Origin of the sequence: Synechococcus sp. N32, assembly GCF_900473895.1 — a bacterium.
Taxonomy (GTDB): Bacteria; Cyanobacteriota; Cyanobacteriia; order PCC-6307; family Cyanobiaceae; genus Parasynechococcus.
The window spans coordinates 1-53,865 of record NZ_UCND01000003.1; the positions used below are offsets into that span (position 1 = coordinate 1).

General features: G+C 54.3%; 67 protein-coding genes and 2 tRNA genes (1 of these 69 only partly in view). 45 read left to right on the top strand and 24 right to left on the bottom strand.

The genetic code is table 11. The features are described from left to right. The first annotated feature begins 177 nt into the window (after positions 1-177). Positions 178-1,635: a glycoside hydrolase 100 family protein gene (locus DXY35_RS00220; protein WP_115080245.1), complete on the top strand. Its 1,458-nt coding sequence runs from the start codon at positions 178-180 to the stop codon at positions 1,633-1,635. A 76-nt stretch (positions 1,636-1,711) separates the two neighbouring features. Here DXY35_RS00220 and petD read toward each other — a convergent pair whose 3' ends face one another. Both petD and petB read right to left on the bottom strand, forming a co-directional pair. After that, positions 1,712-2,194 carry a cytochrome b6-f complex subunit IV gene (gene petD / locus DXY35_RS00225; RefSeq protein ID WP_006851144.1) on the bottom strand — a complete coding sequence of 161 codons (483 nt, stop codon included), beginning with the start codon at positions 2,192-2,194 and terminating at the stop codon, positions 1,712-1,714. A gap of 39 nt (positions 2,195-2,233) precedes the next feature. Then, positions 2,234-2,890: a cytochrome b6 gene (gene petB, locus DXY35_RS00230; protein WP_011363493.1), complete on the bottom strand. Its 657-nt coding sequence runs from the start codon at positions 2,888-2,890 to the stop codon at positions 2,234-2,236. Positions 2,891-2,957: 67 nt separating this feature from the next. Between petB and ctpZ the strand changes: the two genes are divergently transcribed. The 7 genes from ctpZ (at position 2,958) to DXY35_RS00265 (ending at position 7,638) form a co-directional block, all read left to right on the top strand. Beyond that, entirely contained in the window at positions 2,958-4,235 is a 1,278-nt protein-coding gene (gene ctpZ, locus DXY35_RS00235) for a carboxyl-terminal processing protease CtpZ (RefSeq protein ID WP_115080247.1), read from the top strand. After that, positions 4,232-5,497 (top strand): HD domain-containing protein, encoded by a 1,266-nt coding sequence (locus DXY35_RS00240; protein WP_115080249.1) that lies wholly within the window; start codon positions 4,232-4,234, stop codon positions 5,495-5,497. Before ctpZ ends, DXY35_RS00240 begins: the two co-directional genes overlap by 4 nt. A 7-nt stretch (positions 5,498-5,504) precedes the next feature. Continuing rightward, the gene (gene minC / locus DXY35_RS00245) at positions 5,505-6,143 is read left to right on the top strand and encodes a septum site-determining protein MinC (protein ID WP_115080468.1); all 639 of its coding nucleotides are present in this window, start codon (positions 5,505-5,507) and stop codon (positions 6,141-6,143) included. Between the two features lie 56 nt (positions 6,144-6,199). Then, positions 6,200-7,012 carry a septum site-determining protein MinD gene (gene minD / locus DXY35_RS00250; RefSeq protein ID WP_006849989.1) on the top strand — a complete coding sequence of 271 codons (813 nt, stop codon included), beginning with the start codon at positions 6,200-6,202 and terminating at the stop codon, positions 7,010-7,012. Positions 7,013-7,016: 4 nt separating this feature from the next. Further along, complete coding sequence (gene minE, locus DXY35_RS00255) at positions 7,017-7,325, top strand: cell division topological specificity factor MinE (protein ID WP_006851856.1); 309 nt, start codon at positions 7,017-7,019, stop codon at positions 7,323-7,325. After that, positions 7,322-7,576 (top strand): helix-turn-helix transcriptional regulator, encoded by a 255-nt coding sequence (locus tag DXY35_RS00260; protein WP_115080251.1) that lies wholly within the window; start codon positions 7,322-7,324, stop codon positions 7,574-7,576. The genes minE and DXY35_RS00260 overlap by 4 nt, the downstream gene beginning before the upstream one ends. Then, positions 7,567-7,638 (top strand) — tRNA-Thr (locus DXY35_RS00265). The genes DXY35_RS00260 and DXY35_RS00265 overlap by 10 nt, the downstream gene beginning before the upstream one ends. Before the next feature lie 9 nt (positions 7,639-7,647). On the opposite strand, the gene DXY35_RS12515 is transcribed toward DXY35_RS00265, so the two are convergent. The 5 genes from DXY35_RS12515 to DXY35_RS00285 are packed head-to-tail and all read right to left on the bottom strand — an operon-like array spanning position 7,648 to position 10,860. Further along, positions 7,648-7,821, bottom strand: coding sequence for a hypothetical protein (locus DXY35_RS12515; protein WP_170950462.1), 174 nt, complete (start codon positions 7,819-7,821; stop codon positions 7,648-7,650). Continuing rightward, positions 7,818-8,432 (bottom strand): L-threonylcarbamoyladenylate synthase, encoded by a 615-nt coding sequence (locus tag DXY35_RS00270; protein ID WP_244272812.1) that lies wholly within the window; start codon positions 8,430-8,432, stop codon positions 7,818-7,820. Before DXY35_RS00270 ends, DXY35_RS12515 begins: the two co-directional genes overlap by 4 nt. 13 nt (positions 8,433-8,445) lie before the next feature. Then, complete coding sequence (gene prmC / locus DXY35_RS00275; RefSeq protein WP_115080252.1) at positions 8,446-9,351, bottom strand: peptide chain release factor N(5)-glutamine methyltransferase; 906 nt, start codon at positions 9,349-9,351, stop codon at positions 8,446-8,448. Next, positions 9,330-10,400: a DNA-processing protein DprA gene (locus DXY35_RS00280; RefSeq protein ID WP_371681713.1), complete on the bottom strand. Its 1,071-nt coding sequence runs from the start codon at positions 10,398-10,400 to the stop codon at positions 9,330-9,332. Before DXY35_RS00280 ends, prmC begins: the two co-directional genes overlap by 22 nt. A 55-nt stretch (positions 10,401-10,455) precedes the next feature. Beyond that, positions 10,456-10,860 (bottom strand): thioesterase family protein, encoded by a 405-nt coding sequence (locus DXY35_RS00285; RefSeq protein WP_115080256.1) that lies wholly within the window; start codon positions 10,858-10,860, stop codon positions 10,456-10,458. An 82-nt stretch (positions 10,861-10,942) separates the two neighbouring features. Here DXY35_RS00285 and DXY35_RS00290 point away from each other — a divergent pair, with 82 nt between their 5' ends. Then, positions 10,943-11,791: a universal stress protein gene (locus DXY35_RS00290; protein ID WP_115080258.1), complete on the top strand. Its 849-nt coding sequence runs from the start codon at positions 10,943-10,945 to the stop codon at positions 11,789-11,791. Between the two features lies 1 nt (position 11,792). Here the strand turns inward: DXY35_RS00290 and psbM are convergent, their stop codons facing one another. After that, positions 11,793-11,897 (bottom strand): photosystem II reaction center protein PsbM, encoded by a 105-nt coding sequence (psbM, locus tag DXY35_RS00295; RefSeq protein ID WP_025362091.1) that lies wholly within the window; start codon positions 11,895-11,897, stop codon positions 11,793-11,795. A 59-nt stretch (positions 11,898-11,956) separates the two neighbouring features. After that, the gene (locus DXY35_RS00300; protein WP_115080260.1) at positions 11,957-12,433 is read right to left on the bottom strand and encodes a 2Fe-2S iron-sulfur cluster-binding protein; all 477 of its coding nucleotides are present in this window, start codon (positions 12,431-12,433) and stop codon (positions 11,957-11,959) included. Positions 12,434-12,615: 182 nt separating this feature from the next. Between DXY35_RS00300 and psbB the strand changes: the two genes are divergently transcribed. The 11 genes from psbB (at position 12,616) to DXY35_RS00360 (ending at position 22,292) form a co-directional block, all read left to right on the top strand. Then, positions 12,616-14,175 (top strand): photosystem II chlorophyll-binding protein CP47, encoded by a 1,560-nt coding sequence (gene psbB / locus DXY35_RS00305; RefSeq protein ID WP_114987403.1) that lies wholly within the window; start codon positions 12,616-12,618, stop codon positions 14,173-14,175. A 21-nt stretch (positions 14,176-14,196) separates the two neighbouring features. Continuing rightward, a complete protein-coding gene (locus DXY35_RS00310) occupies positions 14,197-14,292 on the top strand; it encodes a photosystem II reaction center protein T (protein ID WP_011128841.1) in 96 nt (31 codons plus the stop codon). Between the two features lie 213 nt (positions 14,293-14,505). Next, complete coding sequence (gene nrdR, locus DXY35_RS00315) at positions 14,506-14,988, top strand: transcriptional regulator NrdR (protein WP_115010537.1); 483 nt, start codon at positions 14,506-14,508, stop codon at positions 14,986-14,988. Between the two features lie 173 nt (positions 14,989-15,161). After that, on the top strand, positions 15,162-16,253 hold the full coding sequence (locus DXY35_RS00320; protein WP_115080262.1) for a 30S ribosomal protein S1: 1,092 nt from the start codon (positions 15,162-15,164) through the stop codon (positions 16,251-16,253). Positions 16,254-16,258: 5 nt separating this feature from the next. Further along, positions 16,259-17,032: an HAD family hydrolase gene (locus DXY35_RS00325; protein WP_115080264.1), complete on the top strand. Its 774-nt coding sequence runs from the start codon at positions 16,259-16,261 to the stop codon at positions 17,030-17,032. Between the two features lie 23 nt (positions 17,033-17,055). Further along, a complete protein-coding gene (gene metK / locus DXY35_RS00330) occupies positions 17,056-18,291 on the top strand; it encodes a methionine adenosyltransferase (RefSeq protein WP_114987395.1) in 1,236 nt (411 codons plus the stop codon). 4 nt (positions 18,292-18,295) lie between these two features. Further along, entirely contained in the window at positions 18,296-19,534 is a 1,239-nt protein-coding gene (locus tag DXY35_RS00335) for an FGGY-family carbohydrate kinase (RefSeq protein ID WP_115080265.1), read from the top strand. 180 nt (positions 19,535-19,714) lie between these two features. Further along, positions 19,715-19,990: a DUF2470 domain-containing protein gene (locus tag DXY35_RS00340; protein WP_011363472.1), complete on the top strand. Its 276-nt coding sequence runs from the start codon at positions 19,715-19,717 to the stop codon at positions 19,988-19,990. 1,499 nt (positions 19,991-21,489) lie between these two features. Next, positions 21,490-21,696, top strand: coding sequence for a hypothetical protein (locus DXY35_RS12520; protein WP_170950463.1), 207 nt, complete (start codon positions 21,490-21,492; stop codon positions 21,694-21,696). A 325-nt stretch (positions 21,697-22,021) separates the two neighbouring features. Next, positions 22,022-22,189, top strand: a complete 168-nt coding sequence (locus DXY35_RS12525; protein ID WP_170950464.1) for a hypothetical protein — start codon at positions 22,022-22,024, stop codon at positions 22,187-22,189. A 30-nt stretch (positions 22,190-22,219) separates the two neighbouring features. After that, positions 22,220-22,292 (top strand) — tRNA-Phe (locus DXY35_RS00360). Between the two features lie 1,471 nt (positions 22,293-23,763). Here the strand turns inward: DXY35_RS00360 and DXY35_RS00365 are convergent. After that, positions 23,764-24,069, bottom strand: a complete 306-nt coding sequence (locus DXY35_RS00365; protein ID WP_371681714.1) for a DUF1651 domain-containing protein — start codon at positions 24,067-24,069, stop codon at positions 23,764-23,766. Between the two features lie 195 nt (positions 24,070-24,264). On the opposite strand from DXY35_RS00365, the gene DXY35_RS00375 reads away from it, so the two are divergent. Further along, positions 24,265-25,143 carry an ion transporter gene (locus tag DXY35_RS00375; protein ID WP_115080274.1) on the top strand — a complete coding sequence of 293 codons (879 nt, stop codon included), beginning with the start codon at positions 24,265-24,267 and terminating at the stop codon, positions 25,141-25,143. Here the strand turns inward: DXY35_RS00375 and DXY35_RS00380 are convergent. Further along, the gene (locus DXY35_RS00380) at positions 25,127-26,254 is read right to left on the bottom strand and encodes a DUF4236 domain-containing protein (protein ID WP_115080276.1); all 1,128 of its coding nucleotides are present in this window, start codon (positions 26,252-26,254) and stop codon (positions 25,127-25,129) included. The two genes, DXY35_RS00375 and DXY35_RS00380, sit on opposite strands and share 17 nt — an antisense overlap. A 163-nt stretch (positions 26,255-26,417) precedes the next feature. Here DXY35_RS00380 and DXY35_RS00385 point away from each other — a divergent pair, with 163 nt between their 5' ends. Genes DXY35_RS00385 through DXY35_RS00395 form a run of 3 tightly spaced genes read left to right on the top strand, consistent with a single transcriptional unit; the run spans position 26,418 to position 27,666 of the window. Then, entirely contained in the window at positions 26,418-27,017 is a 600-nt protein-coding gene (locus DXY35_RS00385; protein WP_115080473.1) for a recombinase family protein, read from the top strand. Further along, complete coding sequence (locus DXY35_RS00390) at positions 27,011-27,193, top strand: hypothetical protein (protein WP_115080278.1); 183 nt, start codon at positions 27,011-27,013, stop codon at positions 27,191-27,193. The genes DXY35_RS00385 and DXY35_RS00390 overlap by 7 nt, the downstream gene beginning before the upstream one ends. Beyond that, positions 27,190-27,666, top strand: coding sequence for a hypothetical protein (locus tag DXY35_RS00395; protein ID WP_115080280.1), 477 nt, complete (start codon positions 27,190-27,192; stop codon positions 27,664-27,666). The genes DXY35_RS00390 and DXY35_RS00395 overlap by 4 nt, the downstream gene beginning before the upstream one ends. 621 nt (positions 27,667-28,287) lie before the next feature. Here the strand turns inward: DXY35_RS00395 and DXY35_RS00400 are convergent. Then, positions 28,288-28,467, bottom strand: a complete 180-nt coding sequence (locus tag DXY35_RS00400; RefSeq protein WP_137006682.1) for a long-chain fatty acid--CoA ligase — start codon at positions 28,465-28,467, stop codon at positions 28,288-28,290. Positions 28,468-28,985: 518 nt separating this feature from the next. Here DXY35_RS00400 and DXY35_RS13005 point away from each other — a divergent pair. Next, a complete protein-coding gene (locus DXY35_RS13005) occupies positions 28,986-29,135 on the top strand; it encodes a hypothetical protein (RefSeq protein ID WP_206749204.1) in 150 nt (49 codons plus the stop codon). Positions 29,136-29,416: 281 nt separating this feature from the next. Here the strand turns inward: DXY35_RS13005 and DXY35_RS00405 are convergent, their stop codons facing one another. Further along, positions 29,417-30,796 carry a hypothetical protein gene (locus tag DXY35_RS00405; protein ID WP_206749205.1) on the bottom strand — a complete coding sequence of 460 codons (1,380 nt, stop codon included), beginning with the start codon at positions 30,794-30,796 and terminating at the stop codon, positions 29,417-29,419. Between the two features lie 268 nt (positions 30,797-31,064). On the opposite strand from DXY35_RS00405, the gene DXY35_RS00410 reads away from it, so the two are divergent. Continuing rightward, entirely contained in the window at positions 31,065-31,304 is a 240-nt protein-coding gene (locus DXY35_RS00410; protein ID WP_114987387.1) for a hypothetical protein, read from the top strand. Here DXY35_RS00410 and DXY35_RS00415 read toward each other — a convergent pair whose 3' ends face one another. After that, positions 31,305-31,745, bottom strand: coding sequence for a hypothetical protein (locus DXY35_RS00415; protein WP_244272814.1), 441 nt, complete (start codon positions 31,743-31,745; stop codon positions 31,305-31,307). It abuts the gene before it with no gap. 119 nt (positions 31,746-31,864) lie between these two features. Between DXY35_RS00415 and DXY35_RS00420 the strand changes: the two genes are divergently transcribed. The 8 genes from DXY35_RS00420 to DXY35_RS00455 all read left to right on the top strand — a co-directional run bounded on the left by DXY35_RS00420 (position 31,865) and on the right by DXY35_RS00455 (position 38,757). Further along, a complete protein-coding gene (locus DXY35_RS00420; protein WP_115080287.1) occupies positions 31,865-32,521 on the top strand; it encodes a TVP38/TMEM64 family protein in 657 nt (218 codons plus the stop codon). A 109-nt stretch (positions 32,522-32,630) separates the two neighbouring features. Beyond that, positions 32,631-33,056, top strand: coding sequence for a hypothetical protein (locus tag DXY35_RS00425; RefSeq protein ID WP_115080288.1), 426 nt, complete (start codon positions 32,631-32,633; stop codon positions 33,054-33,056). After that, positions 33,053-33,628, top strand: a complete 576-nt coding sequence (locus tag DXY35_RS00430; RefSeq protein ID WP_115080290.1) for a phycobilisome polypeptide — start codon at positions 33,053-33,055, stop codon at positions 33,626-33,628. The genes DXY35_RS00425 and DXY35_RS00430 overlap by 4 nt, the downstream gene beginning before the upstream one ends. Before the next feature lie 71 nt (positions 33,629-33,699). Further along, a complete protein-coding gene (locus DXY35_RS00435; RefSeq protein WP_115080292.1) occupies positions 33,700-34,458 on the top strand; it encodes a phycobilisome rod-core linker polypeptide in 759 nt (252 codons plus the stop codon). Position 34,459: 1 nt separating this feature from the next. Then, complete coding sequence (locus DXY35_RS00440; protein ID WP_115080293.1) at positions 34,460-35,179, top strand: pentapeptide repeat-containing protein; 720 nt, start codon at positions 34,460-34,462, stop codon at positions 35,177-35,179. Positions 35,180-35,351: 172 nt separating this feature from the next. Then, the gene (locus tag DXY35_RS00445; RefSeq protein ID WP_115080295.1) at positions 35,352-36,236 is read left to right on the top strand and encodes a phycobilisome linker polypeptide; all 885 of its coding nucleotides are present in this window, start codon (positions 35,352-35,354) and stop codon (positions 36,234-36,236) included. A gap of 55 nt (positions 36,237-36,291) precedes the next feature. Then, on the top strand, positions 36,292-37,938 hold the full coding sequence (locus DXY35_RS00450) for a phycobilisome rod-core linker polypeptide (RefSeq protein WP_115080297.1): 1,647 nt from the start codon (positions 36,292-36,294) through the stop codon (positions 37,936-37,938). Positions 37,939-38,013: 75 nt separating this feature from the next. Then, the gene (locus DXY35_RS00455; protein ID WP_115080298.1) at positions 38,014-38,757 is read left to right on the top strand and encodes a phycobilisome rod-core linker polypeptide; all 744 of its coding nucleotides are present in this window, start codon (positions 38,014-38,016) and stop codon (positions 38,755-38,757) included. An 85-nt stretch (positions 38,758-38,842) separates the two neighbouring features. Here the strand turns inward: DXY35_RS00455 and DXY35_RS13145 are convergent, their stop codons facing one another. After that, positions 38,843-38,968 carry a hypothetical protein gene (locus tag DXY35_RS13145; protein ID WP_256359504.1) on the bottom strand — a complete coding sequence of 42 codons (126 nt, stop codon included), beginning with the start codon at positions 38,966-38,968 and terminating at the stop codon, positions 38,843-38,845. A 68-nt stretch (positions 38,969-39,036) separates the two neighbouring features. Between DXY35_RS13145 and DXY35_RS00465 the strand changes: the two genes are divergently transcribed. Genes DXY35_RS00465 through DXY35_RS13055 form a run of 3 tightly spaced genes read left to right on the top strand, consistent with a single transcriptional unit; the run spans position 39,037 to position 40,510 of the window. Further along, on the top strand, positions 39,037-39,579 hold the full coding sequence (locus DXY35_RS00465) for a phycobiliprotein lyase (RefSeq protein WP_115080302.1): 543 nt from the start codon (positions 39,037-39,039) through the stop codon (positions 39,577-39,579). 9 nt (positions 39,580-39,588) lie between these two features. After that, the gene (locus DXY35_RS00470) at positions 39,589-40,203 is read left to right on the top strand and encodes a chromophore lyase CpcT/CpeT (RefSeq protein ID WP_115080303.1); all 615 of its coding nucleotides are present in this window, start codon (positions 39,589-39,591) and stop codon (positions 40,201-40,203) included. A gap of 1 nt (position 40,204) precedes the next feature. Beyond that, entirely contained in the window at positions 40,205-40,510 is a 306-nt protein-coding gene (locus DXY35_RS13055; protein WP_115080306.1) for a CpeR family transcriptional regulator, read from the top strand. Positions 40,511-40,518: 8 nt separating this feature from the next. On the opposite strand, the gene DXY35_RS00480 is transcribed toward DXY35_RS13055, so the two are convergent. The 3 genes from DXY35_RS00480 to DXY35_RS00490 form a co-directional block, all read right to left on the bottom strand. Beyond that, positions 40,519-40,752 carry a Nif11-like leader peptide family natural product precursor gene (locus DXY35_RS00480; RefSeq protein ID WP_115080308.1) on the bottom strand — a complete coding sequence of 78 codons (234 nt, stop codon included), beginning with the start codon at positions 40,750-40,752 and terminating at the stop codon, positions 40,519-40,521. Positions 40,753-40,813: 61 nt separating this feature from the next. Next, positions 40,814-41,095 (bottom strand): Nif11-like leader peptide family natural product precursor, encoded by a 282-nt coding sequence (locus DXY35_RS00485; protein ID WP_170950466.1) that lies wholly within the window; start codon positions 41,093-41,095, stop codon positions 40,814-40,816. 2 nt (positions 41,096-41,097) lie between these two features. Next, the gene (locus tag DXY35_RS00490) at positions 41,098-41,418 is read right to left on the bottom strand and encodes a hypothetical protein (protein WP_115080312.1); all 321 of its coding nucleotides are present in this window, start codon (positions 41,416-41,418) and stop codon (positions 41,098-41,100) included. Between the two features lie 249 nt (positions 41,419-41,667). On the opposite strand from DXY35_RS00490, the gene DXY35_RS00495 reads away from it, so the two are divergent. The 7 genes from DXY35_RS00495 (at position 41,668) to DXY35_RS00525 (ending at position 48,590) form a co-directional block, all read left to right on the top strand. Next, the gene (locus DXY35_RS00495; RefSeq protein ID WP_115080314.1) at positions 41,668-42,864 is read left to right on the top strand and encodes a HEAT repeat domain-containing protein; all 1,197 of its coding nucleotides are present in this window, start codon (positions 41,668-41,670) and stop codon (positions 42,862-42,864) included. Between the two features lie 180 nt (positions 42,865-43,044). Then, positions 43,045-43,581, top strand: coding sequence for a bleomycin hydrolase (locus tag DXY35_RS00500; RefSeq protein ID WP_006850273.1), 537 nt, complete (start codon positions 43,045-43,047; stop codon positions 43,579-43,581). Between the two features lie 46 nt (positions 43,582-43,627). Next, on the top strand, positions 43,628-44,125 hold the full coding sequence (gene mpeA, locus DXY35_RS00505; protein WP_006850994.1) for a class 2 C-phycoerythrin subunit alpha: 498 nt from the start codon (positions 43,628-43,630) through the stop codon (positions 44,123-44,125). A gap of 327 nt (positions 44,126-44,452) precedes the next feature. After that, positions 44,453-45,322: a phycobilisome rod-core linker polypeptide gene (locus DXY35_RS00510; RefSeq protein ID WP_115080315.1), complete on the top strand. Its 870-nt coding sequence runs from the start codon at positions 44,453-44,455 to the stop codon at positions 45,320-45,322. Positions 45,323-45,478: 156 nt separating this feature from the next. Beyond that, on the top strand, positions 45,479-46,375 hold the full coding sequence (locus tag DXY35_RS00515) for a HEAT repeat domain-containing protein (protein WP_115080318.1): 897 nt from the start codon (positions 45,479-45,481) through the stop codon (positions 46,373-46,375). 325 nt (positions 46,376-46,700) lie between these two features. Next, positions 46,701-47,621: a helix-turn-helix domain-containing protein gene (locus tag DXY35_RS00520; RefSeq protein WP_244272816.1), complete on the top strand. Its 921-nt coding sequence runs from the start codon at positions 46,701-46,703 to the stop codon at positions 47,619-47,621. Positions 47,622-47,624: 3 nt separating this feature from the next. Next, positions 47,625-48,590 carry a helix-turn-helix transcriptional regulator gene (locus DXY35_RS00525; RefSeq protein WP_115080322.1) on the top strand — a complete coding sequence of 322 codons (966 nt, stop codon included), beginning with the start codon at positions 47,625-47,627 and terminating at the stop codon, positions 48,588-48,590. Between the two features lie 25 nt (positions 48,591-48,615). Here DXY35_RS00525 and DXY35_RS12305 read toward each other — a convergent pair whose 3' ends face one another. Beyond that, positions 48,616-49,767, bottom strand: coding sequence for a HEAT repeat domain-containing protein (locus DXY35_RS12305; RefSeq protein ID WP_137006683.1), 1,152 nt, complete (start codon positions 49,765-49,767; stop codon positions 48,616-48,618). Positions 49,768-50,162: 395 nt separating this feature from the next. Here DXY35_RS12305 and DXY35_RS00530 point away from each other — a divergent pair, with 395 nt between their 5' ends. Beyond that, on the top strand, positions 50,163-50,507 hold the full coding sequence (locus DXY35_RS00530) for a Nif11-like leader peptide family natural product precursor (protein WP_115080323.1): 345 nt from the start codon (positions 50,163-50,165) through the stop codon (positions 50,505-50,507). 8 nt (positions 50,508-50,515) lie between these two features. Here DXY35_RS00530 and DXY35_RS00535 read toward each other — a convergent pair whose 3' ends face one another. The 5 genes from DXY35_RS00535 to cpeA all read right to left on the bottom strand — a co-directional run. Next, positions 50,516-51,154, bottom strand: a complete 639-nt coding sequence (locus DXY35_RS00535) for a HEAT repeat domain-containing protein (RefSeq protein ID WP_115080325.1) — start codon at positions 51,152-51,154, stop codon at positions 50,516-50,518. Positions 51,155-51,227: 73 nt separating this feature from the next. Beyond that, the gene (locus DXY35_RS00540) at positions 51,228-52,553 is read right to left on the bottom strand and encodes a HEAT repeat domain-containing protein (protein ID WP_115080327.1); all 1,326 of its coding nucleotides are present in this window, start codon (positions 52,551-52,553) and stop codon (positions 51,228-51,230) included. A gap of 88 nt (positions 52,554-52,641) precedes the next feature. Then, positions 52,642-52,980: a hypothetical protein gene (locus DXY35_RS12310; RefSeq protein WP_170950468.1), complete on the bottom strand. Its 339-nt coding sequence runs from the start codon at positions 52,978-52,980 to the stop codon at positions 52,642-52,644. A gap of 71 nt (positions 52,981-53,051) precedes the next feature. After that, positions 53,052-53,486 (bottom strand): DUF2656 family protein, encoded by a 435-nt coding sequence (locus DXY35_RS00545; protein ID WP_115080329.1) that lies wholly within the window; start codon positions 53,484-53,486, stop codon positions 53,052-53,054. Between the two features lie 135 nt (positions 53,487-53,621). Beyond that, positions 53,622-53,865, bottom strand: partial view of a class 1 C-phycoerythrin subunit alpha gene (cpeA, locus tag DXY35_RS00550; RefSeq protein ID WP_006851808.1) — the end only. The gene runs 251 nt beyond the window's last position; the window shows 244 of its 495 coding nt (coding positions 252-495); its start codon lies beyond the right edge, outside the window — the gene reads right to left on this strand; its stop codon occupies positions 53,622-53,624.

Below are 53,865 nucleotides of genomic sequence, written 5' to 3' on the forward strand. Positions count from 1 at the left end.
AAGACTTTCGCCTCAAGCGCTTCAGCCTGCACAGCAGCCTCTCGGCTCCCGCGCAAGACAAAACCATAACACCACGGACCTCGCTGTCGCAATGGGCAAGCCCCCTGAAGATCTGAAGGGTTGCTTCCACTGGCGAAACCCATTGCCAGAACTACGTTTCAGTTGGAGGTCACCGCGATGCCAACGCGTTTCACCGAACAAAGCCAGCGTTTCCGCCCCAACTCAAACGAAGAGCAGGTGCTGCAAAAAGCACGGGAACACTTCGAAACCACGCTGATTGGCGTCCAGGGGGAACTCGCCGGCAGCGTTGCCGCGATGGAACATCGCCGCGCTGACGACGCCCTCAACTACGGCGAGATCTTTCTGCGGGACAACGTTCCCGTGATGATCTACCTGATGCTGGAAGGCCGCTTCGCCATCGTGAAGCAGTTTTTGAGCGTCAGCCTTCAGCTCCAAAGCACCAACGTTCAAACCCGCGGTGTCTTCCCCACCAGCTTTGTGGAGGAAGAAGGAGAACTGGTTGCCGACTATGGCCAGCGCTCGATCGGTCGCATCACCTCAGTGGATGCAAGCCTCTGGTGGCCGATTCTCTGCTGGATCTACGTCAAACGCAGTGGGGACATCGACTTCGGTCGCAGTCCGGAAGTGCAACGCGGTTTGCAACTGCTGCTCGATCTGGTTCTTCACCCCAGCTTCGAAGGCACACCGGTGCTGTTCGTTCCCGACTGCGCGTTCATGATTGATCGCCCCATGGACGTGTGGGGCGCTCCACTGGAAGTGGAGGTGCTGCTCTTCGCAGCGCTGCGCAGCTGCGTTGGGCTGATGGAACTCTGCCAACGCCACGAGAACAGCGTTCTTCTGGGGGAACGATTGCGGCTGAGCCGGCAATGGACCCATGACCTGCGGCAGTTCCTGCTGAAGCACTACTGGGTGACCAGCAAAACGATGCAAGTGCTTCGGCGACGGCCCACGGAGCAGTACGGCGAAAACCAGCACCACAACGAATTCAACGTTCAACCCCAGGTCATCCCCGACTGGTTGCAGGACTGGCTCGAAAACCGTGGCGGTTACATGATCGGCAACATGCGGACCGGACGACCGGATTTCCGCTTCTACTCCTTAGGAAATTCCCTGGCATCACTGTTTGGGTTGCTGACCGCGCCACAGCAACGGGCTCTGTTCCGACTGGTGCTGCACAACCGTGACCACCTCATGGCCCAGATGCCGATGCGCATCTGTCATCCCCCCATGGAGGGCGTGGAATGGGAGAACAAAACGGGCTCCGACCCCAAGAACTGGCCCTGGAGCTATCACAACGGTGGCCACTGGCCGAGCCTGCTCTGGTTTTTTGGAGCGTCCATCCTTCTGCACGAACGGCTGAATCCCCAGGCCGATGTGTTGCTGATGGGGCAAATGAAAACGCTGTTGGACGAGTGCTACTGGAGCCATCTCAACCAACTGCCCCGTCAACAGTGGGCTGAATATTTCGATGGCCCCACCGGAACCTGGGTTGGACAGCAATCACGCACGTATCAGACCTGGACCATCGTTGGTTTTCTGCTGATGCACCACTTTCTCCACGTCAACCCCGACGACGTGCTGATGCTCAACCTCGACGAATCGATGGGTCACTGACGAACCAGCGCAGCCATGGCACAAAAAAACCCCGGCTCGTCGAGCCGGGGTCCATGAAATGCACTCAAGCGAGTGATCAGAACAGTCCGAGGGTGAGGGACTTGTCGATCGGAAGTGCTGCACCAATACCGAGGTAGATGGTGACAAGGGTTCCGGTCAGGAAGACGGTCATCGCCACGGGACGACGGAAAGGGTTCTGGAACTTGTTGAAGCTCTCGATGAAGGGAACAAGCATCAGGCCCAGGGGAACCAGGGTTTGCAGAGCAATACCCAGAAGCTTGTTGGGAACAACCCGCAGAATCTGGAACACGGGGTAGAGGTACCACTCAGGAAGAATTTCCAGAGGGGTGGCGAAAGGATCAGCCTTGTCAGCGAGCATGGCTGGATCCAGGACGGCCAGACCGACCACACAGGCGATCGTGCCGAGGATCACCACAGGAAAGATGTAGAGGAGATCGTTGGGCCAGGCAGGCTCGCCGTAATAGTTGTGACCCATGCCCTTGGCGAGCTTGGCCCGCATCTTGGGGTCAGAGAGATCAGGCTTCTTGAGAATGTGCATCGTTTAGTCCAGGTGTTGAAAGAACAGTAGGAACGCAGATCACAAGGGACCAGAAATGCCCTGCTTCCGAATCATCAGGAAGTGCATGAGCATGAACACCGCCAGCAGCCAGGGCATGACGAAGGTGTGAAGGCTGTAGAAGCGAGTGAGCGTGGCCTGGCCAACGCTTTCGCCACCGCGAAGCAGTTCCACCATGAAATCGCCAACAACAGGGATGGCAGCAGGGACGCCGGAAACGATCTTCACAGCCCAGTAACCAACCTGGTCCCAGGGCAGGGAGTAACCGGTCACACCGAAGGACACGGTGATGACAGCCATGGTCACGCCGGTGACCCAAGTGAGCTCACGGGGACGCTTGAAGCCGCCGGTGAGGTACACGCGGAACACGTGGAGGATGAGCATCAACACCATCATTGATGCGCTCCAGCGGTGCACCGAGCGGATCAGCCAACCGAAGCTGACGTCGGTCATCAGGTATTCGACCGACTTGTAAGCCTCAGCAACGGTGGGCTTGTAATAAAAGGTCATCGCGAACCCAGTCGCGAACTGGATCAGGAAGCACACCAACGTGATGCCCCCCAGGCAATAAAAGATGTTGACGTGGGGGGGCACGTACTTGGAACCAATGTCGTCAGCAATGTCCTGGATTTCCAGACGTTCCTGGAACCAGTCGTAAACCGGTGATGAGTTCGCCATGCACAAGCGGGCTCGAGTTGCGAAAGTCTACTGAGCACGCTTCTGCCACTGAGGCGAACCCACCGCGATGTATCCAACTGTTAACGATCTTTCAGACTGGCTGCGGCGCAAAGGTTTTCAGGCGCTGAGGCAACTGATCGCAGCGTCTCTTTGCTGCTTTTTGGTGCTGGGCAGCGCCTGCACAGCCGTTGCACTTAGCGACACACAACAGCTCGTGGTGGACAGCTGGCGGCTTGTGAACCAGGGCTTTTGGAACCCAGAGCAACTTGATGCGGTGCGTTGGAAGCGTCAACGGCAGAAGGCCATGGAACGCAGCATCGAGAGCAGCAACGATGCCTATGCAGCCATCGAGTCGATGCTGGCTCAGCTGGGCGACCCCTACACGCGGCTGCTTCGTCCAGAGGACTACACGGCACTGAAGAACAGCACCAACGGAAGTCTCAGCGGTGTGGGCTTGCAACTCGGGCCGGATGAAAGCAGCAATGGCGTTGTGGTGATTTCTGCCCTCGAGGGTTCACCTGCCGGCGAGGCGGAGATCACCAGTGGAACGCAATTGCTGTCTGTTGACGGCCGGGACGTAATGGATCTGGGTCTGGAGGGAACCGTGGCAGCGCTGCGCGGAGACGTGGGTTCGCAGGTGGTGCTGATGCTGGACAACGGCAGCGGTGAAACAAACGAGCTGACCCTGGAACGCCGCAGCGTGGACCTCAGGCCAGTGCGCACAAGACGCTTGCGCACCGGCAGTCACACCCTTGGCTATCTGCGGATCACCCAGTTCAGCGAAGGAGTTCCCGAACAGGTGAAAGAAGCCCTTACAGAACTGCAGAACAAAGAGATCGAAGGATTGGTGCTCGACCTCCGCAACAACTCAGGCGGATTGGTGAGCGCTGGATTGGCGGTCGCCGACGACTTCCTTTCCGGTGGCGCCATCGTTGAAACCCGCAATCGCGAGGGCATCAATGACACCATCCAGGCCAGTCTCCAGACGGTGTACGACGGACCGATGGTCACCCTCGTGAACGGGGGGACGGCCAGTGCGAGTGAAATCCTGGCTGGCGCCCTTCAGGACAACGAACGCGCCACCCTTCTCGGAGGACAGACATTCGGCAAAGGGCTGATTCAAACGCTGACCAACCTCAGTGATGGCAGCGGCCTCGCCGTGACCGTTGCTGGCTACGTGACACCGAGTGGACGGGACATCCAAGGGGAAGGCATCGCTCCCGATCGTGGATTGTCAGATCCGGAACCCCTGAACCCCGGCGGTGACGGTGATCGCTGGCTCTCGGAAGCTGAGCAATGGATGGAGGCCCTGCTGGAACTACCCGCTGACGAGACCGAGGCATGAGTCAGCGGACCTATCACGACCCTCTGCATCGCGGCATTGGTCTTGACCGCCAAGCCCCAGCCGAGGGAATGGTGATGGACCTGGTGGACACGGCGCCATTCCAGCGCCTGCGACGCATCCGCCAGCTGGGTCCGGCCTACCTCACCTTTCACAGCGCTGAATCCAGCCGATTCACCCACTCGCTGGGGGTCTTTCATCTGGCACGCCGTGCGTTTGAGCGGATGCTGCCGTTGGCACCCGAGTTGGAGACGTATCGGGGGCTGCTCTACGGAGCTGCTTTGCTCCATGACATTGGCCATGGCCCCCTCAGCCACACCGGCGAAGAGATGTTTGGCCTGCACCATGAAGCGTGGTCAGCGCGGGTGATCCGGCATCACCCAGAGATCCATGACTGTCTGGAGAGCCATGCATCCGGCACGGCTGAGGAGGTGGCGAACCTGCTGGAGCATGGACGCAGCCCTCACCCCCTGATCAAACACCTGGTCAGCAGTCAGCTGGATTGCGACCGACTGGATTACCTCCTGCGCGACAGCTACAGCACCGGAACGCGCTACGGGCAACTGGATCTCGACCGCATCCTGGGAGCACTGACCCTGGCCCCTGACGGGGACATGGCCATTCATCCCAAGGGTCTGATGGCTGTGGAGCACTACCTGGTGGTGAGAAACCTCATGTACAGGAGCGTCTACAACCACCGGTTGAATGTGGTGTGCAACTGGCTGCTGGAAAAACTGATCCTGACGGCACGACAACTGGGGCCTGACCAGGTGTGGGCTGATGAGGTGATGGCCACCTGGCTCTGGCAACCAGACCAGATCCACTTGGAGGACTTCCTCGCTAACGATGACCAACGCACCGGCTACCACCTCCAGCGTTGGCAAGCCGAAGCGCCAGCAGCCCTGGCTGAACTGAGTGGGCGTTTCCTGGATCGACGCCTGCTCAAAGCAACGGCCGTTGAACATCTTTCCCCGGCGGATCAACTGCAATTGCTAGCAACAGCCAGGCGCCTGGCCGATCGTCATGGCCACGACCCTGAACTCTGCTGCGGATTGCGTCATCAACAGCTGCGCGGGTACCACCCCTATCGAGGCGGCTTGCGCCTCTGGGACGGGCAACAACTCCAAGCCCTGGAGAAAGCCTCTCCCCTGGTCGCAAGTCTGGCGACCCCGGCGGCAACCTCCTGGTTGATTCACCCCCGCGACATCAGCAACGAACTCAGGCAGGAGATGGACGTTGAATGGCCCCGAGCAGCAGCAGCGTGAAGCAGCCATGACCTTGAGGCTTCCCGACCAGCGCCTTGATCACTGGAGGGATCGTTTGCCGGATCTGCTGAGCAGGTGTTCCCAGCCGATTGTTGATCTCGATTGCGGGGACTGGGTCCTGACCTGCAGCGACCTCGCTAATTTGTGCGCCGCCGTGAGCGAGGCAGGCCATCAACTCGGACGCATCACCGGCCAGGCAGCCGAGACCGTTGTGAGTGCTTCAGCCTTGGGACTGGACGCAAGCCGGTCCAACACGCCGTCCAGCCGTGAACTCCAGCCCAATCCTGTGGCGAAAGCCCCTTCCGAGCTGTTGTTTCACCACGGAACCCTGCGCTCCGGTGACCATCTCCAAAGCGAACGCACCATCCTTCTCTATGGCGATGTGAATCCCGGAGCACGGATCAGTTCAGCCGCTGATGTTTTGGTGTGGGGTCGCCTGCGGGGCGTGGCCCATGCCGGATGTGAGGGGTCAACAACCGCGAAAATCGTTGCCCTGCAGCTGCGGCCACTGCAACTGAGGATTGCTGAAGTTGTCGCCCGAGGCCCCGAAGATCTGCCCCAGGCGGGTTTGGCCGAACAGGCCGAGCTCAAGGATGGCGTGATCGCCATTGAACCTGCCGTCATCCAGAGCTTTCAAAAACGCTGACGTCGTTGTCAGGCCCAAAAGCCAGATTATTCTGGCCGCACCAAAGCAGAACCCTGGTGTCGACGACCCGAACCATCCTCATCTGTTCTGGCAAGGGCGGTGTCGGAAAAACAACGACCACGGCCAACCTTGGGATCGCCCTTGCCCGCCAAGGCGCCAAGACCGTGGTTCTGGACGCGGACTTCGGTCTGAGGAACCTCGATCTGCTCCTGGGCCTGGAGAACCGCATCGTCTACACCGCTCAGGAGGTGCTGGCCGAGACCTGCCGGCTGGAGCAAGCCCTGGTGAAGCACAAGCAGGAGCCCAATCTGGCCCTGCTCCCTGCGGGCAACCCTCGGATGCTCGAGTGGCTCAAGCCCAAGGACATGCAGGCCATCGTTGCTCTGCTGGAACGCCAGTTCGATTACGTGTTGATCGACTGCCCGGCAGGCATCGAAGACGGATTCAAAAATGCCGCAGCCGCAGCCCGAGAAGCAGTGGTGATCACCACCCCGGAAGTGGCCGCCGTGCGGGACGCTGATCGGGTGATCGGGCTTCTGAACACCCAGGGCGTTCAGCCGGTGCAGCTCGTGCTCAACAGGGTGCGGCCGAAGATGATGTCGAACCAGGAAATGCTTTCGGTGGACGACGTCACCGACATCCTGGCGTTACCTCTTCTGGGGCTTGTTTTTGAAGACGAACAGGTGATCGTGAGCACCAACCGCGGTGAACCCTTGACCCTGAGTGATTCCTCGTCCCCAGCGGCCCAGGCCTACGGCAACATCGCTCAACGGCTTCAGGGTGAAGACATTCCTCTGATGGACCCCTCCCAGGCCCGCCGCGGCCTCCGCGCCAGGATGCGCAAGCTGATGCAAACCCGGATTTTCTGAGGCGATGACACTCAAGGAATTCATCGACAAACTCCTGCGCCGTCAGCCCGCCAGTGCAGAAACAGCCAAAGAGCGGCTGCAGTTGGTGCTGGCCCACGACCGCAGTGACCTCAATCCGGAGCTGCTCGAACAAATGCGGCGCGAGATCCTCGAAGTGGTGGCCCGCTACGTGGAGATCGACCTCGCTGAAGGTGATGTAAGCCTCGAGACAGAAGATCGCGTCACCGCCCTGGTGGCCAACCTGCCGATCCGTCGCCCGATCGCCCAACCCGCAAAGGTGGAACCCTCTGAGCAGCAACCTGCTCAAGCTTGAAACCTCGAATCCCAAACCTCCTCACCCCCGCTGAACAGCGGGTGGTGCTGTTGTTGCTCGAAGGCCTCAGCAACCGAGCCATTGCCCAGCGGTTGGTGATCAGTCATCGCACCGTTGAATGCCACATCAGCAGGGCACTCCGGAAAAGCGGATGTCGCAATCGACTCGAGCTGGTGCTTTGGCTGATCAGCGATCAAGGCCCCGCCTTGAATCGCCTGGCAGCCGGTACGATGCAGCCCATGCCGGCTTAGCTCAGCGGTAGAGCAGCGCTTTTGTAAAGCGAAGGCCATCGGTTCAAATCCGTTAGCCGGCTTGATCTGGATCAGGGCGACGTACTGCGGTCTGACTTGCCCGCCAGCAGCCAGATGAAGAACACCCCCAACAACCAGGGGAGAAGATTCAGTTGAAGCGTCCAGGTGAAGACCGCTTCAAGGGGTTCGAGCACCCAATGAAGCAAGGCCATCACCAGCAGGCAGAGCCCAACAAGCGAGATCACTCGAGCACCTCAACCCCTGCTGGAATCACAGCACCCCGGCGCACCAGGCGCCAGCGTCCTTCCTCCACCCAGACCAACACCGTGCTGGCCTGGCCCGAGGGTTGAGGCCAGGGCTGCGGTCCCAGCTGCGCGACATCAGGGAAAACCAGAGCCGCCTCTGCTGCGGTCATGCTGGCGGGTTCACCGGAGCGATTGGCACTGGAGGTGGCCAACGGCCCGCTGATCTGAAGCAGCGCGCGGGTCTGCTCACAGGCCGGAATGCGGCAGCCCAGCGTTGTTCCACCTGGGTTGAGATACCGGCCCGCACCACCATCACGGGCAGGCAACACCAGCGTGAGCGCTCCAGGCCAATAGCGCTCAGCCAAAGCTTCAAGCTCCCGATGGCAGGGCCCCTCAACCTCTTGGAGCAAGTCATTGACGGATGCACCCATCAAAATGAGGGGCTTATCGGCTGGTCGGCATTTCAAGCGCCAGAGGGTCTGGGCTTGATCGGGAAGCACCGCCAGGCCCGGCAGCGTGTCGGTGGGAATGATGGCGGCTTCACCGGCACGAAGCCGCAGCACCAGGTCGGAGGCGGCCAGAACCGGAGCAGGCATGAATCCTTCCTTCATCGCAGGCGTTGCATCAGCTTGATGCGGCAGGTTTGCAAGCAAGCGCAAAGCGGAGGGTCCCCTCAAGATCAGCGGCCGCTCTGACCTCCACCAAGCCGGCATCCCGCAGCAGCTGCGTCACCTGAGCGCTTTGGTCATGGTGGTGTTCGAGCAGAAGCCAACCTCCGGGCGACAGCCCCATTAGGGCGCCATCCACCACGCTGCGGATCGCATCCAAGCCATCTGCTCCCCCAAGCAACGCCAAGTGAGGTTCGTGGTCACGCACCACAGCCTCAAGACCGTCAACCACAGCACTGGGGATGTATGGAGGATTGCTGACCACCAAATCCAGGCTTCCCCACCAGCTCTTGAGGGGAGACCACCACGACCCGAGGTGCAGCGAACAGTTGTGATGCGGGGCGCAACGCTCAAGATTGCATTCTGCCAACTGCAAGGCATCGGAACTGAGGTCAACGCCATGCCCTGGTGCCATGGGCCAGGCACGGGCCAGAGCCACAGCGATGGCTCCTGAACCAGTGCCGAGGTCAGCCCAACGAGCGGGAGGGGTGGCTTTGAACTGGCTCATGGCCAGATCCACCAGCAGTTCCGTTTCCTGACGGGGAATCAAGGCGGCAGGCGACGACTCAAGCAGCACATCCCGCCAGGGACAGAGCCCAACTAGGTGCTGGAGGGGAACATTCCCATGCAGGTGACGCTCCCACAGCTCAGAGAGCACCTCAAGGGACTGCTCCAGGGCGACGGTGCGCGTGGGGTCCAGCAACAGCCGTTGCAGGCTGGCCCAACGAAGACCAGCGGCCAGATCAAGCAACCAATCCAGATCAGCCGCGGTGCCACCCCGGGCTAGTTGTTGGCGCCGCCACTGCAACACATCAGTGCCGGCAACGGTTGTGCAGTCTCTCAAGGCCGAGGCTTGCGCCAATGCAATCCAGATTCACACAGCAGTTCGCGCCGACATTCAAGGGCCAAAAGCTGGGGGGCCAGCTCAGCGGGGGAGCACTGCAAACGAAGCACCAGCTGATCAAAGGTCGCCCCTGAGCCAATGGCCTCCATCAACCGCCGATACTTGCCGCATGACTCCTCTGACTTCAACGGGCCCTCGCCAATGGAAGCGAGCAGATCCTCAGGGTGAATCAAGGCAGTTGCACCATCGCGAAGCAGGGCATTGCTGCCCCGACAGGACCAACGGCGGGCATCCCCCGGAACCACCCAAACGGGGCACTGCATCAGACTCGCCCAGCGGGCCGAAATCAGTGCTCCGCTGCGTTGCGGACACTCCACCACCACGAGCGCCTGGGCAAAGGCCACCAACCAACGGTTCCGCGCCACGAAGTGCCCTGGGCGCACACGGCAGCCGGACCGACTCGGACTGATCAACAGCCCTTGCCTGCCGACCTGCTGTTGCAACGATCTGTGGTGGGCTGGATAGACACGGTCCAAGGGTGTCCCCAACACCGCGATGGGTGCACCGTTTCTGGCCAAACAGCCGCGATGGGCTGCAGCATCAATCCCTTCCGCAAGACCACTAAGGACGGGCCAACCCGCCTCAGCCAGAGCACGGCCCAGTTCTTCAGCCATGGCAAGACCATGGTCCGAGGCGGAACGCGTGCCCACCACCGCGATGGCCGTGCGGGCATGGATGTGCCGGAGCAGCGATCGATCCCCTTCGACGTAGAGCCCGGAAGGGGGTGAGTGCAGATCATCCAAGCAACGAGGCCAATCAGGATCACCCGGCAAAAGGACACAAGCAGGCACGTCAAGCTTCGGAGCAGCCCCGTGCTCGAACCTGTAACGCTCAACGTCGCGCAAACAGTGCGCCGGCCAAGCCAGCACCTGGCCCAAGCGTTCGATCGGCCACCCCCAGAGCTGATCAGGGCCGATGGCTTGGTCGCGGCAAAGCCTGCGCAGATCAGCCATGCGGGCGTTGCCTAAGCCAGGGCAACAGGTCCAGAGCCACCACCACCCCCGCACCAGCCCCGAGCAAGTACACTTGTACTAGCACGGCAGTGGTGGCTCAGGGCTCGATTCAGAGCGCTTGGCGCACCAGCTGATCCATCACCTCCTGCAGCTGCTCCGGCACGCGCCTCAGCACGCGCCCCTCACGCATCATCACCAGATTCACCGACGCCTCCGCAACCACCGCATTTCCGCAGACAAAGCGAGAGATCCATGGCCAGCGCACCCCCTGCTGACCAGGGCATCGGCTTTCAACACACACTTCGTCGCCGTGCCGAAGTGGCTGGCGGTAATCCAGGTGAAGGGACACCACCGGCATATCGACACCCATCGCGGTCATGGCGGCATAGCCAAGACCCGCAACCTGGAGAGCCTCAACCCTGGCCTCCTCAAGCCACTGCACATAGGCCCCGTGCCACATCACACCGGCGTAATCGGTGTGCTGCGGGAGCACACGCTTGGTCAGGGTGTACATGATCCGCGTAACGCTGTGACATCAGCTTCTCTCCACGGAGGCAACCACCCATAGGCTTCCGCAGAGGCTGCTTCATCTCCCTGTGTTCAGGAACCTTCTGATTGCCGACTCGGGCAAGGGTCACGTCGAGGAAATGATCCGGATGCTCCAGGACATCCCCAGCCTGAAGGCCGCAAAAATCAATTTGCTGCATGTGGTGTCGGAGCAAAGCAAGTCGCAATCCGACGGCCATCGCGACGAAGCAGAAAACCTCTTGAACAGCGCAATCACGCGCATGGGCCTGAGCCCATCAAGCGTGAGCACCTTGATTCGCGAGGGCGACACCAAGCAGACGGTGCTCAAGGTTGCCGATGAGGTTGAGGCCGACCTGATCGTGATGGGATCCCGCGGCCTTGGACGGCTTCAATCGATCCTGGCCAACAGCACCAGCCAATACGTCTTTCAACTTTCCACGCGGCCGATGCTGCTGGTGCGGGATGACCTCTACGTCAAGCATGTCAACCGCGTGATGGTGACGATCGACGGAACAGGCGTAGGGGACGACGCTCTACGCACGGCCTGCGAACTGGTGCATGAAATCCCCGGCGGAACCCTCACCGGTGTTCATGTCGTACGCCAGGAGTCAGCACCCTCCCGGGGAGGCCGCACAAAAGCAGACGAGGTTCTTGACGCCGCTGTTCAGCGGGCCAGGGGTTTCGGCGTCGACATGAAAGCCATCCACACCGAAGGGAAGGACATCGGTCGCAGCGTTTGCCTGGCTGCATCGGAATGCAACGCCGACCTGGTGGTCATCGCCTCTCAGGACCGACGCCCTCTTGTCGCCAGAGGACTGGTGGATTTGGACAAACTTCTGGGCGGATCAGTCAGCGATTACATCCGAGTGCACGCACCAGCCCCTGTGCTGCTGGTGCGTGAGCCTGAACAGGGCTGAATCAGGCCTCGTTGTTCTGCGTGCCGATGTAGAGCACGATCAGGAAGATCGCCGGAACCAGGATGAACAGGAGGCTGGCGACGAATCCGAGATCGTTGGTTTCCATGGCCGTTGGAGGGATCCAGGCGAAGGTATCACCGACAAGAGGCCTGGGGAGCGTCTGCCCTAGGCCTCGTCACCGGCGGTAGCAGCCTTGGCATCTCGGCCGTCGCCATCGCCCCCATCCTGCTCCTCCTCATCGAGCTCACTGGCCGGAGGCGCTGGCCATGCCGTGGGACCCGCCGGCAGCGGAGCCTGCCTGGCCGCAGCCAATCTCGAATCGGCATTGGCGAGCCTCACCTGAGGCCGGGTGAGAACCATGACGGACTTCTCCACCAGGGCCTGGCATGCCAGACGCCACTCCTGGGGTCGGCGGCGCAACTTGCTGTCTTCGACGGCAGTGCGTGCCGTCAGCGCATCGGCGTTGTCTTCGTCCACCACGGAAACGAAGCAGGTGATGCACTGACCACACCCTCCGCAATTGCCCAGCTGCCCCTTCAGGCCGTAGAGCTCGATCCCCTCGCGACGGGCCACCTCACGCAGATTCTCACCGGGGTAACACTCCACATCACGCCCTTCGCGAACAAACCGGATAACGGGCATGAGCTCACAAGCAACCAACCCCCATCATGGGCTGAAGCATTGCGTTTTGTGAACAGCGGGGTCCTGACTTTCATGTCACTGACCGTTGCGGGCAGGTCACTTTCCCCCCGCCCTATGGACTGAAGCCCTTACGATCGCCCATGTCTGACTGCATAAGCAGTCTTGTCCCCCGAACCTGACCCATGGGATTGCCCTGGTATCGGGTGCACACCGTTGTCATTAACGACCCGGGCCGCCTTCTGGCTGTGCACCTCATGCATACAGCCCTCGTAGCCGGCTGGGCCGGCTCCATGGCTCTCTATGAGCTAGCCATTTTCGATCCGTCTGATCCTGTCCTGAACCCGATGTGGCGTCAGGGCATGTTCGTGATGCCATTCATGTCCCGCCTGGGCGTGACCGGCAGCTGGGGTGGATGGAGCATCACCGGTGAAACGGGTGTTGATCCCGGCTTCTGGAGTTTCGAGGGCGTCGCTGCCGCTCACATCGTTTTCTCCGGCCTGATGATGCTGGCCGCCATCTGGCACTGGACCTACTGGGATCTTGAGATCTGGCAGGACCCCCGCACCGGCGAGCCTGCTCTCGACCTGCCGAAGATCTTCGGCATCCACCTGCTTCTCGCTGGACTCGGCTGCTTCGGCTTCGGTGCTTTCCACCTCACTGGCGTCTTCGGGCCAGGCATGTGGATCTCTGACCCATATGCACTAACAGGTCATCTCGAGGCGGTTCAACCGTCTTGGGGACCCGAAGGTTTCAACCCCTTCAATCCCGGTGGAATCGTTGCCCACCACATTGCTGCTGGCATCGTCGGCATCATTGCCGGCATCTTCCACATCACCACGCGTCCGCCCGAGCGTCTCTACAAAGCGCTTCGGATGGGCAACATCGAAACCGTTCTGGCCAGCGCCATCGCAGCTGTGTTCTTCGCCGCTTTCATCGTGGCTGGAACCATGTGGTACGGCTCTGCTGCGACTCCCGTCGAGCTGTTTGGCCCCACCCGTTACCAGTGGGATCAGAGCTACTTCAAGACTGAGATCAACCGTCGCGTACAAACCGCGATGGACGATGGCGCTACCCAGGAAGAAGCCTTCGAGGCCATCCCTGAGAAGCTCGCCTTCTACGACTACGTCGGCAACAGCCCTGCCAAGGGCGGTCTGTTCCGCGTGGGTCCGATGGTGAACGGTGATGGTCTGGCAACCGCTTGGGTTGGTCACATCGCATTCAGCGACAAAGAAGGTCGGAACCTCGAAGTCCGTCGTCTGCCGAACTTCTTCGAGAACTTCCCTGTCGTTCTGGAAGATGAGCAGGGCATCGTCCGTGCCGACATTCCTTACCGTCGTGCGGAAGCCAAGTTCTCCTTCGAACAACAGGGCGTGACCGCCAAGGTGTTCGGTGGTGCACTGGACGGCCAGACCTTCACTGACCCTGCCGACGTGAAGCGCCTTGCCCGTAAGGCTCAGCTGGGTGAAGCCTTCGACTTCGACCGTGAGACCTACAACTCTGACGGCACGTTCCGCAGCTCCCCGCGCGGCTGGTTCACCTTCGGCCACGCCACCTTCGCACTGCTGTTCTTCTTCGGCCACATCTGGCACGGTGCCCGCACCCTGTACCGCGACGTGTTCGCTGGTATTGATCCCGACCTCGGAGATCAGGTGGAATTTGGCCTCTTCGCCAAGCTCGGTGACAAAACCACCCGTCGCCTGCCCGAGGGCTACGTTCCCCCCGCTGGAACTCCCCTCAACTGATCGCCCTCTAGGAACAACACGATGGAAAGCTTCGCTTACGTCCTCATCCTTACCCTCGCGATTGCCACCCTCTTCTTCGCAATCGCCTTCCGCGATCCGCCGAAAATCGGTAAGTGATTTGATCCCCCAAAACCCCGCCTCGGCGGGGTTTTTTCATGCTTTCCATCGCCCACCGTCGCAAGCCGGTCTCGTCCGCGCGAGCGGATCACAGCAGTCTCACGTCAGCAACAGCCGTCGACGCAATCCTCAAATGAGACTGATGTCCACGAGGCCCTTCTCAAGTCTCAAATCAGTGTCTACAGTTGGTGCAACTAATTGATGCCCTCGGGGATGCAGTGCCCCTCCTGCCAAAACACAGATAGTCGCGTTCTCGAATCCAGGGCAGCGGATGGTGGACGCAGCGTGAGACGACGGCGTGAATGCCTCAACTGTGAATTTCGCTTCACCACCTATGAACGGGTGGAGACCGTTCCGATCACGGTGATCAAACGCAACGGCAACCGGGAAATCTTCAGTCGCAGCAAGTTGCTGCACGGCTTGAATCGAGCTTGCGAGAAAACGGGCCTGGATACCTCTCGACTCGAATCCCTCGTGGAAGAACTCGAACTGAAACTTCAGCAACGCACCGGCAAGGAAGTCAGCAGCACCGAGATCGGTGAATTCGTGCTGAGGGATCTCAAACAAATCAGCGAAGTGGCCTACATCCGGTTCGCATCCGTCTACCGCCAGTTCCGAGGCATTGACGACTTCGTCTCGACCCTGGAAACACTGAACGCCGATCAGGAACAGAACCATCTGGCCACTGTTCGTTGAATCGTTTCGCTGAACCAGTGCACTGAATCGGTTCGTTGAACCCGTGCATGCCATCGCTGCGCAAGAAGAGCTATCGGTCGTATCTGTAAACTCAGAAGTTCTCCGTGAAACGTCGGCGGGCGTTCCATGCGATTTTTTCGAACTACCCACCTGAGGTAGACCGCCAGCCCCCCATGTCTGCGACTCCGACAGAAGATCAGATCCAGGATCAGGTTCAGGACGCGAACGCCACAGAAGCCTCTGCAGAAACCGCCGCCGCCGAACAGGCGTTTGAGGGTGAGGACCTGAGCATTCCTGAAGACGTCCCCACAGCGGATGATCCAACCAGCCGCGCCGCCAGCCGCAGCCTGGACGACGCCGGATTCACCCTGGATGAGTTCGCGGCTCTCCTCAGCAAGTACGACTACAACTTCAAGCCTGGCGACATCGTCAACGGCACGGTCTTCGCCCTGGAATCGAAGGGCGCCATGATCGACATCGGCGCCAAGACGGCTGCCTTCATGCCTCTGCAAGAGGTGTCGATCAACCGGGTCGAGGGTCTGGGCGACGTGCTCCAGCCCGGTGAGATCCGCGAGTTCTTCATCATGAGTGAGGAGAACGAAGATGGTCAGCTGGCGCTGTCGATCCGTCGGATCGAATACCAGCGGGCATGGGAGCGGGTTCGCCAGCTCCAGAAAGAAGACGCCACCATCTACTCCGAAGTGTTTGCCACCAACCGTGGTGGTGCCTTGGTGCGCGTGGAAGGTCTGCGGGGCTTCATCCCCGGATCCCACATCAGCACCCGCAAGCCGAAGGAAGAACTGGTTGCCGACTTCCTGCCTCTGAAGTTCCTCGAGGTGGACGAAGAGCGCAACCGCCTGGTGCTCAGCCACCGCCGCGCCCTGGTGGAGCGGAAGATGAATCGCCTGGAAGTGGGCGAAGTTGTGGTGGGTACCGTCCGCGGCATCAAGCCCTACGGCGCCTTCATCGACATCGGTGGTGTCAGCGGTCTGCTGCACATTTCCGAGATCAGCCACGAGCACATCGAGACCCCCCACTCGGTGCTGAACGTGAATGATCAGATGAAAGTGATGATCATCGATCTGGATGCCGAGCGCGGCCGGATTTCGTTGTCCACGAAGGCTCTCGAGCCCGAACCCGGCGACATGCTGACCGACCCCCAGAAGGTGTTCGAGAAGGCCGAGGAAATGGCTGCTCGCTACAAGCAGATGCTGATGGAGCAGGCCGAAGAGGGCGAAGATCCGATCAGCTCCATGATGATCTGAGCCTGATGGCCCAACTGCTGCTGAAGGGAGATCCCATCGGCAATTTCCAAGGGGTGCTGTTCGATAAGGACGGCACCCTTTCCCATAGCGAGCCGCATCTGCTGGCCTTAGCAGACGCACGCATCAACAAAGCCGTCAAGGTTGCTCAGAAACAAGCCCCTGCGCTGAACCCCTCTGAGTTGAGCCACACCCTGCGCAGAGCGTTTGGTGTTGATCAAGGCATGCTCGATCCCGGCGGAACCCTGGCGGTTGCCTCAAGGCAGGACAACATCGCCTCGACTGCAACGGTGTTCTGCCTGATGGGTTGCTCATGGCCCCAGGCTCTCTCCCTGGCCCACACCTGCTTCGACGCGGTTGACCAGGAGGGCCTGATCGACACAACCCCAAGCCCGTTGATCAACGGGGCCGGGCAACTGTTGCGGAACCTGCACCAGCAGGGCGTCTCCGCTGCTGTGATCAGCAACGACACCCATTCCGGCATTGAAGACTTCCTGGCTCACCATCAGCTCGGCGCAGGCATTGCCGGCATCTGGAGTGCTGATGACCATCCGCGCAAACCCGATCCACAGGCCGTTCTGGAGCTGAGCAACAGGCTTGGCCTGCCACCCCAACGGTGTGCCTTGGTTGGCGATGCGGAGACCGACCTCCAAATGGCCCTCGAAGCCGGTATCGGCGGCGTGATCGGCTTCACCGGTGGCTGGAAGCGTGCTCCGAAACTGCCATCAGCCCAGCATCTGCTCCACAGCTGGGATCACCTCTCCGTAAGCACCAACTCGTAAAGTCGCCCGATCTGGAGCGCCGAATGAGCCGTTACGTCTTTACGTCTGAGTCCGTAACCGAAGGGCATCCCGACAAGATCTGCGACCAGGTGAGCGACGCCGTTCTTGACGCTCTGCTGGCCCAGGATCCCGCCAGCCGTGTGGCTTGCGAGACCGTTGTGAACACCGGCCTCTGCATGATCACCGGTGAGGTGACCTCCAAGGCGCAGGTGGATTTCATCCACCTGGTGCGCAACGTGATCAAGGAGATCGGTTACAGCGGCGCCCGGGCCGGTGGCTTCGATGCCAACAGCTGTGCGGTGCTGGTGGCCCTCGACCAACAGTCCCCCGACATCGCCCAGGGCGTGAATGAGGCCGACGACCACGCCGGTGATCCCCTTGATCTGGTGGGTGCCGGCGACCAGGGAATCATGTTCGGCTACGCCTGCAACGAGACGCCCGAGCTGATGCCGTTGCCGATCAGCCTGGCCCACAGGCTGTCGCGCCGCCTGGCCGAAGTGCGCCACAACGGAACCCTGGGTTACCTGCTTCCCGATGGCAAAACCCAGGTGAGCGTCGTCTACGAAAATGACAAGCCCGTCTCGATAGACACGATCCTGATCTCCACCCAGCACACCGCTGAAGTGGACGGGATCAGTGATGAGCAGGGCATCCGCGAGCGCATCACCGAAGACCTCTGGACCCATGTGGTGGAGCCGGCGACCGCCGATCTGGCCCTCAAGCCCTCCCGCGAGGCCACCAAGTATCTGGTGAACCCCACCGGCAAATTCGTGGTGGGCGGTCCTCAGGGCGATGCCGGCCTCACCGGCCGCAAGATCATCGTGGACACCTACGGCGGCTATGCCCGCCACGGCGGTGGTGCTTTCTCTGGCAAGGACCCCACCAAAGTGGACCGTTCAGCCGCCTACGCCGCGCGCTACGTGGCCAAGTGCCTTGTGGCCGCAGGGCTCGCCGAACGGGCCGAAGTGCAGCTGAGCTACGCCATCGGCGTGGCCAAGCCCGTGTCGATCCTGGTGGAATCCTTCGGCACCAGCGCACTGGCCAACGATGCCCTCACCGCCTTGGTGCAGGAGCACTTCGATCTGCGCCCCGGCGCCATCATCGAGACCTTCGGCCTGCGCAACCTACCCCAGCAACGGGGCGGGCGCTTCTATCAGGACACTGCGGCTTACGGCCATTTCGGGCGCAACGACCTCAACGCCCCCTGGGAAGACGTGACAGCGAAAAGCCAGGAGCTGAAGCAGGTCGCCGCGGCCTGAAGCCATGACGGATTCACCGCTGGTGCTCGGAATCGACCTGGGCACCAGCGGAATCCGCACAGCCGTTGTTGCCGCTAACGGCGCGGTTCTCGACAGCCGATCCCAGGCCTACGGCGGAGACTTCACCAACCCCCACAGCTGGCGCGAAGGCTGTGGAAATCTGATCAGAGCAATCCCAGCCCAGCTGCGATCCCAGCTGCAAGCACTCGCCGTGGATGGCACCTCCGGCACGCTGCTGGCCTGTGATCACGATGGTTCCCCACTGGGGGAAGCACTGGCCTATTCCCAGAGCTGCCCTGCGCTGCAGTCAGCCCTGCAGCCTTTGGTGGATCCCGGTAGTCCAGCCGCCAGCTGCAGCGGCAGCCTGGCCCGGGCCTTGCGGCTCCTCAACTGCCATGGCGAGGCGATCCTGCTGCGGCATCAGGCCGACTGGATCAGCGGATGGCTGCTGAACGATTGGCGCTGGGGAGAAGAAGGCAACAACCTGCGTCTGGGTTGGGATCTGATCACGAACAGCTGGCCAGCCCGTTTTGCCGAACAGTCCTGGCGGCAGGCACTGCCTGAAATCCGTCCCAGCGGTAGCATTCTCGGGACGATCGCACCGGAGCAGGCGAAGGCCTTGGGCCTGGAGAACGATCTGATCGTCGTTGCCGGCACAACGGATTCCAATGCCGCCGTTCTCGCCGCCGATCCCGGTCCCGGAGATGGGATCACCGTGCTGGGAACCACCCTGGTGATGAAGTGCTTCACCGAGACGCCCCTGCACGCCCCGGGCGTCACCAGCCATCGCGTGGGGGGACGCTGGCTCTGTGGAGGCGCCTCCAATGCAGGGGCCGGTGTGCTGCGGCGTTTTTACAGCGACGACCAACTCAGCGAACTGAGCCGCCAGATCAACCCGAACACCGACAGCGGACTCCGCCTGCGGCCGCTTCCCGCCCCGGGGGAACGTTTCCCTGTGGATGATCCAGAGATGCTGCCGGTGCTTGAACCACGGCCGGTGAGCGATGCTCTCTACCTGCATGGACTGCTGGAAGGTCTCGCCGAGATCGAAGCGCAGGGTTGGCAGCGCCTGAACGAGCTGGGTGCTGCTGCACCCAGGCGGATCATCAGCATCGGCGGTGGAGCGCGCAATCCCCAATGGCGACGGCTGCGGGAACGCCGCCTCGGCTGCGCTGTAACGAGTTGCCAAACTCCCCCTGCTGCAGGGGTGGCACGACTGGCCCAACAGGCCCTGGTCGGGTGAGAATTCCGGCATCACGCCCCACCCCTATGCCCAACAAGCTCCGCGATGGTCTGGCCATCGGCCTGTTTGTCGTTCTGGCCGGGTACGTGGGCTTCAGTGGCATTCGCCTCGGCCTTTTGTTGATCGAGCGCTTCGCTTGAGCCGATCACTGCAAAAATTGCACTCACCTGTTTGATCCCAATGCCTGCAGACCCCCTTACTGATGCCGTCAGCACACGGATCTGCAAACACATGAATGACGACCATGCCGAAGCGGTGCTGGCCTACGCCAAGCACTACGGCGGCGTCAGCAACCCCGCTGCAGCACGCATGGTGTCTGTGAAAGCAGAAACCATGGAATTGGAGGTGGATGGCGCCAGCGTCAGCATTGCCTTTGATCACACCCTCACCGACAGCGAAGACGCCCATCGCACCTTGGTGGCGATGCTGCGGGCGATGCCCAAAGAAGGCGCCTGATCTCTTAGCGATTCGGCAAAGCAGTGGAACGCTCATTGCAACGATCGACCCGTTGTGCATCGCGCGCTCCTGAGCTTTGCCCAAGCCCTGCTGATCGAGCCCCGCTGCCCGATCTGTGATGGACCCTGAGACAGCCCGCTGCCTCCGACGGCTCCCTGCACCACGTGCCTCGACGCACTTGCACTCCCTTCACAGGGACTCAAGGGCTTGCTGACCTTTCCGTGGTGCGCTCTCGGGCCTAACGCAGGCCGGCTGCGCCAGCGGCTACTGAAGTTGCGTGAACCACGCAAAGGCAAAGCGCTTGCGGCGTTGGTTCAGCTGCTAACCGACCGCTTCACCCTGCTTGCAACAGCAGTGCAGGTGGCGAATTCCAAGCTGAAAGCGGCAACGATCCTCGCGCAGTGGGTGCAGTGCGCACTTACAGCTGGGTTCCACCTTGTCCGCCTGAGCCAATGACTCGGCGGCGGATGCTCAGGCACAACTCGATTGAGGCTTGGGAGACAGCGCAAGACAGGCTGGAGGTGCTGTCCCCCGCCTGTCCGCTGATGAGTGAGGGAGGCGCGGGCGAGGGAACCCGCCGGCCCTCTCTCCCGAGGCGTTTGCAGTGGTGCCAGCGCCAGATCAATTCTCAGAGAAAACTTGAGGAGATCTGGATAGTGATTAATTCCTAATTAAGCGCATTTGATACTCGGCAAGGGACCCCAGTCAGAGAGAATTAAACCGAAGGCGTGGTGCCTTCAATGCGTCTGTTTGGGGTGGGCTGAGGGGCCTGCCTCTTTTTTTGTCGCCTGAGTCGAGGCCTCGCAGGCGAGTGTTTCGGCATAACGCCATCAAGGCGGTGGACAAGATGCTGAAAACAGGCTGGCGTCGTTGTTCACCATCCTCCAGATAACGCTAGGGCAGGCACCGGATGTTGCTATGACAGATTCAATCAATTTATCGATCGCCCAGTCTTAAAAGTTTTTCTAGCCTCAGAACTTTTAATAGCTTTAATCCCCATTCCGCAGGAGCAGGTCGAACTATTGTTTGCTCAAACTGTGATTGATTTTTGTTGTTTTTTGAGCCAGTCATAATTACTAAAAGGCGCTACGAACGCAGTGCTTTTGGCGCCCCCTTAGACCAAACCGAAACTATTTCATTTTCTGGGAAAGCACTCGCCAATCAATAAAAATTCAGCGAGAGAGACTTGAGTTCATTAAGTTAGGCAAGCAAAACCCCAAGCCAATGATCAGGCATTACGCCAATGAGTCTTGGGACAAGATGCTCATAACAGCGGGGCTGCGTTGCAGGCCATCAGTTCGGGAAGATCAATCGTTTTTTCGCTAAGACAGACGGACCCAGCAGTTTGCCGCTGACGTGGGTCCGCGTCCCGGCCGGAGCCCTCCAGAACGGGACGCATCTCAAATACGCCAGTAACAACAGTCGATTCAGCGTGAATTGATACCGACCAAGGCATTTTGTTACCAGCAGAAAAAAAGGAGTGGGGCCAGAGTGACGCCATGAGCAACACCAATGATCTGCACGGATGGGATGAGGGCCTGCGTCGGCCAATGGGAGGCGACCCTCTACAAGAACCCGTCATGGCGGCGATCTTCGGCTATAGGTTCAACGACGAGTTATGGCGACTTAACGACCAGGGTTATCCAGAACTTTTGTTAGAGCCCATGCTCGGCCGGTGGGAACAGTTGCACGATCCCGAGGGTTAAACCTGAAGATGGTGCTCACCACCAGTCAGATAACACTGATCTGACTCCCCGGATCGCTCATGACTGAGGAGTCAGTGGTGTTATCAGCGCCCAATGGTCATTGAAGAAACCATTGGATGGACGTTCCATTGCGGCAGAACTTCCGAAGACACCATCACCCTGGCTGGGGTTCACTGCCGTGCAGATGACGCAATGGCAGTGACCAAATGTGCTGCTTTAGAGCGCAGGGGGATGCGAACCCCTGAAATCAGCCAGAAAAATCACTCGGACGGGGGAGGTGGGGTCACCCCATTTCGAAGACCTTGTCTTCAGAGAAATCAAATTCATGAAAGATCTTCCGCGCACTGCTGCTTCCGGTTTGGTTGGTGGGGTCGCTGGTGCCCTGATGGGTGCCACCGCTTGTACAGCCCGTCAGGCCCTTGAAGCTGCTGGCCACCACGTGGCTGGATTGATCTGCCTGGGACGAACCCCCGCAAGGGAGCGCAGGCGGTGATTTAAGATTCCGTTGTCGCTTCGGCGGCGCGCCGGGATAGCTCAGTTGGTAGAGCAGGCGACTGAAAATCGCCGTGTCCCCAGTTCAAATCTGGGTCCTGGCATTTCCCAAAAACGCCTAAAAGGCACGTGAAAGCACCGTATCTGGTGTTGTTACGTGCCTTTTTAGTGCTTCAAGCACCTAATTGAATTTTGCCGAAATGGTAGGGGAGCAGTAGGGGAGCACTCCCTTTCGATCAGACGGGGAAAGGTCCCCAGATTTCCCCTACCCAAGGGCAAAAAAAGACCCCTGGAGTGCCCACACCCCAGAGGTCCCGTCCTCTCGTTCTGACGCCCCATCACCTTCTTCCTGGTCTTCTCCGGTGGGGAGTAGGAGAACCGTCAGACAAGGTGGTGAGGACCGCTCATGGTTCGGTCGCCCGTAAGCAATAAAAAAGGCGGCAGGGAATGCCGCCCAATCGGGGTATGAATGCGTCGAACCGGGTGGTCCATGCCCAGCATCACCGGCGCAAAGGAAGCGTCGAGAGGACTTTTTACAAACTGCCAAAAAAATGGGGGTGTTCCCTAAGCACCCCCGCGTTCGACGCATCGCCCCCTTTCACCGAAAAGGAAGCATCCAGAGGATGACGCGAGGGATGGCAACACAACGTCGCCATAACGACTGAACGACTACTTGGGTCACGGGACGCACAAAAAAGGAGGGCTCCCTAGTCCCTCCCAAGAAGACGCATTCACCCCACCAGAGAGGGTTGATGGAACTTTCACGTCCCTGGAGTGCTGCCGCCATCCGTAGAAGCGCGCATTTAAAAGGGGGGTGCGGCCCCCCCCCTGAAGGTCGTTGAGACCTGGTTACTGCTTCAGCGGTCTCTGACCTCATTCCTGTTCTAAGGGGGTTCAGAGCACCGGGGCATGAGAGGAACTACCCCTTTCTGCGCCCCATGGACACAAAAAAAGGACCGGTATCCCTATCGGTCCTTCGGAAACTGAAAGTGCCGCTGGGCGGGACGACGCCGAGCGACGACCACCCTCACCGATGAGGGGGGACTGCCGTGGGTGCCGTGAGCGTTTTCCAAGAAAAGACCCAGGAGTGTTTGACCTCCTGGGTTCCTCGCTCTCATGCGATACGACTGGTCTAACACCACCTAATAAGCATTTGTGCTTACGGGTTGCCGAACCGCTGGGGCGTCCAGTGCTCACACCTGAAGAAGCGCGAGCGCCAAGCAGGAACAATGTGCTGCCACACACGGCAAATACCGCTGAAACCAGGTTCTCCCTGGAAGTTCTGGCAATTGGCGCACTTAGCAGACATGCCAGGGAAGTGACGATCTTTCAACTGTCTAATCCCAGCGGAAGCAAGACGTCAGACGCTGCTTCAAGGTTCTTCAGCAGAAACGCCCCAGTCAGGAGTCTTCAGAGGTTTCCGACCCTGCCTCTAAAGATGCTTACCCATGAAGAAGGGCGGGAGTGACCCGCCCCTTGGCACCTAACCCCGTCCTAATGAAGTGCGGTTCCGTAGGTGTCGTGTTCTCTTTCTAGGGATACAGGAAAGGCACGCCATCCGCAGAAAGACCTGCTTCAGGGTTCAGCAGTCGCACCCCAAAGCGGTCTTGTCTTCTTCCACCCCTGCGTTTGAAGCGACTTCCACAACTGCTCCGCGGCGTCTTTCCTCAGATACCGACGCTCCTTGAGCAGCGGCGGACCTTCGGGCATCTGACGCCCTCGGTCGATAAAGACCTTGGGATCTCTTACCCAGGCGGAGTTGTCCTGGTGAAACCGCCAGACCCAATGGTCGTTGGCATCGATCAACCATCCCTCTTGCATCACGCCACCTCCGGGCACCAACCCATTTCCGCTTCCCTGCGGACCATCCAGTTGCGACACCTCTTCGTCAGGTGCTCGCCATGTGGAACCTGACGACGCTGAAGACCACAGGTCAGCAACGTGTGGCAATGCTGGTCGCAGACATAAGAGAAGTGCTGGCACGTCATACAGACGCACGACGATCTGGTCTGCTTCAGACCATCCACAAAGTCCCATTCCTCTTCCGCCATCGAACCCTCCTCAGGTGTAGTACACATGTTCTACACCTGGTTGGCGGAGTTTGGTCAAGAGCGAAATCGGAAGAAAGTGCCGCTGGTGGCGCTGAACGATGGGCACGAACAAGATGAGTGTGGGCAAAGTCCAGTCGTCGTGAGAACTTTCCGAGAAAAACTCTTCCACTCGTTGAACTCTGAGGACGAGCGAGGGGAAGCGACTAATGCCGTCAAAGCGATAGGTCTGCTGATCGCCTTGTCAATCGGTTTGGCAGTTGTGGCGACAGAACCTGTTGTCCGCTCATCACTGGGAGATTTACTCGTAAAACTTGATATCACGGTCGCAATAATCTTTCTGATCGAATACATCTTGCGACTCTGGGTTGCTCCACTTAGGAAAGGAGCAAGAAGAGGCATTCGAGGTGTCTGTGACTACGCCATTACGCCACTGGCAATCCTGGATCTAATTGCAATTGCCCCAACCATCCTAGGTTTCATCACTCCGGAACTGTATTTGCTCAGGATTATTCGACTGGCACGCATTGGGCGTGTAGGTCGTTCAAAGCGTTTTCGCAAGAGCATCAGGCACTTCAACGAGGCGATCACTGCCAAGAAGGAAGCACTTCAGATTTCTGCGATTTACTCGGGGATCGTCATCTCCGCAAGCAGTATTTTGATGTTCTTGGCAGAGGGAAATGTTCAGGAAGAGCAGTTCGGATCAATACCAAGATGCCTTTGGTGGGCAGTGGTTACCGTGACAACGGTTGGTTACGGCGACACTTATCCAGTGACAGCACTGGGAAAATTGGTGGCAGCATTGACCGCCATAAGCGGAATTGCAGTGATCGCCATTCCGATCGGAATCATCTCAGCGGGTTTTACTGAATCCCTAGGGTCAGAGACTTCTAAAGAAGACTCTTAAATGCTTGCAGAGTATTGGCAAACTCCTCCGCTTTTCCAGGATCGCTGAACATATATTTCTCACAAATTCCAGACCCCGATCTAAAGGTAATTTCTCCATATTCGATCACAGGCAACTGGCGATTTTCGGCATACCGCTTATCCCTGCTTCCGTCTTTATTCGACTTTTCCCACACCTCTCCAACCTGCTGACTATCTGGAGGAATTGCATCGGTTTCCACAAATCTTGTCGCTTCGTATTCAACCTCCAGTTCTGTGATATCGAGGATGCCCATCCGTGATGGCGACTCAAACATCACGAAGAATCCTGAATACATGTAAATGTCTGCGCCATTTCGATTGAGGAAAACCAGGGGGGTCTCAGGGGAAGTGATCCCTGGGAGGTCTTTCCGCAGACACTTTGTGATCGACCGCTCGACGCTCATCGAAGCAGCAGAGCGCGATTTGACCCGATCGATGTCGGTGCCCGAAGTGATGTCCCAAATGCAGGAACAACGGGTAAGTGCATCGAAGGTGCTTTGAACATTTTGATGAGCGGAACTGCAGTCGGCATCCATCTCCACCGCGAGCGAAACGGCAGATGCGGCAATGGATTCGATCACCTCCTTCAGAGCATCCTGTCGCCCCTTGATTCCTGCCTGGATGCTCCTTTTGAGGGAGGGCACGAAGAAGTAGATCAGGCAGACCTTGGACAAAACCTCCCCAAAACGCAGGAGAGACAGAGACCCCTTGATGGACTCAGCATCACTGGTCAGTTCTTGCTTTTGGCGATTGGCATCGATGACTGCCTGCTGGAGTCCTTGAAGTCCTTCGCTGGTGACCGCAAGAGGGTCGGCGCTGATGAAGGAGTAATCAGGTGCCGCGACTTCACATGCTTCATCAGGAGCGAACTCTTGATCCGCACCTTCATCTCGCGCACTACCGCCATAGTCACCAACCTTTTGCCTGCTGTAGACACCTGTTCCAGGAAGACCAAGGTTCCGATAAACGCCGTCTGACCTGAATGTCAGGGAGGCACCCCTGACACCCGTATTGGCGCTGATCCCGCTCTTGCTGAGGTTGATGTAGACGCCAGGAATGACCTTGATGCGCTTGCGGAATGCCCACGCCATCTATCGGTGTCGAATGCTCCATCAACTTTGGCGCTAGTTCATGAGTGTTCCAACAACCGATCGGAAACAAGAACACTCAGCAGAAACCTCTGGCACTGGGATCTAGGTGTTCCAAAAACAGCGTTCGGTTGCTATGGTTTCTGAAACGACCCTTTTTGGAACAGTGACCTCCCGAAGCATTGGTTACGCAAGGACCAGCGGCGGTGGAGACACCAAGCAAGCGGCGGGTCTGGAGGTTCAGGTCAAGGCGCTGAAGGATGCAGGGTGCGCTGTGGTTTTCCAAGAGATCGTCAGCACCCGCACCGCAGAAAAAGACCGCGCACAACTCCAGGCAGCACTCAATGCAGTGGCGAATGGCGATGAACTCGTCATCACCGCTCTGTCACGTCTTGGCAGGACTCAGCGTGAAGTGATCAACCGCCTGCACGACCTCCAGGAGCAAGGCATCCACGTCCGGACCCTTGATGGTCTGGTGAACACCAAAGCGATGGGAAAGATGGCACCCGTCCTCATTGGTCTGCTGACAGGACTGAATGAGGTGGAACGTGAGATGACCCGTGATCGGGTGATGGAGTCGATTGAGCACCGCAAAGCAACGGGTGGTTCGATCGGCGGACGCCCAAAGACCAATCAGGCAAAGGAACGCCTGGTGCTGCGCCTAAGGGACGAGGGATGCTCCTATCGCTCCATTCGTGAGCAGACAGGACTGGCGCTCTCAACAATCCGTCGGATCATTGCTGAACAGGAGGCGGTGTCGTGCTGAAAATCCTTGTTGGAGTTGGACTTGGGTTCCTTCTCTTCACCAACCCAGAGGCAAGGCAGATCACTGCAGACCTGCTGAGAGCAACTGCCAATGCGATTGCTCCTGAGGAAGACGGCAAGACATTTCAGGACAGGGTCAAGGATGCCGTGGTGGAGAAAGTTATGGAGGAGCAATGAAAGCACTCCTCCTCCTTCTGGTCACAACACTCCCAGCAGCAGCAGTTCCACTTCCATTGGTCTGCGAACTGGCAAGTGAAGAGGTCCCTTCAATCAAGGTGCTGCTGACTGAAAGAACTGCTGTCTCCCTCAAGGGTGAGTTGCTCCAGGGAAACAAGACCTTGGGAACCTTCCAGACAGGTCAATCCAACGGATACGGGAGCGTCTGGTGGTCCTTCCATGACCAGCACGACAAGAGTGATGGAACCTCAGTGCTCTTCAAGGACGACCAGCACTGGAACCCTCACCGACGCACGCCCAGACCCTCAGAGACGAACAGGGTGCTGTTCGTAGGGTTTGCTTCTGACCTTTGGTATTGGAAGAACCCTGAAGCACCTGGTGTCTTCAGGGGGAACAGAGATCTCCTCAAGGCAGCAGCAGGGTTCTGGACCATCTCTGAAAGATGTCTTGGTGGTCGGATCATGCGTGGTTAAAACCACTCCCCACCAATTCGGTATCAACTACGCACTCAATTCAGAATTTCTTCCGTGAATCTTCGGGGAGCATTGGCACAACAGGGATCTCAGCGTCCTTAGTTTGCAAGAAATTCACCTCAGACGTCATGTGCCCACCTGACATTTCCAGTCTCAAGTGGGGCGATGACGGCGACTTGTCTCCTAATGACACTCTGAACCTGGTGGAGAAATTGACCAGAGCAGAACAAGAGTCCAAAGAGGCAAGCGGAGCGACACTCAATTCCAGTTCTCTTTCCAAAGAGGATCCCTCCTAAGAGTCTTAAGCGCTGGGTACACAAAGGGACATGGCAAGCGGGCAGTTCCGAGTCCAAGAACTGAATCCGTTTATGGAATGGCACCTTCACACCACTGCAACGTCTTTGGAGGTCGCCTCTGAAGAAGCAAAGAGGATCGCCAGGATGATTGGACGAAGAACACGAGTCCTGAACGAAGACGGAACAGTCCTTACTGAGGTAGATCCGTGAAAGTGCAACGTGATGGACAACCGCGAAGACGCAGAGGAGGCAGCAAAGGCAAGGAACCCTCACGCCAAGGTCATCGCCAGAAACCCTGTCTGCCGGTAATCCTTAGGCAGAGCAATCAATCTTCCTCATCAAGGATTCCTTGTAGAGCAAACAACTTGTCCTGCTCCTCCTCTCCAACAATCACATGGACCGCCGTGCCGTCAGGAAGGGAGTAGTCCTCAGTAATAACAGCATCAGGATGGACTCCCAAAGAGACCTTCTGACCTTCCAGAAGCATGTAGCAGTGATGGTTCATGCCTTGAAGGGGAGTTAGTCCACATGCTGACGGGAGAAGGAGAAAGAGCACCCAAAGCACAAACAACTTTACGGATTTAAGTTCCATTCAATCCACAAATACTCCATATTCCCTCAATAGCATTTGACATAATAGTGATTATTCAGTAGAATATCTTTACCAGGATTGATAAGTAAATTAGAAACTATTTGATACTCAATTGTTTTGATCTCTTAACATGAACTGTCAGTCAAACTCCTAAAAAGCATAAGCAGGTTTGTCCTCTTTGATCTGAGGGGTATATCTAAACAGGTTCTAAAGGGACGAAAAACTATAGGACCCGTTCCCGAAGGGAACAATCCCCGAAGGGGATTCAATTTAAATGTCCAAATAAATATGATTGGATTTTGTAGTTAAAGACTGCAACCCAAAAGAGACCAGTCGCAGCAACTGGTTTCCTAAATAATTGAGACTCCAAGAAAGCACCTAATTCGCACACAAGAAACACCATTATGAAAGCAAATACACCACGTTTCAACATGACCTACAGCAGGCATGAAGCACCTGTATTGATTCCTATTGAGTATGAACTAATGAAGCAATTAGGAATTGACCGAAGTTCTCTGCACAAGACGGCAATCAAAGAGTTTTACAACCGCCGTCAGCAATCAGCGCTGAACCTGATTTGAGGCAGACATGGCAAAGACAATCAAGATCTCAGACGTTCATTACCAGATGCTTATTGATATAGGCAAACACTGGAGGATGAAACCAGATGACTTGGTGGGGGAACTGGTTCAGGAGGCGTACTCAAGCAAGAGCAAGAAGAAATAAAAGGAGTTTGAAATTAAAGAGTCTCAAGGACCTCCAGAGGCAACCAAATCAAAAAGCAATAACGAATCCATTTTCTCAAAAAAATTCGTCCCAAAATTTTTGGCAGCAGGGTTTGACTGGTGTTGATCGGTGCGATTTAAGAGTCATCGCCAACCCGCTTGATGTTTGACCACTTCCCTGGAGTGATTGCTGCCCGTGCCTTTGCTGCTGTCTTCTCACGCTGGATAAAGCGCAAATAGCGCTCCTCCAGCATCTTGGGCGACGTATGACCGTTGCCTGCGAAATCCCTGATGTATTGAGTGGTCCCGAGTTCTGGGTAGTCCTCCAGTGTCAAGCGAAAGGCAGTGTGGCGGCAGGTGGTCCAATCAATCCCCTTGGTTGAGATGCCTGCCTTCTCACACGCCTTCTTGAGAAGGAAGTTGATGGTCTCTCCAACGTTGCTCTCGTTTTCACTACCTTCCGTCCTCTTGATGTGGGGGAAGTTCAACCATCCCTTTGGTTTCCTCTTGAGGATGCGGCGGACATTCTCCAAGGCATCAGGTCGATAGGCATAGGTGTCGTGCTTATCCCTATCGCCCTTCGTTTTCTCAAGGAAGCAGATGACCTGAGGTTCTCCCGCATCAGTGAGTTGATCGCTGAACCACTCACTTCTCAACCGAGGAGCGTCCTCACTTCGGAGGTAGTAAAACCACTCCAGGTGGAGCGCGTCATACAAATCCACCCAGTTCCGAGAGTTCTGACGGTTCGTCGGTGTCCAAGGCAGTTCCCGATATTCCTCCGCCGTCAGAGACCGACGAGCAGAACCACCAGACAGTTCGGCAATAACGCGAACCAGTTGCTCCCATTCCTGATGGGTGAAGTGCCGCTTCTGACGCACGCTCTTCTTGATCGCAGGAAACTCAGGGCAGGACAGCGCGGGAAAATCTGCCTTCGCCTCTTTGAAGAGGTTGCGGATGAGGGTCTTGTACTGCCTTCTGGTCTCTTCTCCTGAGTTGCCCTTTGCTTCACAGTTCTCCCTGACGAGACGGAAGAACTCCAAAAAGTCGTTGCTCGTGATCGCCTGAATGCTTTTGACCGTCGCCCAGGGTTGAACGCCTATGCCTGTGGTCCCGTTCCAAAGGTTCCTCTTGTCGCTCAACCAGCGGTTTTGGTTACTCCGTGGTTCCAGTTCCGCCTTGGCATACCAACGCTCCCAATAGACCGACAGAGCGTGTTGCTTCTCCACTTCCCGCACTTGGGACTGTGAGAGAAGGTCCTGCCACTTCTTTTGAGAGGCAGCGACCGCGACCTTTGCTGCTTCCCAGGGGTCGGTGGTCCCGCAAGTCCCCTCTATATAAATGCGCTTTCCCCGCCCCCGATTGGTTTTGCCAGCAAACGGACGAGGGTCATCTGCTTTCTCCGGCAGGAAGCGCCACTGGAGGTTCTTGGTCTTTCTGCTGTTCGCGCTGGGTTTCTGACGGACGACCGACAGAGAGGTGTGGGGGATATTCCCTTTCCCCCCCAGGTCGCGCACCACGTTGAGGGTGTGAAGGGTGCCGTCTATCCATTCCTGTGGCAGCGACGGTCCCATAGAGTTCCCCTACCGAAACACCTTCCAGGAGTGGTTCGGACCTACCGCAATTATCCCAATGGTATGGGAGCGGTATGGGAGCAGCAAGCAAAAACGCCTGTAAAGGGCATTTTCAGTATCGCTGCTATACAGATTGAGCGTTTTAAGGGGCGAATTGTCGCAACGCCCCCAGTTCAAATCTGGGTCCTGGCATCACATTGATGCCAAAACTGCCGTGTCATTCATCTCACCAGATGCAGGCACAGATCGTGTTTTCGATAACGCGGACAGTTTCGCCATGGTGTTTGACCGCACCTGGAAGCAACTGCGAAGCAGCAACAAGGCTGAACTCAGCCAGGAGGAGCATCTCGAAGCCGTGCTCGAGGCGATGGCTGATCACCCCTTTCTAATCAGTTCCCCAGACATGGCACGCCAGGTGGCTGCCTTCCGGATCAGGTTGCTGGAACTGGCCTGATCAAGCGGAGAGCAGATCGATCTGGGGATCATCCACATATTCCGTGTCATCGCTGAGGGGCTCATCACTGAAGGCCTCATCCTCGACTCGGTCGTCATCCATCTCCCCCCCCATCTCCATTTCAGGAGCTTCTGGAGAATCGTGATCGTGCTCTGCTGAAGCCTCCTCGGCTTGGGAATCAGCGTGAAGCTCCACGACCTCGCCTGTGCTCAGACGATCCCGAAGCATCCGCACCTTTTCTTCACTGGCCAAGAGCAGTTCGCCGGCGTCATCACTGACCGCAGCGATCTCCGCATCTTCCAGCTGCTGGCCCTCAACGGCGGCCAACCGCGTCTCCAGCTCCATCAAGCGGTCCGCCAGCGTTTCCACCACCTCACTGAGACTGAGCAGATGGGTGCACAGCTGTTGCTCGAACGCGGTGCGCGGGGAGGTGGTGGTCACCGGGCTGGCCTCGTGTTGAGAAATTTCGCTGATGGTATCGATGCTGAGCTTCGTGTCCACGGCTCTGGGAAAAGCCACGACTGGCCTACATTCCCCAGGGCTTTCAAGCGGTTGAAGAGATGTCCAGGCTGAAGACAGGGCTGAAGGTCAGTGCCTGGGTCGCCGTCTTCATTGTTGCCGTCGTTTATCTGCAGCGATATGGCATCGCACCGCTGCAAAGCGCCGTGAATGACATGGGCATCTGGGCCCCACTCGGCCTGTTCCTGCTGCGGGGGGTGAGCATCATCCTGCCGGCGCTGCCCAGTTCGGTGTATTCCCTCCTAGCCGGCTCGCTGCTGGGCTTCAAAGCGGGCTACCTCACGATCATCCTTTCGGACCTGGTGTTCTGCAGCGCGGCTTTCTTCATTGCCCGTCGCTGGGGACGCGGACCAGTGAGCCGTCTGGTAGGGGCCAGCGCAATGAAACGGATCGATGGCTTCAGCAAGAACCAGCTTGAGGGCAACTTCTTCCTGATGACAGGCCTGCTGATGACCGGGCTGTTTGATTTCCTCAGCTATGCCATCGGGATCAGCCGCACCCACTGGCGTCTATTCGCTCCCGCCCTGCTGATCAGCGTGCTGATCAGCGATTCGATCCTCGTGGCCGTCGGAGCAGGCGCCGCTCAGGGCGCCAGCCTCACCTTGGGCTTGGCTCTATTGGCCATGTTTGCTCTGGCCACCATCACCGGTGTGCTGAAAAGGAAATCCTCAGAGGCGCCCTCCAACACCCACTCCTGACAGGAGCCCTGGAGGATGACAGCCGATCCATGTCGATTCCCACGAACCGCTGACTGGGTCGAGGAAATTACTAGACACTGGTTACATTCGAGTTGATCGGCGTTTCTCGATGAGCGCACTGGCAGATCCGAGAATTGCTGTTCTGCAGAACCAGGCCGGTAGCAGCGGTGAGATTGATCTACCTGTGGGAGACGGCTGTTTTCGGATCAACCTCCGTGATGAAAACATCGCGCTCTGGCAGGAGACATTTGATCAACACACCACGGCGGCCAACCTTCTGCTGGCTTGCGAAGAAAGCAATGGTGATCTCAAGGACACCCGCCTGACCTGGGTGGTGGGATCTGCCATCCGTACAGCGACGGCCTCAAGCCCAGACGCCGTCGGCTGGCTGTTGTCGCAGTTGGGGGTACCAACAGAACTCACGGAAGCAGCCATCACCCGTTGCCCTGGATTGGGTGATGACCTGGTGTGGGCCTTCTACCTTGAACGCCACGGCTGGCTGATCGCCACACCGGTGGCCAGCGTCAACCCTTGAGTCTTCAAAACACCGACTTCAAGACCCTGGTGCAGACCGCACAGGTTCAAGGATTAAGCATCAACCAGGAATTGCCGCAGGCCACGCGCAGCATTGTTGAGCGTGCTGATCAAGCCCAACGGCAGCTCACGAGCGATGAGCTCGCAACGATCTGCCAGGTCTCCGGCATTGATGAATCGCTCGCCGACAACCTGATCCAACGATCGGACCAACTAGTGAACCAGGCACGGGGACATCTGCTTGAAACCCAGCCGCATCTGGTGCAACCGGGCGGGGCTCTTCATCCAGAAGACAGAGCAGATGCCTGCTGGCGCGACTGCTGGAACTTTCTACGCGTGATCATTTACGCGGTGGCCTGCAACCAGAGCTGCTTTACAAACCCCAGCGGCATGGCCGCCCTGAGGGAGTTGTACATACGAATGAATGTGCCCATCGAGGGGATGAACATCGCCCTCGGTCAGCTCAAAGAGAATGCACTGGAAGGGGTCTCGGGATCGAACCACCGGCAGTTGATCCGCGACTGCTTCCAGCACCTACACGCCGAGCTCAACAAATCTGCAGTTAAGAGCTGATAAGCACCACAACCAAAACCTTTTGATCAAGAGAGGATCACACCCAAGTATTTCTACTCACGGAGCACCCCATGGCCATCCCGCTTCTTGGGTACCCGCTCAACACCCAAAACGGCCGCGTTAGCAATCTCGCAGGCGACAACAGCACCATCAAGCCCCAAACGTATGCCTCCTCTGCAGCAGGCGATGACATCGCCAGAACAGAGATGGACAGCTTGATCGAACAGGCCTATCGCCAGGTCTTCTTCCACGCGATGCGCAGTGATCGCGAACCATTCCTGGAATCACAGCTCCGAAGCGGCAACATCACTGTTCGGGATTTCATCCGTGGTCTGCTGCTGTCGGAACGCTTCCAGCAGGGCTACTACCAGTGCAACTCGAACTACCGGATGGTGGATCAGGTTGTGGGACGCGTGCTTGGGCGCCCGACCCATGGCGACGCAGAACGCCGGGCCTGGTCGATCGTGATCGGTGAAAAGGGCTTTACCACTTTCGTCGACGCCCTGCTCGACAGCCCGGAATACATGAACTGCTTCGGGTACGACTTGGTGCCACAGCAGCGCTCGCGCGTGCTGCCCGGGCGCCCCCTTGGGGAAATCCCGATCTACCAACAATTCCCACGCTACGGAACCGACTGGCGCGACGCCCTTCAAGATCGGGCGCCCATCCATCAAGGCGCGCCGTCAGAGCGACTGGAGGTTGCTGCCACTTGGGTGAACGAGGAACCCCCTGCTTTCGCTCTCAAGCTCTGGCTTGGCCTGTTTGCCGTCGGTGGATTCGAAATCGTGCGGGTGCTACTTACCATCGTTGTCGCAATGCTGCGCAACTGAGATGTCGATGCCCAAATCTGGGGCTTTAAATCTGCGTGAGTGGACGGCACCCGAAACCTGCGGAGCAACAAGCTCAGTCACAAATCCAGTCGATGCTCGAGGGGCTGACTGGAGCGGTCAGGACTTGGGAGAACTCGACCTAAGAGAAGCCAAGCTCTGTCGCTGTGATCTGCGCGGCACAAACCTGAGCCAGTGCCAACTCGAAGGCGCTGATCTACGCCTGGCCCGTTACGACCAAACCACCCTGGCGCCTGAGGGCTTTGCACTAAACACAAGCGGTGCCGTTGGGCCCGGGGCGAAGCTGAATGGGGCTTTTCTCAACAGCACAGATCTGCGCGGGATGGACCTCAGGGGAAGCGTGTTGATGGGCGCCTATCTGAGTGGTTCAGATCTGAGTGGAGCTTTGCTCGATGGCGTTTCCTTAGCAGGCGCTGACCTGCGATCAGCCACGTTTCGCGGCGCCATGTGCCGGGGAACCCGCTTCGGAACCTGCGAGATGGACATGGCCGATCTTCGCGGTGCCAACCTTGAGGGGGCAGCTCTCGAAACCGTTACGTCGATTCGCGGGGCGGACTTTTCGCTCTGCACCGGGCTGGAGGATCAAATTGGTGCTCTGCTCAGTCGATCCGTCCAAGAACTCGACTGCTGGAATCCGATGACCCGCTCCACAACAAGGGCGAGCCTTGAGTCCCTGATCAAGGGGCAAGGGCAGGACGCCTAAAGCGAGCCATTTGAATCCAAACTTTTCCTACAGAACCCGCCGAGATCGCCGTCAAGGCGGGGGAATCAGTGCGTGACGCAACAGTCGGACACAATTGATTGAGGTTTATAAAGAATGCTCTTCGGGCGTGAGCTTCTGAAGGACTATTAGTCCAACCACTGCGTGTGAATTCATGCCTTTCGGTCCAGCCTCGCTTCTAGGGGTCGAACGCTTCTCTGAGGAGAGTGAAGCCCCTCTCGAGCTGATCCCAGGCGATGAGGACGCCAGGAAAGAACAGATCATCCGTGCTGTGTACAAGCAAGTGCTTGGCAATGCTTACGTGATGGACAGCGAGCGGCAGATCGTCGAAGAATCGCAGTTCAAGCTCGGTGAAATCAGCGTCCGTGAGCTGGTGGGCCGCATTGCCAAAAGCGACCTATACCGCAGCCGCTTCTTTGATAACTGCGCGCGATACCGCTACATCGAGCTGGCCTTCCGCCATCTTCTCGGTCGTGCACCTGCTGACTACGCGGAAATGCGTGAGCATGCCGATCGCCTGGACAGCCAAGGTTATGAGGCTGATATCGACAGCTTCCTGAACAGCGCGGAATACCAAAACACCTTCGGTGAATGGACGGTCCCCTATCAGCGGGGCTGGAAGACCGAAAGCTGTGCCACCTTGCAGGAATTCACCTGGAGCTTCCAGTTGCTGCGAGGCAACAGCAGCAGCAGCCTCAAGGGTGATCTTGCAGGCAACAGGAGCAAGCTGGGTGGTTCGGCTTATCTGAACCGAGCCATCGCAGTGGTTCCCCCTTCATCCAAAGAAACCGCTGGCTGGAGTTTCCGTCCCTCGACCAACCTTCAGGACGCACCCACACGTCTCGGGGTTGGCGCAGGCGATCAAGGCATCACGTATCGGGTCGAAGTCACGGCTTACAAAGCCAACAATGTCAGGCGGATTTCCCGCTACACCCGAAGCAACCGCATCTTCTACGTGCCGTTCGACAAGCTCTCAGAGCAGTTCAAACGCATCCATAACGAAGGCGGCAAAATCGCCAGCATTACTCCGGTGACCTAAACGCTTCATCCGCTCTCAGCTCGACGCACACGACCCCATCTCCCCTCACAAAACAATGGCCAGCACCCAATCTTCTCTTGGCTTCGGCACAACCACCAAGTGGAGTGATCCCGTTCGCTTCCAGCGCAAGGGAGTAGCCCAAACCGCTGCCCTCACCATTGGTGAGTTCCTGAAGCAGTCGTGTGATCAGATGGCGATTGGGGTTGGTCCCCGGAGTCACGCTGACTGCCCCCATCGCGTCACGAGCGAGTGCTACAGCCCAGAAGATGTGGCGTCACTGGAAACGGTGATCAGTGCGTCATATCGACAGGTATTTGGCAACGCCCACGTGATGGATTTCGAGCGTTGCTCGGAATTGGAAGCTCAGCTTCGGGACGGTCGTTTGACAGTGCGTGAATTCGTACGTGGTCTGGCCAAGTCCAGTTTCTACAAGGACCGTTTCTTCAGAAGCGTTGCTCCACAACGGGGTGTCGAGCTGACGTTCAAGCACCTGTTGGGCCGAGCACCTGAAACACAGGCCGAGATCTCAGCGAAAATCGCCCTGCAGGCAGAACACGGTCACGACGGCTTGGTCGACAGCATCGTTGACTCCGCGGAGTACCTCGAAGTCTTCGGTAGCGACGTCGTGCCCTATGCGCGTTCATGGAGTTCGCCCGCAGACCTATCAACAGCAGCCTTCCCAATGCTGGCCGCTCTTCAAAAGAGTTTTGCCGGTAGTGATAGCGCCCGCGGCGGAAGTCCTGCACTGACCCGCAGCCTCGCCAATGGAGTGGCTCCAAGGATCAGCCTGCCAAGTCAGCCCATTGGTCTGCGTCCCTCCTCTGGAAGTTTCACGGCCACGCAGTTCAGCAGCAAAGCACCTGGAATCACCTCAGGCAAAGATTCAGGGCCCATGCGCGGCGACGTGTATGTCACCTTCGGTCTTGGCCAGCGGGAGCAAGAGACATACCAACGTTGCCCAGGTGACGGCCCCGATCAACTCGCTGCACTGATTCGTTCCACCTACAAACAGGTGATGGGCAATCCCCATCTGATGGAGTTCGAACGAGTTGTGTCCGCGGAGAGCAAATTCATCGATGGCTACCTGAGCACACGTGAATTCGTTCGTGCTGTTGGCCTGTCAGCCGAATACAAGCGCCGTTTCTTCGAAACGAGTGCCCCGTATCGCTTCATCGAGCTGAACTTCAAGCATTTCCTGGGAAGAGCTCCGCAATCCCAGGCCGAAATCAGCGAGCACACCAAGATCCTCGCCGAAGGTGGCTATGAGGCTGAAATCTCCAGCTATGTCGATAGCGCTGAATACCAGAACACCTTTGGTGAAGACACAGTTCCGTTCGCTCGAATCCTCACCGAAAGCGGCCGCTCTCAAGTTGACTTCAACCGTCAACTGAGCCTGGCAGAAGGATATGCCGCAAGCGATACGGTCCTCGGCAGCTCCGCTTTGGTGAGTTCGGTTGCGACAGGGCTGGCGCCCAGTGGCTGGAGCAAAACCACAAGCCGGGCGAACCGCACCGGTACACAGTCTGGTGCCCCTGATCCCACCAAGAAGCGTTTCCGCATTGTTGTTGCCTCTCAGGCAGCGCGTTCACGTCAACGCACAGCAGGAAACAGCTACGTCGTGTCCGGTAAGGACATGAGCAGCCAGATGAAATACATCCATGCACGCGGAGGCAAGATCGTTTCCATCACTGAGGTGATGTAAAAGCATTCGATTGCTGCAACTGAGAGCTGCTTCGTAAAGAACAGCTCTCTCACATCACCTTTTAATCAGATTCCCATGACTGAGCCAACAACTCTTTCCTCAGCTGCCAATGTCGACACAGCACATGCGGCAGATGTGATTCGACAAGCCTACCGCCAGGTTTTTGGTAATCGACACCTGATGGAACTCGATGTGAACCCCTCCATTGAGGCGTTGTTCATCAATGGGGATCTAACAGTTCAAGGATTGGTAACGGCTCTCGCACAATCGGAAACCTATAAAAAGCTTTTTCTAGAAAGCAATAGCCCCTACAGGTTTGTTGAACTGAACTTCAAACATCTTTTAGGCCGTCCTCCCCGTGACCAAGCTGAATTGATGAGCCATGTTCGGCTTTTGCAGGAAGAAGGGTATGAAACAGAAATCGCGAGTTACACCTACAGCGATGAATACCTTTCTGCCTTCGGCATCGACCAAGTTCCATACAATCGTGCCACCCAGACCGTGGTGGGCGGGAGCACTCTGTACTTCACACGTGCGAAGGCTTTGGATGCCGGTTTTGCGGGATACGACAATGCGGAAACTGATTCAAAACTCTTGAATAGTCTCTGCACTGATAGTTCACCAGAGGCCCAAGACCGTAGAGGTGTTGGCAACGCCAATTCGTTGACCATCAACTGGACATCACGCCGCCAAGTGGGTGCCAACCGCCGCGCTGTACAGAAATCGGTGGTGACCCAAACATCGATGTCAGCCACGATAAAATCAATCCTCTCGCAGGGAGGCCAGATCCTTTCTATTGCGAAGGCTAACTCCTTTTGAAGATCTCGGAATTTCCTCTAGCTCATCAGTGATGATGGAAGGAATTCAAATTTGATCGTTTCAGCGATTCGGCTTAAAAATCGCGTCAAACAAACCTTTTAACGATGCCTATCCTTCGACCGCCATCCAGCGAAAACCCAAACAGGAACAGCACATTCCTCCAGTCAGTTGCATCAACACCCATGGCCATGTCCATGATGGTCGACTCCATGGTTAACATGATGCACATCAACTCTCCTTCGCTGGATGAGCTCAGCTCAGAAAACAACACAAGCCTGCATGACAATTGAGCAATTTGTTGCTCAAAGTTCAGGCAAATGGCGCTCAATGCGTTCGGGTCATTCCTTGGCCTTCCAGCAGTTTGAAGAGGTTCTGAGCGAAGTTACGATCGAAGCGATCAGCAAAGATGATTCTGCCGTCAAACAGTTACTTGAATCATCCCTAGCCAATAAACATAATTTAGAAACTATTTCATCTCCATTCAAAATGGAATGGTGCGCAGAAAGTGACTGGGAACCTGAAGACCCATCAGAAGTGTCATCTGGATCTTGCATTATTATTCCTTTGGTCAAAGATATTTCTTCGGGAACGCTGATCAGAAGTGTTGGGTATGCAGAAGCTGAGGCGGCAATCTCGGAATACAACTTTTCTAACGACGGTACATTCACGCTCACAACAAACTACGAGCAGTCAATTGCCGAAGAAAAAATTTGGTTTGTCTCAGAAAATGTACGCTGTAGATCATCAGTTTTGAGAACTTCAGCCGGATCAGGCGTGCTCCAAACATCGTTTGCCTCAGAAGTTAGACGAATGAATGCATAATCACTAAAGATGAACAAGAATTTAGCCCTTGCCGAGTTTGCCAAAACTCTTGCAGGCGTCTACGACAACATCGAACAGTCACAAAAAGACCCGAAAGATTTTGCTCGTATCAATATTTTCTTTCGACCATTGCCCTGGCATATTTTCGAAGGTCCTGGTTTTTATTCTGAACAATGTTATGACTATGCACCGTGGGATCCCTACCGACAGGGGATTCACCGATTAACTACGCATAAAGATACTTTTGTGGTTGAGAACTATGGGTTCTCAAACCCCAGAAGGCTAGCGGGAGCTGGGCGGGATCCCAAAATTATGAATGCAATCGATTCCACAACCCTAAAAGAACGTTGTGGATGTGCAATGCACTTTCATCGTAGGGAAAAAGGGCATTACATCGGTAAAGTTGAGCCAGGGAAAAACTGTTTGGTTCCACGAGATGGAAAACTCACTTATCTTGTGAGCGAAGTTGAGGTAGACCAAGAAAATTGGATTAGTCGTGATCGAGGCTTTGATCCAAAAACGGACGAACAGATTTGGGGTTCTGAACACGGCCTTCTTAGATTCAAAAGAATCCAAAGCTTCTCAGAAGAAATCAATGATGAGTGGCTGAATTCGAAGAGCTAGAATGGAAGACGTCAAAAAACAAATGAAGTCCTGGATACGCTCACAGCACCTAATATGTGTTGGCACAGACTTTATCTTTGAAACAGTCGATCAAACTCAACTCGATAAGTTTGAGACTTCTATACAAGCAATTGGGGGAAGAATTAGAACAGTCAAAGCAATTGGAAACTGGCCGATGGGACCAAGGCGATCGTTCAAAATACTGCAAGCAACAGCAAGCGTACCCAGGCCAGGAGGAGAAGATCTTGTTACATATTGGGCGAAAAAAGGTAGTAAAACAACAAGATATTCAGAAATCAATTCTTAAATTGAAAGTCATTCCTCAAACCAGCCCATCCAGGTGTCTTGACTAAAATCAGTATGTTTGCTCCATTTTCTCAAAATAGCGGAGGAATCGATATCAAAACCATTAGCAGCAGCGATGTCAATGACTTGATCCTGATTAAGGGCAGCTTTAATTTGAGCTTTTAGATCTGGCTTTTGTCGGACTAAAGCAATAAAATCCTCTAAGACTTGATCTTGATTTGCGCTAAGTGCAGAGCCGTTCATCAAAGGCCATCGAAATCGATAGAACAAGTCTAAACGAAACTTCCTTCAGTAGACCGTAAAACTAGGCACCATCCATCAACATGGCTCGCCAAGGCGCGACCTTACGGAATGCCCATGACCAGTGATCGTTTGCGATGGCCTTGATCGCCAAGGCTTCAGATTCAGATAAACCAACTGAATCTGATTCAACATACTGAAGCCAAGCTGTGATTGAAAAAACATAATCACGGGAAGCCGCAAAATCCACAATATCTTGATCTGTGCTGCAAGACTTTAATCCAGTTGCAACAGAATGATCATAGATAACCATCTGCACAAAATCATCGATAACAGAAGCAGACATCTTCAGCAGCTTTCTATCCAAAGCGCAAAATTCACCTTCTCGCAAATCATCTGCAGCACCAAAGGACCACCCGGACAGCGTAATAAACGCCATGGAATATTTTTTTCTAGAATACCTGAATCAATGGTAATTTTTGGGGGGCTCGTCGCCTGTTCATATGGGATCAACGCGGAACCAGTCAATGAGGGCTCAACATCATTAACAATTGCCTTTAATTGCTCCAAATCAACAACAAGGTTCAATTGATCTTGGACATCTGCTGACTTTTGGACAGCTTCAACAAACCTAGGAAGAGCTTGTTCGAGCTCGGGAGAGACTGGCATGAGACAAAAACCCTTGCTCTTATGATAACAGACGCCGAGAACGTATTCATAGAAAGACAGCGCAAATTAAAAAAGACAATCAACCAGTCATAAATCATCACTGATATACAGACGTGGATGCTATGGTCAAAGAGATGATGGAATTTCAACGTCACTGCAGATTCAACAGAATCAGGTCAGCTGCTCTAAAACTGCAGCTAAACACCCGCTGACAGAAAATCCAGAAATTTCATTGATGACGCTTTAAACATGGCCGAGCGATTCGACAACTTGGTTGAAGGCTTGACAGAAGAGCAGGCCATGGCAGTGATTTTGGCTGATCCAGACTCACTTGAGAGGCCCGTTGATAAATACATGGCAGCCACAAGGCTTGGAGCGAGTAACAGCGAAGAATCACTTGATGTGCTGATTCAGGCTGCAGAGCTGGATCCAGAGCATCTTTTTAATCGAATCACGCGACGCAAGGCGATTGACGCCCTTGGCAGACGAAAAAGTCCAAAGGCCCTACCATCTCTGTTTCGAGCCTTAAAATGTAGCGATGAAGCTGCGGTGATTAATTCTGTAGAGGCGATAACAAAAATTGGAGCACCGTTAACAGAAGCAGATCATGAAAAATTATTGGGAGCCCTTGAGGGCGAAGATATTCAAAAGCGAGCTGTCATACAAGCATTTTGTCGTTTAGGGGTCCACTCTGTCATCAACAGCATCAGCCCCCTCCGGGATGATTCCAATCCCTTGGTGGCTGGTGCGGCAAGAGCATACATGTCGAAAGTTGCTCAACAGCCAGAGGGCCTTGATGTGCTCATCCCGCAACTTGTTGATCCAATCGCAGGACGGAGGCGCTCTGCCGTGATTGATTTGGGAGATGCAGGTGATGTTTCAAGGCTGGAAGCTCTTGTCACTGCTCCTGTGTCGATGTCTTTGCGGGCTAGAAGTGCATTTCAGTTGGTCGATCCTGATAAGAAATGCCAGATACCGGAAGAATATGCTGAGCTAATAACACAACTCTTACAAGATAACCCTCAACAACTCAAACTTAGGAAAGAGTGGATTTGTGAAATTGAGCCTACAGAGATCGAAAACAACCTTCAACATCGCGACGAAGCACGCCAATACGGTGGTGCTTCAAGCTTGATGGCCATGCCTAAAGCAGAGAGAATGATTTTAATTAACGAAATTAAAGAAAAATTATGGAGTGATTACGTTACGCACTATTACCTAACCGCCGTCGTCAGTCTTCAGGGTTTGGAAGAACGAAGCGATCTAATCAGGCTTGCCCTAGCCGAAACAATCCCTCAGTACACCAAGTCCCGGATCGCTGCTGCATGGGGATGCCTCCGCTTGGGCCTTGTGGACCAAAAGCCGCTCCTGGAGGAGCTTTCAGCCAATGCCTTCTGGTTACCACTGAAATGGACCTGCCAACGCGTCCTTAAACAGTTGTCATAAAAAGACGAACCATAATTAAGGTGAACTGTCGGACATTGGTTGAAGACGCGGCCTTACTGATTTCGCCTTTGTCAACTTGTGTGTCCTGACGTCCTCCTTCAGGAAGACGACCTGGGAAGCAGGGGTAGTGTCATTCGTGATGCGGAATGCATCTCCCCAAACAACGTATTCCACAACCCCATGCTCGACGCATTCTCCCGGGCTGCTGTCTCGGCCGATTCCAGCGGCTCCTTCATTGGTGGCGGCGAACTGGCTTCCCTGAAGTCCTTCATTGCTGATGGCAACAAGCGCCTGGACGCTGTGAACGCCATCACCTCTAACGCCAGCTGCATCGTGTCTGACGCCGTCGCCGGCATCTGCTGCGAGAACACCGGCCTGACCGCCCCCAACGGTGGTGTGTACACCAACCGCAAGATGGCTGCTTGCCTGCGTGATGGCGAGATCGTTCTGCGTTACGTCTCCTACGCACTGCTCGCCGGCGACGCTTCCGTGCTGCAGGACCGCTGCCTGAACGGTCTCCGCGAGACCTATGCCGCTCTGGGCGTTCCCACCGGATCCGCCGCACGTGCTGTTGCAATCATGAAGGCCGCTGCTAGCGCCCTCATCACCAACACCAACAGCCAGCCCAAGAAGATGGCTCTCACCTCTGGTGATTGCGCCAGCCTGTCTGGTGAAGCTGCTAGCTACTTCGACATGGTGATCAGCGCCATCAGCTGAACCAGGTATCTATTTTCTGCACACCTGAACACCCTTCTTCTTAATCATGAAGTCCGTTATCACCACCGTCGTCGGCGCAGCCGACAGCGCATCCCGCTTCCCCACCGCCTCCGACATGGAGTCCGTCCAGGGCTCCATCCAACGCGCCTCTGCTCGTTTGGAAGCTGCTGAAAAGCTGGCCAGCAACTACGACCAAGTTGCACAGGAAGCTGTTGATGCTGTCTACGCCCAGTACCCCAACGGTGCCACCGGCCGTCAGCCCCGTAAGTGCGCCACCGAAGGCAAAGAGAAGTGCAAGCGTGACTTCGTTCACTACCTGCGTCTGATCAACTACTGCCTGGTCACCGGCGGCACCGGCCCTCTGGATGAGCTGGCCATCAACGGTCAGAAAGAGGTCTACAAGGCCCTCAGCATCGACGCTGGCACCTACGTGGCTGGTTTCTCCCACCTGCGTTCCCGCGGTTGCGCCCCTCGCGACATGAGCGCTCAGGCTCTGACCGCCTACAACCAGCTGCTCGACTACGTGATCAACTCCCTCGGCTGATCAACAGTCAAGCTGAGTGATTTTTTGATCTAACCAAGGGGTGGGCCAAAAGCCCACCCCTTTTTGTTTTAAAAGTCAAAAAACACAACTTCTTGACAACCGAGAGTAATTAATTCTGGAATAACCCAGAAAAATGTGGCCAATCAACAAACGATTTAGCCACAATTCCAGACGCATTGCTTACTCAAGGTGACATTCAGTGGAATATATGAGCCAAATTAATGCTCACATTTCACAAAAACCTTTATCAAGCCTACGAGCAACAACAATTTGTTGCCTTAAGCATTAGGGAATAGTCACCGCAATCCACCACCCCTCACTAACCCCATGCTCAGTACACAAACCAGCCCGGCTGGAATGGCTGCTGCTAGCCGCACCAAACCAGCGTCTTACGCGATACCCAGCAAAGCTGGCAAAAACACCGTCCATCGGACTGTTGCTGGAGCCATCGCTGAATTTAAGCGCAACACCTGTTCCCAGATGGGACTTGGCATTGGCCCAAGGCTGCATAGTGAATGTCCCTTTGCGGTGACTTTCGACGAATATCACCCAAGCAGCAGTGCAGCACTAGAGCGGACAATCATTTCCGCCTACAGGCAGGTGTACGGGAACCTACCTCCCACTGAAAACGAGCGTTGCACATCCCTTGAGGCTCGCTTGATGAACGGAGAAATTACAGTTCGCGACTTTGTGAACGGCCTGGCAAAATCTCCTTTCTACAAGGAAAATTATTTCCATAGTGTCGCCCCTCAACGTGGGATTGAACTGAACTTCAAACACCTGCTTGGACGGGCACCCCTCACTCAAGAAGAAGTTCAAAACAGCATCAAACTTCAAGCAGAGGAGGGATTTGATGCTCTGATCGACAGCCTCACAGATTGCGCAGAATATGCCGAGGTGTTTGGGTCAGACATCGTTCCTTACATGCGAGCAGGCGATTCCTACGCAGGAATGATGACCAGCTCCTTCAACATGATGCGGGAGCTTGCCGGCACAAAGGTTGCCGTTAGTGACAACGCACAAGGACGTCGGAGTCGCACGACGACGCAACTGGCTGCGGCAGCGATCAGCATGATGAAGCCGATCTTCAAGGGCGCACCAACGCTGCCCCAACAAAAGTACGGCGGACATCAGCCTCCCAGGAGAACCGGCGCTGCTCCCTTCCGTCCCTTCGGCGTTAAGCCATTGCCATATTGATGAAGATGAATTAGGCACCGAAATGCCATCACTTTTGCCCCCTTTCCAGGAAGGGGGCATTTTTGTATCCTACGACGACACTTCAAAGCCCCACCCGCCGGTGGGTGCCTGATCACAGTCGCTTAGATTGCGACTCAACGAAGTTGGACGTCCACCGTGCTCCAGGATTTTACCGATATCTCATCAATCAGCGAGAGCCAACTCACGGAAGAAGAAGCTCTCCAACTGGCTGATGAGCTCAGTGCAAAATTAAGCGAAGGTGAGATCCCTAGATCTGACGCCGAGTCACTCAAGCGTATGGTCGCCGGACTTGGGGATGCGAGAGGCGCTTTACGACTCACATTTGCAAAAAGTCTTGGGGCGGTAGGTGACGAAGCTCTACCCATTCTTTGTAAAGCACTTCGCCAGCACCAAAATGTGATCGTAAGACGAGCATCAGCCAAAACACTTAATTTGATTGGCAACAAGGACGCGTTGCCTTATCTGCTTGAAGCCTTTTTAGAAGATAGTGATCCAGTTGTACTCGGGTCGTCTGCTGGAGCGATGGCCACCATTGGCCCCGACGCAATGGATTCGTTGATTGGAATCCTCAAAAATCCAGATTGCACACCATTCCAGGTTGGTTTGATCAACCTTGCTCTGAGTTTCATCGGTGCCAAAGCACCGGAGGCATTGCTCGAGGCTGCCGATTCAGACGTGGCAGAAGTTCGAGTTGCTGCAATCTCAGCCCTGGGAGATCAAATACAGAAGAGTGATGATCTGCGGGCACAAAACAGAGTCTTTCAAGCGCTCAATGACATCTCAGCAGAGGTGAGAGCAGAAGCGGTAACTCTCATCGGAAAATCATGTGATGCCGAAGATGTTGAACATATGCTTGTCGAAAAATTAATCGACACAGACGCACAGGTACGCAAAAACACAGCAATGGCACTAATGAAACTCGAGGCATTCAACAGCATCAGAAGCATAGAAAAAGCGAAATCAAAAGAATCAGACGAGTCAGTCCAAGAAGTATTCAATGTAGCAATTAATATACTAAGCCGAGATTTATAAGCACAACTAAAAATGCAGAACGCCAAGAAAACAATTCAAAAGCAGGCTACCACCCTGGACACAATCAAGCCATTAACATAAGCAGAGACAATATCTAACAAACTGATAAGAAGTGGATGCCAATAAGAGAAAAAAGCAATCTCTCAGCAAAACATTAAGCGTTCCACACACAAGCCAAGGAAAACAATAGAGTACATGGATACGCGGAAGAAGTTTGAGAAAAAAACGATCGCGAAATTATGTATTTTCGGATACGCTCGAGATGGAGGAATTTTGCAAAGCACATTTCGAGGAATATCACTCAACATCCAACTTCGGATGCAATGTGACTCAGTTAAGCACCGGCCTTCTCGAAACGAAGACCACTTGCTCACCAATTCAAGATGTACATCTTGAAATTTTTAAATCGAACCAAACTCTGCTCTACGAGGAAGAAGCCAACACAAAATCAGTATCATTCTGCTGGCTAGAAACATTACCCACAAACAATACGGAGGCACAGACAATCATTAGCGGCCACCAAATGACAAGAAATAGCATTGCTGGCTTCAATCGCATCAACAAAACAGGAGGAAATATCTGGGACATTGTGGGAGCGAACGAAGAGCTTTGCTGCATGAGCCTAAAATGGAATAAATTACAAGAAAGAATCAACAAATTGAATGCATTTAATGCCTATGCGAGGCTTGAGGAATGCATTGGAATTGACTCGCATGATCATGCATGTGCTCAGCTCAAAAAATTATTTAACCGACATTTTAATGGCCAGCCATCAACGAAACCAAATTCATTTTACGATCTGGCAATCATATTCCTAGACAACGAAAATAATGAGTCGACCAATGATGCACATCGATGCGAGGCAACGGATCTAATAGAAGACATGGTTAAACTAATTCACGAAGATAGGGCTGGCATGCCGCCAATAACACTTGACGAAATTACTGAATATCTGAATTCAAGAACAGAGTCTCTCAATACTATATGCCGAAAAATCTTTAATATGGATGTGATTGAGCTTGTAAGAAGAGTCCGCCTGGAGCAGACCCGCAAGGCTTTTTTAACTCCACATTCCTCAACAGGTCTCAAAGATTTTACAAAAAAGAGAACAGCACTTTACTACGGTTTTAAGAACTGGAAAAAATTTGAAGCCTCCTACTCCACATACTTTGGAGAATCACCCAGCCAAACAATAGATCGATCCAATAAAAATATATATTCATTTAGTGCATGGCAAGGAGAGTAATACATGAAAACATCTATTGAATATCGTGATCCACTGGAGCTCTCTGAAGAGCTTGCAAAACTCGGTCAGCTTACAAAAATAACGCAACTGGAAGGTGGCAGTGGTTTCTATACTATGCAAGCAGCAAATACTAATAAAGTCGCACTTGCAGAAATATCTGCCAACAAAACATTATTGTACGAGGGGTGGGGAAATGGTATAACTATTGATTTTAATTGGATTACGCCAAAAGCGAATACTCAAGGAGCCTTTGGCTATTGTGATGGATTTAAGATGACAAAAAATAGCCTAGCTGGATTTGGCACGATTAATTCAGTACCAGGAAATGCATGGGGAAAATATAACAACGAATGCTCTAGTACTGGTTGCATGCTTGAAAAGCAGCTCCTATTTGAATTACTCGAAAATTGCAAAGCGTATGATGGACTTGAACGACTCACGAGTGATCAGGGGATTTATTGCAATAATAAAGCTCTAAACCAACTTAAGAGATTAGCTGCCAGAGAAGTATCTGCTGGAATTCAGAACCCAGAAAAATATTTCGATCTTGTAATCGCATGTCTAGAAGAGCCAATGACTGAGCAAAATAGTCAAGATCCAAGACATATTGATCAATTAAGAGAAATCATTAATCTTGCACATAGCGAGAAGACCATGGAATCCCCTCTATCATTGCTCGAAGTATGCAAGTATATAAATACAAGCCAAGCATCATTATATCGTATATGTCAGGAGTACTTTGGAATGGGAATCATTGAATTGATGACCCAAATTAGACTTGAAGAATCCAGAAGAATTATGCTTAACCAAGACGCTCGTCGGAAACTAAAACTATATTCAATTCGAGATATTGCAATTAAATATGGATTTAAACATCAAGGGAGATATGCACGGCGCTATTACACTGCATTCGGAGAACTTCCAAGTCAGACCATCGAAAAGTCGCGAAGATATAGATTGCCAATATAGGTGCATTGCATCCGGAAATAATTTTCTATAGTTCACGTAAGACTTCCGCGCATGTCCATCGTAGGGGCTCCCAAGTGGATTTTAAAAGTAGATTTTCAATATCACTACGACATTCCATTAAACCTAAAGTTAAACATCCCCAAGTCGCAGCTATTTTTGATTTTGCATACTGCGGAGCAGGCTCCAGTAATGATTCCTTTATTATGTAAGACAATTCTATTAAGCCGAGTTGAGACACCAAGCAATTTACTTGATAGTGAACACCATAATCGGAGCCATGCTTATCCCAAATAGACTTAATTGCGTCAGTTACAGTTAAATCTGGCCAACTCAATAGGGTCTTAGCACCAAAGTACTGGCGCTCTTCATCTCTGTGCCTAAGAAAATCGCAAACTTTTTCTAAATCATTTGGTGCATCAAATTTCTGCGTAAAATACAAATATCGAGAATCATCCTTCAACATTTGATTGATTAATATTCTTTGTGATTTAGTTTTAATTTTAGAAGTCATCTTAAACGCACTCTTAGCTCTCAACGGCATTGACACCGCTGCTTTCGAAATACTTGACAAAAGAGAAGGGTCTCCAGCGTCCCCAATATCAATGACGGATGAACGTCTATGTATGACATTCAAATCGTTGAGGTGATTTTCAAGAATATGCAATTTACGTTTTTGATCTTCGACCCTTATTGAATAAGCGATTGATGCGCCATTAACCAATATATTGGGATTACTCTCTTGCTCGTGAATGATGCCATTACAGTCATGCATCTCCAAACGAGTGAAGCATTGAATGGCAACACGCTTGAGTACATCGGAGCCATTTTGAATAATCTTTAAAAGAGATGATTTAAACTGAGCATCAAGAGGTATGCCAAAATGAATTAGCGTATCTACTGAATTCACAATCGTCTGCTCATCACTACTATGCATAGCTTCATAAATAGTTGGCAGAGTACTAAGATCGCGACGGCGCCCTAGCGCTTCAATGGACTTACGACGCGTAATGGAATCGAAGATATTATCTCTATCCCCGGTAGCCGCTACGACTAATGCATCCAAAGAATCTCGTGAAGAACAGGCTCCCAACCGTGTTGCTGCTATATATTTGATGCCAGGATTATCAAGAGTACTAACATTTTGCGAAAGCAACTCAATTGCTTGCTGTTCACCCATCCATGAAAAAAGATTATCAAATCGCTGTGAACTTGGCACCTTGTAACATGCATATATTCAATTTTTACAGGAAAATTGATCGGCAAATCAGATTTGGTAAGAAGTGACCCATTCACTCCCACAATTGAGAATTAGTGGACATCTATTTTAAGAAAAACAAAGCACTGCAAGCAATCACAAAAAGACAAGTAATCACTAAAGGAATTCAGGTAACCAAGATTTATCCAATCACTAATTTATACCCGATTAAATTTTTTTGTTTGCAGAGGATCCTCGCAAGAAAGATGCGGTGGTATCTGAAGCCATTGAAGGCCCGCTCAGCTCTGAATAAGTAAAACAACTCTGATAAGAAACGGATAGTTGCTGATAAGATATGGATATGACGCTGATTCTTCATGTCACGTGCTGAGTTTATACGCTTTCTTCAGGTTCTAGAAGAAGACTTGCCATTTAGATCTCTTTTCCAAGAAGCCGAGCCCGAGGAGATCCTCAGGCTTGCAGATAAACATGGATTTATATTTTCGGATGAAATAAAGGGGCGTTTCTTGAATCGCTGGGCAGGAGTGTACTTCTGCCCGTTCGCCAATAATGTCGGAAGACTATGCCCCAAGATGGTGCCAGAAGGATTCAGCACACTGCTCCATTATTCGCAGACGACTTGTGCTAAAGAGGACAAAGTAGAACGTTTTGACTTCCGCGCTGGAGGTTATTACGAAGGAGTAGAAACTGTACCTCGATGAAGGAATATCTAACTCTTTGAGTTGATTAGATTCTGAAGTCGTGCCAATGCAGACTGTGCAGCCTCCTGAATCAAGGGATCATCATTATTATTCTGCAGTGAACGTAAAGCGTCTTCTGCCAAAGTATTGGGAATATCGGCAAGAGCCTGAGATGCACTGAAAATCAAAGCAACATTTTGGCTGCTGAGAGACTTGGCCAAAATTTGAATTGCCTCTTCAGACTTAAATTGTTGCTTACCGATCTGACCAAGACACATCAGTGCACCCTGCACGACAACCATATCGGAATCATCAATCCCTTTTTCCAGCATTTCCATGACTGAATCAGGAAACGGCTGATCTGGGAAGTTTTTGAACACCTGCACAAAGGCCTTAGGGCAACAACGCCTTGCAGTTTGATTCTCTGTTGTTGCATAAAGTTCGATCAAGGGATCAAACGCAGAGCTCCCAAAAAAACCAACACCTTTAACAGCCGCTCTGTAGACTTTAGGATCATGATGACAGAAGAGATCCAATAATCTTGGCAACGCCTCTTCCCGATAGTTCTCAGAAAGAATCAAACAAGCTTCTTCTTGAATCCTAGGGTTGGGATGCATTAGATCTTCAAACAATGCATCAACTGAAGGAATGTTCGAATCGCTGCTCATTTAAAAGCCTAAATCATTATTGTTCAATATTAGCATTTCAAGTCATGGGGCATGAAGAATTGCCACTTAGTTCTCAACCACGATCCAGAATGCTCTGTGCTTTTAGTTGCAGCAAACTATCGCCATCAGATTCGACAAGCTGTTGTAGTTGAAGTTGATATCGAAGTTGAAGATGCTCGGTCTGATCAGATTGGATCAAGAGGAGCCCTGCATAACGCATATCCCAACTAAGGTTATTTTCTAAAGACATACAATTATCCAGAAAACAATCGTATTGGCCAGTAAATAGCTTGGCGAATGAAAGCAAAGCGGCTGGGGGTGATTTTCTAAATTGAGGACGCTTATCTGTAATAGCATCTGAAAGAATTTTGCGAATATCAAGCAATGCTTCGTCTGTCCAACCTTCAACAAGGCCAAACAATCGCATCAAAAAATAGTGTGCACCATAGTCATTGTGGGCTTTATCTTGCCAGCAATTCTCAATAGCACTCCAAATCTCTTGCGCATCACGTTTTACTAGTGCCTGCATCGCAAGATAACATCGACTAAAATCGGGATGGAATAATCCATCAATCAATAGCTCTGTAGGCAAAGGATCGCCGTAATGATGGAGGACAGTGATCAAACGAGGATCGTCAAACAAAATTTGATCCACCGCTGATAGTGCATCATTATTGGAGAGTTTATTTGACGGGTTATTCAAGAGAAATCTCACAGCTCGCATCCGGAACGCAGGCGAGATTGGTGCTTGCATCAAATCAGACAAAAGCTCAACAGCATTCGCATCGATCACATCCTGCACAGCCGACTGACGATCCATTTGATTGGCACCATACAAATGATCTGAAAGATCAGCCAGATGGGATTGATCACCAGATAGATGAATCATGGCAGCGATGGCAGCACCACGGACCGAAGTCTTTTCATGGGCTGTGTGTACTGAAATAGTCGAAATTGCTGCTTTAACAGAAAGCTTTGAGAGACTTTGAATTAGGACTCTTTGATTCTGGCTAGCATCATCTACTAAATCGATCATATGTTGGTGCACTTCAGGATCTTGACAGTTCAAATGAGACAATGCCCAAGCAGCATTCTCAACCATATACACATCAGAGCTACTTAAAAAACTTGCAATTTTGGACGTAGCCTCTGCAACCCCTAATCGCGCAAGAACTTCTACAGCCTTTCGTTGTGCAAGACCTACAGGTACATCCGCAGAACACTTATCCAGAAATGCCAATAAAGCCTGGCTTGTTTTTGGGCCAGGAAAATTAATCAAATGAGAAATAGCCATATAATAATCACTCTCACTCTCCAGAATACCAACTTCTTTAGACAAGATATCAATTGCTCCCTGTTGATCCAAGCCAGCATGAATATTATCGAAAAGACCAGTCATCAGTAACGGTCAACATTCGGATGATTCTACTTGAGGTGCGTAATTCAATGGGGCCTGTTGGAATAAGAAAGTAATAGCAAGCTTGCCATCAGACGATACCGGAGGCAAAATTCTTCTGAGTCACTACAAAAAATATGGGACCTTTCCCCGGACGATTGATCCATGTTTCCACTGGTGTGATGGACGGCTGCAGGCCCTCAACCTCCCACACAGTTTGCGTGGACACCCGGTTCATGGCGCAATGGATGAAATCCTTTAGAAGTTGCAATACACCGATAACATCTGTTGGCTGGAGCGCAGCGGACCAGCCTTTAATACCAGCACCTAAAAAGCAACCGTCTACATCCAAGGTTCGAAAACTGGTAGAGAAATTAACACCCCAAAAAGAAACCAGTTCTAATAAGAAAGAAAAAGCAGACTCAGACAAGCCAGAGGCCAACAAACGTAAAAGTACCTCTAGCCGCCGTAGGAATCGTCGGAAACAAGCCTGATCAAGATCTATGAGGCTCTCGAAGAGACTTCAAAAATCGCATCTTCGGGTCGTCCAGCCTTAAGAGCTTCCCAGTTGATCGCTTGAAGAAAAGTGCTTTCATCAGGCGTTTCAACCAAATCAACACCCCAATATCCCTCCTGGAGTGGAGCTCCAGGAGAAGCTTGGGAATCTTTCCTTCCACCAAGTGCCAGGACAACGTGGTTCATGTCGTGTCCGAGTTGACGACGGTGTTCGGACCAAGTTTGCACCAAATCAACAGCCATATCTTGCGGAGACAAATCAGATGATATGGAGAGTTTCCAATGAGGATGATTTAAAACTACCGTTGAAGAAATATTTTTCGAAAGAGATTTAAGTTCTTGAGCAAGTAGTTCAAAATTTAATGCAGGTACGAGATCTGATTGAACCTGTAAGTTATGAGATAGCACAAACGTCGTCATCAAAAAAAATACACCTCCGACTAATCTAATGGAATTTCAGCTTGTCTGTGATGGATGATCAGTGGCCTTCCATCTGGCTGACACAAAAAAAGGGGGGAGCAACTGCTCCCCCCTTTTCCTAAAATCTCGAATTGATCAAGACAGAGCGTTGATCGCGTAATCAAGATAGCTCTTGAACTCGTTAAGAGCCTGAGGGCTCATATCGCGAGGGGCGCAAGCACGATCGCGAGTGTAAGTCAGAGCTTCGATGTAGGCGTTGGTGGGCAGACCCAAGGTGCGATACACCTCACGTGCTCCTGCAATACCCCACTCATCGAGAGGACCAGTACCACCCACGATGAGGCAGTAGTTGATCAAGCGCAGGTAGTGACCGAGGTCG

Excerpts from the sequence above, each read along its gene's own strand:
- nrdR (WP_115010537.1), top strand. The coding sequence starts at position 14,506 with ATGCAGTGCCCCTCCTGCCAAAACACAGATAGTCGCGTTCTCGAATCC.
- DXY35_RS00435 (WP_115080292.1), top strand. The coding sequence starts at position 33,700 with ATGGCCATCCCGCTTCTTGGGTACCCGCTCAACACCCAAAACGGCCGC.
- DXY35_RS00480 (WP_115080308.1), bottom strand. The coding sequence starts at position 40,752 with ATGAACGGCTCTGCACTTAGCGCAAATCAAGATCAAGTCTTAGAGGAT.
- DXY35_RS00285 (WP_115080256.1), bottom strand. The coding sequence starts at position 10,860 with ATGTACACCCTGACCAAGCGTGTGCTCCCGCAGCACACCGATTACGCC.
- DXY35_RS00455 (WP_115080298.1), top strand. The coding sequence starts at position 38,014 with ATGACTGAGCCAACAACTCTTTCCTCAGCTGCCAATGTCGACACAGCA.
- DXY35_RS00450 (WP_115080297.1), top strand. The coding sequence starts at position 36,292 with ATGGCCAGCACCCAATCTTCTCTTGGCTTCGGCACAACCACCAAGTGG.
- DXY35_RS00335 (WP_115080265.1), top strand. The coding sequence starts at position 18,296 with ATGACGGATTCACCGCTGGTGCTCGGAATCGACCTGGGCACCAGCGGA.
- petB (WP_011363493.1), bottom strand. The coding sequence starts at position 2,890 with ATGGCGAACTCATCACCGGTTTACGACTGGTTCCAGGAACGTCTGGAA.
- DXY35_RS12525 (WP_170950464.1), top strand. The coding sequence starts at position 22,022 with ATGAAAGATCTTCCGCGCACTGCTGCTTCCGGTTTGGTTGGTGGGGTC.
- DXY35_RS00535 (WP_115080325.1), bottom strand. The coding sequence starts at position 51,154 with ATGAGCAGCGATTCGAACATTCCTTCAGTTGATGCATTGTTTGAAGAT.
- DXY35_RS00300 (WP_115080260.1), bottom strand. The coding sequence starts at position 12,433 with ATGCCCGTTATCCGGTTTGTTCGCGAAGGGCGTGATGTGGAGTGTTAC.
- DXY35_RS00495 (WP_115080314.1), top strand. The coding sequence starts at position 41,668 with ATGGCCGAGCGATTCGACAACTTGGTTGAAGGCTTGACAGAAGAGCAG.
- petD (WP_006851144.1), bottom strand. The coding sequence starts at position 2,194 with ATGCACATTCTCAAGAAGCCTGATCTCTCTGACCCCAAGATGCGGGCC.
- DXY35_RS00530 (WP_115080323.1), top strand. The coding sequence starts at position 50,163 with ATGTCACGTGCTGAGTTTATACGCTTTCTTCAGGTTCTAGAAGAAGAC.
- DXY35_RS00220 (WP_115080245.1), top strand. The coding sequence starts at position 178 with ATGCCAACGCGTTTCACCGAACAAAGCCAGCGTTTCCGCCCCAACTCA.
- psbB (WP_114987403.1), top strand. The coding sequence starts at position 12,616 with ATGGGATTGCCCTGGTATCGGGTGCACACCGTTGTCATTAACGACCCG.
- DXY35_RS12520 (WP_170950463.1), top strand. The coding sequence starts at position 21,490 with ATGAGCAACACCAATGATCTGCACGGATGGGATGAGGGCCTGCGTCGG.
- DXY35_RS00320 (WP_115080262.1), top strand. The coding sequence starts at position 15,162 with ATGTCTGCGACTCCGACAGAAGATCAGATCCAGGATCAGGTTCAGGAC.
- DXY35_RS13145 (WP_256359504.1), bottom strand. The coding sequence starts at position 38,968 with ATGGAGTCGACCATCATGGACATGGCCATGGGTGTTGATGCAACTGAC.
- DXY35_RS00375 (WP_115080274.1), top strand. The coding sequence starts at position 24,265 with ATGTTCTACACCTGGTTGGCGGAGTTTGGTCAAGAGCGAAATCGGAAG.
- metK (WP_114987395.1), top strand. The coding sequence starts at position 17,056 with ATGAGCCGTTACGTCTTTACGTCTGAGTCCGTAACCGAAGGGCATCCC.
- DXY35_RS00395 (WP_115080280.1), top strand. The coding sequence starts at position 27,190 with ATGAAAGCACTCCTCCTCCTTCTGGTCACAACACTCCCAGCAGCAGCA.
- DXY35_RS00270 (WP_244272812.1), bottom strand. The coding sequence starts at position 8,432 with ATGAAGGAAGGATTCATGCCTGCTCCGGTTCTGGCCGCCTCCGACCTG.
- minC (WP_115080468.1), top strand. The coding sequence starts at position 5,505 with ATGACCTTGAGGCTTCCCGACCAGCGCCTTGATCACTGGAGGGATCGT.
- DXY35_RS00540 (WP_115080327.1), bottom strand. The coding sequence starts at position 52,553 with ATGACTGGTCTTTTCGATAATATTCATGCTGGCTTGGATCAACAGGGA.
- DXY35_RS00420 (WP_115080287.1), top strand. The coding sequence starts at position 31,865 with ATGTCCAGGCTGAAGACAGGGCTGAAGGTCAGTGCCTGGGTCGCCGTC.
- mpeA (WP_006850994.1), top strand. The coding sequence starts at position 43,628 with ATGAAGTCCGTTATCACCACCGTCGTCGGCGCAGCCGACAGCGCATCC.
- DXY35_RS12305 (WP_137006683.1), bottom strand. The coding sequence starts at position 49,767 with ATGGGTGAACAGCAAGCAATTGAGTTGCTTTCGCAAAATGTTAGTACT.
- DXY35_RS00240 (WP_115080249.1), top strand. The coding sequence starts at position 4,232 with ATGAGTCAGCGGACCTATCACGACCCTCTGCATCGCGGCATTGGTCTT.
- DXY35_RS00510 (WP_115080315.1), top strand. The coding sequence starts at position 44,453 with ATGCTCAGTACACAAACCAGCCCGGCTGGAATGGCTGCTGCTAGCCGC.
- DXY35_RS00440 (WP_115080293.1), top strand. The coding sequence starts at position 34,460 with ATGTCGATGCCCAAATCTGGGGCTTTAAATCTGCGTGAGTGGACGGCA.
- ctpZ (WP_115080247.1), top strand. The coding sequence starts at position 2,958 with ATGTATCCAACTGTTAACGATCTTTCAGACTGGCTGCGGCGCAAAGGT.
- DXY35_RS00445 (WP_115080295.1), top strand. The coding sequence starts at position 35,352 with ATGCCTTTCGGTCCAGCCTCGCTTCTAGGGGTCGAACGCTTCTCTGAG.
- DXY35_RS00500 (WP_006850273.1), top strand. The coding sequence starts at position 43,045 with ATGCTCGACGCATTCTCCCGGGCTGCTGTCTCGGCCGATTCCAGCGGC.
- DXY35_RS00310 (WP_011128841.1), top strand. The coding sequence starts at position 14,197 with ATGGAAAGCTTCGCTTACGTCCTCATCCTTACCCTCGCGATTGCCACC.
- DXY35_RS00340 (WP_011363472.1), top strand. The coding sequence starts at position 19,715 with ATGCCTGCAGACCCCCTTACTGATGCCGTCAGCACACGGATCTGCAAA.
- DXY35_RS00380 (WP_115080276.1), bottom strand. The coding sequence starts at position 26,254 with ATGGCGTGGGCATTCCGCAAGCGCATCAAGGTCATTCCTGGCGTCTAC.
- DXY35_RS00525 (WP_115080322.1), top strand. The coding sequence starts at position 47,625 with ATGAAAACATCTATTGAATATCGTGATCCACTGGAGCTCTCTGAAGAG.
- minE (WP_006851856.1), top strand. The coding sequence starts at position 7,017 with ATGACACTCAAGGAATTCATCGACAAACTCCTGCGCCGTCAGCCCGCC.
- DXY35_RS00325 (WP_115080264.1), top strand. The coding sequence starts at position 16,259 with ATGGCCCAACTGCTGCTGAAGGGAGATCCCATCGGCAATTTCCAAGGG.
- psbM (WP_025362091.1), bottom strand. The coding sequence starts at position 11,897 with ATGGAAACCAACGATCTCGGATTCGTCGCCAGCCTCCTGTTCATCCTG.
- DXY35_RS00485 (WP_170950466.1), bottom strand. The coding sequence starts at position 41,095 with ATGTCTGCTTCTGTTATCGATGATTTTGTGCAGATGGTTATCTATGAT.
- DXY35_RS00425 (WP_115080288.1), top strand. The coding sequence starts at position 32,631 with ATGAGCGCACTGGCAGATCCGAGAATTGCTGTTCTGCAGAACCAGGCC.
- DXY35_RS00490 (WP_115080312.1), bottom strand. The coding sequence starts at position 41,418 with ATGCCAGTCTCTCCCGAGCTCGAACAAGCTCTTCCTAGGTTTGTTGAA.
- DXY35_RS00545 (WP_115080329.1), bottom strand. The coding sequence starts at position 53,486 with ATGACGACGTTTGTGCTATCTCATAACTTACAGGTTCAATCAGATCTC.
- DXY35_RS13005 (WP_206749204.1), top strand. The coding sequence starts at position 28,986 with ATGACCTACAGCAGGCATGAAGCACCTGTATTGATTCCTATTGAGTAT.
- DXY35_RS00400 (WP_137006682.1), bottom strand. The coding sequence starts at position 28,467 with ATGAACCATCACTGCTACATGCTTCTGGAAGGTCAGAAGGTCTCTTTG.
- DXY35_RS00470 (WP_115080303.1), top strand. The coding sequence starts at position 39,589 with ATGAACAAGAATTTAGCCCTTGCCGAGTTTGCCAAAACTCTTGCAGGC.
- DXY35_RS13055 (WP_115080306.1), top strand. The coding sequence starts at position 40,205 with ATGGAAGACGTCAAAAAACAAATGAAGTCCTGGATACGCTCACAGCAC.
- DXY35_RS00465 (WP_115080302.1), top strand. The coding sequence starts at position 39,037 with ATGACAATTGAGCAATTTGTTGCTCAAAGTTCAGGCAAATGGCGCTCA.